Origin of the sequence: Gluconobacter japonicus (assembly GCF_002723975.1) — a bacterium.
GTDB classification, from domain to species: Bacteria; Pseudomonadota; Alphaproteobacteria; order Acetobacterales; family Acetobacteraceae; genus Gluconobacter; species Gluconobacter japonicus.
Genome location: NZ_BEWO01000010.1, coordinates 1 through 57,671, shown reverse-complemented (window position 1 = coordinate 57,671; position 57,671 = coordinate 1). Strand labels below are relative to the sequence as shown.

Genomic DNA, 57,671 nt, shown 5'->3' with positions numbered 1-57,671 from the left:
CTTCGCCGCCTTGAGCGTCATGAGTTCCGGATCACCCGGGCCCACACCCACAACATAGACCGTAGCGTCTGTCATTCGATTTCACTGGCCAATGCATTGATGGCTGCCGCAGCCATTGCACTTCCTCCCAGACGCCCGCGAACAATCACATGCGGCAAGTCTAGTCTTTCAGCCAGAGCGTCCTTGGATTCAGCGGACCCAACAAATCCTACTGGCATACCGATAATGGCTGCAGGTCGTGGGCCGCCCGCGTCAATCAGTTCCAGAAGATGGAACAAGGCAGTCGGGGCATTCCCGATTGCAACAACGGCTCCCTCAAGCTGGTCTCCCCACAGATCGAGAGCAGCGGCTGAGCGCGTATTCCCAATGGTCCGTGCGAGTCCCGGCGTGCGGGGATCACGCAGAGTACAGATTACAGTGTTATTCGCTGGAAGCCGTGCTCGTGTCACACCATGTGCGACCATCTCTGAATCACACAAAATGGGCTTCCCGGCCTTCAGTGCGCTTCGTGCAGCACTCACGAGATCGACTGTCATGCTGACCGAACCAGTAACATCAATCATCCCACAGGCATGAATGATGCGAACCACAATCTGTGCCTGTTCGGGTGTGAAAGCAGACAGGTCCGCCTCGGCCCGAATGGTCGCAAAGGATCGGGCGTAAATGGCAGCGCCATCCCGGATATAGTCGTAAGAATAAGGTCCGGCGCTCAAGTCTGTATCTCCTTCAGTTCGCGGGATAGCAGGCCCCGGATTTCGGGTAAGTCCCTGTCGGCCCACGAGACCGTATCTTTCGTGCACCCATTGCGCACAGCATCATATCGTCCGTTTCTGGCAATGAGCGTCATATCTGCTGCGCCGGGATGAGCGCATCCTTTTACGCAGCCTGAAACATGCAGCACACAGCCAGAAGGGACGTCAGATGCCAGAGCCAGGGCAGTTTCGGCAACATCCCCTGTTGCTCTTTCGCATCCTGAGACACCGACGCAGGCTTCAATCCGAAGACGCGGGTCAGCAGCGTCCACGATAAAACCTGGATGGTTTGTGGTATTTTCAGGCATGATGACACCTCGCCATGGCGTCACACGCAAACGGTCTTTTCCAAGCTGTTCAGCCAGAAAACTGAAGTCAGCAGCCTGCAGCCTACCGAGTGGAAGCCCCATTCCGACCCGGCGTCCGGGAAGTTTGCCCACAGGAAGCACGAAAACAGGGACAGGTTCGGTTGGAAGATATTTCCGGAACCCTACCGTCTCCAACAAGGCTTTTGTGGCGCCATCATTATGGGCTGGACGCCTGATGTCTGGCTGTCTGGCGAACGCATCAGAGAGGGCTACAACCCTTTGGACCGCCAGTTCTTCGTCCAGGACCTCCGTTGTCAGGCTTCCACAGCGTACGGCCCACCCATCCTGCTGCGCCTGAAGAACTATATCGGCGAAAAGGGCTCCTGGAGGCACAAAACCGCCGCCATCCACACCCCACCCGAACTTGCCACTCAGGCTGTCAAGCCGATCATGCGCCAGGAGCTCGGCCTGAAGTCTTCTGGAGACCAGAAGTGTATCAGGATGGCAGGCCGGATCATGTTCAGCCAAGGGGGAAACAAGAACTGCCCGTCTTCGCTCCCGTGCCGGGTTAGGGTCAGCGATTCCGCATTCCACTGCGATGTTACCGGCCAAATGAGCACCGTCCAGCGAGAAACCACGAAGTTGCAGGTTTCCCCGGTTCGTCAGTTCGATTGTACCATTTCCATGTTCAGACGCGATTGCGGCTATCGCGCGCGCCTGCCTTGCATCAAGCCCCTCTATTGGAGGTCTGATCCGCACGAGAAAACCGTCGCGAGCCTTCATCGGCGCAAAAAGATCGGGACACCAGCCACGGACCAGAGAGGTATCGCTCATCCCTGCTCCCCCGCCAGAAACGCTGTTACGCTATTGCTTCGGGGATGCCACAGGCCGCGACGGATCATGCCCTGAAAGCGCTCTCGCATCGCATGTCGCGCCTGCGGATTGGCGCGTTCCAGGAACGTATCGCAGATCTCGTCTCCAAGTGTAGCCGCAAAGACAAGATCGAACTGGTGATCGAACCGCATTGGCACAGTTGCCGCGAAGGCGCATAGTGCATCCAGCCCGCGCGCCATTTCCGCTGCCCCACGATAATCATGGCGCCGCATACCCTCTAGCCACCGCGGATTTGCCAGGCGTCCCCGGACGATCCGCGCAACTTCAGCTTCAGTATCGCGCAGACGTAGTGCGTCTGGACGGGATGTGTCGCCATGCCAGAGGGCAGGATCTGCTCCAAGCATCTCAGCAGCGGCAAAAAGCCCACCCTCATGTGCGGCTACGTCAGGACTCTCTAGAATATCGGTTTCCGCATGGTCCTGAACATGCAGAATAGCATCCGTCTGTTTGAGTTTTTCTGCCAAAGCTGCCGCATTCCGCGTACCGTCACGCCCCCCCCCATACATCCAGTCATTCCCTTCAAGATAGGACTGACCGAGTTCACACCGCGTCTCCCACGTTCCTCTTGCCAGCATTTCCTCAATACCGGTTCCGTATGTTCCCGGAGAGGCTCCGAAGATCCGTGCTGTTGCCGCTTTGCGCTCTTCTCCTTCAAGATCGTGGACACTGGCGGCGAGAGGGTTCCACTCTTCCCCTTCCTCGCGGGCAGATACGGCCTGAACGGCCTGATCGAACAAGGCAATCTGACCGGGGAAAGCATCTCGGAACAGACCCGAAATTCTGAGTGTGACGTCTACCCGTGGCCGATCCAGAACAGCGATTGGCGTAACCTCAATTCCGGAAACACGCCCACTGGACGCATCCCAGAGAGGTTCAACGCCCATCAGAAGAAGCGCTAGTGCCAGATCCTCTCCACCAGTCCGGAGCGTAGAAGAACCCCACAGATCCATCACGATACGCAGGAGTGGTTCGCCCTCTTCCTGAAGATGTCGCAAAAGAATCTGCTGCGACTGCGCTCTTGCCAATTCCACAGCGGATGCCGTTGGCACGGCCCGAGGGTCCATGGTGAACAGATTACGACCAGTCGGAAGAACATCTACTCGCCCCCGGGTCGGCGCGCCCGAAGGACCAGGTCGAACAAAACGTCCTTCCAGTCCAGCAAGCAGTGAAGCCATTTCCGCGTCAGCACTGGCTTCAATCAAGGAGGCAATTTCGCCCGCTGGCGCCTGAGCGACTGAAGACACCATCGTCGCGAGCCTGTCTGCATGAGGGGCAATTTTCCCGAAAACATGTAGCCCATCCCGGATCTGAAGATCTTTCACATCACAAAGATAGGCATCCAGACGGGCCAGAGCCTCGGCTTCATCCCCCTCGCCCGCTTTTACACCGCTTTCTGCCAGCAAGCCCATTCCGGATGCACGGTCCAGAATGGCACGCCGCAGGATGGCACCCCGTCGGCGGTCCAGGCCGTCGGCTTCCGCGAATTCGTCAATCAACTGCTCCAGTTCGGCCATCCCAGCATCGAGCCCTGCCTTCATGACAGGTGGCGTCATGTGGCCGATGGTGACAGCACCAAGACGCCGCTTGGCAGCCGCAGCCTCCCCTGGATTATTGACGATAAAAGGATAGAGAACAGGCAATGCTCCCCGCAGAACAGCAGGAGCACAGCCTTGCGACAGTGCAACGGCTTTTCCCGGCAGCCACTCTAGGGTGCCATGCGTTCCAAGATGAACCATCACGTCAATCTGGCAAACCTGACGCAGCCAGAGATGAAACGCGACATAGGCATGCCGCGGGGGCGTATCAGGATCGTGATACTGTGCCTTGCGGTCCAGTGCTGCGCCACGATCAGGCTGGACTGCGATGACTATATGCCCAAGTCTCAGGGCTTTCAGGCAGAAGCCATCGTCCTGAAAAGCGGCGTCGTCCTCTGGCTCGCCCCACGCGGTCAGAACAGACTGCCGGAACTGATCCGGCAGACTTTTAAACGCTTCCCGATACTCCTGAAGGCTCAGAATCTGCTGGGCGGGCTTGTTACATAACGAGTTTACAAACTGGGTCTTGGACCATTTCTCAGCGCCCCCGCAACTGTACCCTTCATCTTTCAGTGCCTCCATAATCCCACAGAGACTGGCAAACGTATCCAGGCCAACGGCGTGAGCCGACTGGCCCTCTGCGCCCGGATAGTCAGACAGGATCAAGGCCAGATTTCTGCTTTCGGGCTTCAGATTCCTCAGTCTTGCCCACGCATTTGCCTGGGCGACAACAGCCGATATGCCTGCCGGATAAGGATCATGCCTCGCTGCATCCCCGGGAGCCGTTTCTGACTTGAACGAAATAGGTCCTGCCAGAAGCCGCCCATCCAGTTCGGGAAGAACAACCTGCATCGCGAGATCGGATTGAGACAGGCCGCGTCCGCTCTCTTCCCATGACTGACAGGTTGAATTGGGTTGCAACACCTGAAGGACCGGCACATCCGCGTCGTCCAGTGGAGAACATCCGCCCTCTCCTCGAGCAGAAAAGAAGGTTGCATTCAGGATGATGTCGGGGCGTGACTGGGTCAGATGATGACGCAGGTATTCGGCGACGTCAGGATTTTTGAGAGAGGAAACATAGAGCACGTCTGCCGAGAGACCAGCCCTCTCCAAGGCATCTGCCAGACAGTCGATGGGCGCTGTATCTGCGGCAAGAAGATGGGCGCGATAGAAAACAACCGTTGCCCGCAAAGAGAGGTTGGGCTTTCCGGCGCGATATAGCCCGGCAGATGGCACAGGCTTCGGCATACCAGCCAGATCTGCGCCACATCCGGCAAGATGTGCCATCAGAATCAGCGCGCGGCGGGTGTTGTCCGGACCTCCTTCTTTCAGAAAGCCCGTGAGCCGTTCATGATCGGCCGCATGAACATTGGACCATTCTTCCAGCCTTGCGTCCTGACGGGCATCTCCCGGTAGCAAGGCTAGCGAAATGGACTTTCTGGCACAGGAGTTTCTGACTTCTTCCGCACCATATCGCCAGTAATCAATCCCCCCCAGAAGACGCACCACAACACAGTGCGCTTCAGAAAGTGTTTGTTCGATATACAGATCGACAGACATCGGATGTCTGAGCCGCGAGAGATTGACCAGTCTCAGCGAGAAGCCAGCACCCCCCTGGGACGAGGCGTTCAGCTTTTCGTAGGCCTGTTCCAGCGCCAGAAGATCACTGTCCGAAAAAGACAGAAACACGACGTCCGTTGGCGCGTGGTCGAGATCCTCGGCCACGTCCTGATCGTCTATTCCATGTCGTTCGCGGACAAGAAGATGCATGACGAACTCAGGCGCCCAGTAACGCGGCTTCGATGGCTGCGCGATCCAGACCGGTCTGTCCGATCACGACCAAGCGTCCGTCACGCGTGCCGTCTGTCCAGGGCACATCGAATTCATGACGAAAGCGTGTTCCCACGCCCTGTACAGCCAGGCGCATTTTCTTGCCCTGTACTGCCACAAAACCCTTCATTCTCAGGATATCGAACGTACCCGCCACGTCACTGAGTCGCTTCAGGACCGCATCAACACCGACCTGCTCTGGCATGACAACAACAAAGCTCTCAAAATCATCATGTTCATGATCATCCGCTCCATCGTGATTGGACGGTCGTGCCTGAAGATCATCTTCCGCACTGGCTCCAATTCCAAGTAAAACGGCCGGATCAAGACGTCCTTCAACGGCCCGCAATGTTACGACCTTACGCGGGACAGCCTTGATGATGGCTGCCTCGACAGCATCCGTCTCGACGGTTTCCAGAAGATCGGTTTTGTTGAGAACGATCAGATCTGCCGCATTCAGCTGATCCTCATAGACTTCAGCGAGAGGATTATCGTGATCAAGAGACGGATCAGCCGCCCGCTGGGCTGCTACTGCAGCCGGATCATCGGCAAAACGGCCTGCTGCTACGGCAGGTGCATCCACCAGCGTAATCACGCCATCCACCGTCATGCGTGTACGGATATCAGGCCAGCTGAACGCTTTCAGAAGAGGCTTGGGGAGCGCAAGACCGGACGTCTCGATGACAATATGCTCCGGCGGATCAGGACGATCAATCAGGGCCTGCATGGTGGGAATGAAATCGTCTGCAACGGTGCAGCACAGGCAGCCATTTGTCAGTTCGACAATATCTTCGTCCGGACAGTTTTCGATGCCACAGGAGCGCAGAATTTCTCCATCGATTCCAAGAGAACCAAATTCGTTGACCACAATAGCGATCCTGCGCCCGTTCGCTTGCGCCAGTAGATTGCGCAAAAGCGTCGTTTTTCCGGCACCGAGGAAGCCTGTGATAATCGTAACGGGAATTTTGCGGCCGATACCTGAAATGGACTGGGACATCATGAAAGTTCCTGTGAGACAGAAAGAGACGCTGGCAGACGAGCGAGGATCATATCAGAAAGAGAAGCCGGGCGCTTTGACGGCATGACTGTTCCCGTTTTTGAGGCTCGATAGAGGCCTAGGAACGTCCGTAGGTCCTCGATTTTCTCTGGACCAAGTTGCCCAAGGATCAAGGTCCATTTTTCCGGCATCGACACAGCCGCGACGCAGCCGCGACTACATGTGGCCATGCAATCTACAGGCTGGATACTGAAATTGTCTTTCTCGGCATGCCGGGCAAGTGCCTCGTAAAGCTGACGCCCCTGAACGGGATCGTCAGTCAGTGGCAATCCACGACGGCATGTTACGCAGACATGCAGGACGGGTCTGGTCTGAGGCAGGGTTTCTGCCATGGTTTCGTCTCTCTTGCAGCCCGGACGGGCATGACAAAAGGCGCAGTAAAAGGCCTCCGGAGTTCGGAGGGGACGCACCGCAACGGCGCGCCCTCACAGTCCGGGCACCCCGCCGGATCATGACACTTGGCTCCGATGGCAGGTCTCCTGACTTACGGCCAAGACGCTTTCAGCGCCTCCTCTCCTGCCAGACCTTCCCGGACGTATTTCCAGTGGCTGCATGACCCAAAAGCCATGCTGGCAGGACAGATAACCGTCCACAGTTGCGGGGGCAGTGCCGGATTTGATCCACAAGATCGCACCGGCTTCCCTTTTCATCCTCCTTTCGGAGGAACCATCACCCTCTTTCCTATCGCTGCTATTCTGGAGTGTCAAAAGCCTTGTAGAGCGCTTACTTGAGTTTCAGCGGTAACCCCGCCGCAACGAAGAGCACCTCGTCCGCGATAGAAGCAATCCGCTGATGGAGAAGACCCGCCTCATCCCGGAAACGCCGTGCCAAAGCATTCTCTGGAACAATTCCCAGTCCCACTTCATTGCCCACCAGAACGGTCTGATGCGCGCGCTCTGAGAGCGCGGACAACAGGTCTTTTGTCGCTGCGCTGACATCTCTTTCATCCAGAATAAGATTGGTCAGCCAGAGTGTGAGGCAATCGACCAGAACAGGTTCCGGCCCTGCATTCCGAAGCACGGTCGCGATATCATAAGGTTCTTCGATCGTCTGCCATCCCAAGGTCCCACGACTGGCACGGTGTAAGGCGATCCTGCTGTGCATTTCTTCGTCGTAGGCACGACCGGTCGCCAGATAAATCCATGGAGCAGGCTGGTTAGTGACAAGGGCTTCAGCAATGCCACTTTTCCCGGATCGAGCCCCTCCCAGAACAAGCGAAATTTGACGCTGGCCTGTTGGGCCATCCGAATGCATCACGTCTTCTCCCGTCTCATTATCTTGCATGTGCCCGGATAACAGCACAAAAGACACCTCATGCCGACTGATGCTTCATTTTCTGTTCCAGATATTTCTTTCCCCAGCATGAAGGACCTCAGGACGGCCTGTCTGTCGCTACCTGAGCCAGACCGTGCCTGGGGAGACCGCATCAGGCAACGAGATGCCCTACTGACCAAACCTCCCGGCAGCCTGGGGCGACTTGAAGAACTTGCGCTCTGGCTTGGTGAATGGCAGGGCACGGACAGCCCTGTTTTGGATAAAGTCCAGATCACAATTTTCGCGGGCAATCATGGTGTTGTTCAGCGTGGCGTCTCCCCCTGGCCCTCGGACGTTACAAGCCAGATGGTTGCGAACTTCGAGCATGGTGGGGCGGCTATTAATCAGCTTGCCCGCAATGCCGGAGCTGATCTGAGCGTGGTTTGCCTTCAGAACCTGCAGGCAACGGAAGACCTTTCACAGACCGCAGCAATGACGGAAGAAGATTTTCTGTCTGCTGTTTCAACTGGGTACAGAGCTGTGCCAAAGGACGCAGATTTGTTTTGCCCCGGTGAAATGGGAATTGGCAATACAACACCCGCCGCCGCTCTATGCGCGGCTCTTCTGGGCGGAACAGGCAAAGACTGGGCCGGGCGTGGGACAGGACTTGACGATAAGGGGCTTAAGCTGAAAGCAGCGGTCATTGACGAGGCCATCATGCTTCACAAGGCCACTCTAAGCGACCCATTAGAGGTCGCCCGCCGCCTTGGTGGATACGAGCTGGCAGCTATCATGGGAAGCGTTCTGGCCGCGCGCCATCATGGCATTCCCGTCTTGCTCGATGGATTTGTATGTACCGCGGCAATTCTTCCTCTTGTGAAGATAGCCCCGGAAGCACTTGATCATACACGTCTTTCCCATTGCTCCGCAGAAGCGGGGCACCGCAACCTGGCTGCATCTCTCATGCTGGAACCTCTTCTGGATTTCGGACTGAGACTGGGAGAAGCATCAGGATCAGGTCTGGCCATTCCGCTTCTGTGCGGCGCCATAGCCTGCCATAATGGCATGGCAACATTCGCGGAAGCTTCTGTTTCCCAGAAGTCCGCGCCCTCAACAGAATGAAACTCTGGCGAACCATTCGGGAAGATATTGCCTGTGGTGCCGGGTTATTGACGCGCCTTCCCTTGGGATGGCTGCGCGTCACGGGAGAGGAATGGTCTCTCTCCCGGTCGGTCTGGTGCTGGCCACTTATTGGCGCTTTTACAGGTGTTTTAACCGGCCTTGTTTTTCTGGGCCTATGCGCTGTTCATGTGCCGGTTACAGTCGCGGCAGTCTGGAGCATTGCAATACAGATCCTTCTGACAGGAGGCCTGCATGAAGATGGTTTGGCCGATATAGCTGATGGCTGTGGCGGCGGTTATACTGCAGAGCGACGACTGGAGATCATGCGTGATAGCAGGATTGGAAGTTACGGAGCATTGGCACTCGGGGTCTGCCTTCTGATCCGTGTTACAGCACTTGCTGCATTACCAATCATTCTGGTCATTCCTGCTCTTGCCCTGACAGGCACCTTATCGAGAGCTGTGCTGCCACTTCTGCCTTTTACTTTGCGTCCCGCTCGGGACAATGGCCTGGCACGACAATTGGAGAGGTTGACGCGGAATCAGGTCCTGGGATGCCTGTTCTCGGCGTTTTGTGTCACGGTGCTCTGCGTTTCATCCCGTATCGCTGTATTAACGTGTCTATTGTCTCTGTGCGTCGCAGCGGTCTCAAGAGCTACGGCAAAGCGGTTTTTAAACGGATATACAGGTGATGTTCTGGGAGCCACAGCCAGCATCACGGAGTGTGTTATGCTGACAGCACTCGTTGCGACAGGGAACAGTTGACACGCCTGTGTGGAAGATTACTTTGATAACCAGAAAAATAAGGGGAAACCGGTGTAAACCCGGTGCGGTCGCGCCACTGTAACGCATTTGCCATCTCAATGCGGAGTCAGACCTCCTTTTCCGAAGCAGTTTTCACCGCAGAACGCACATTTTCCTTGCGGAGCCCATCATGAGCCAGAGCCTCTCCTCACTTTCCAGCAGCACCCCAGCACCGATTGCTATTCCCGTTCGTGCTCTTGCGCCGTGGGCTGTTTTTACAGTCATACTGAGCCTGATACTGCTCTACTTTGTAGGCGCAGAACAGGGTGCAACATCCCTGATCTCAGGCCACGAAGTGCATGAATTCGTTCATGATGGCCGTCATCTGCTTGGCTTCCCCTGCCACTAACGGCAGGTCTTAAACATGGCTGGTCGCCTTCTGACCCGTGGCATGATGGCCGGGGTTGCTGCTGCTTTTCTCGCATTTCTGTTCGCTCGTATCTTTGGGGAGCCTCAGGTCAATCTGGCCATCGCTTTCGAAAGTGCTAAAGATCTTGCTTCTGGGGAGCTGCCCGAACCTGAACTGGTCAGCCGATCCGTACAGGCGTCCTTTGGGCTTCTAACGGCTGCTGTCATGTACGGTGCAGCGTATGGCGGGATTTTCGCAACGGTTTTCGCATTTGCCTACGGCCGCGTAGGGCGCTTTTCGCCACGCGCACTTTCAGCCCTGCTGGCAACCGCTGCCTTCGTAATTTTTGTGCTTGTCCCGGATCTGAAATATCCTCCCAACCCTCCTGCCGTAGGTTTACCTGAAACGATCACGCTCCGAACTGAAACCTATTTCGGGATGATCCTTCTTTCGCTCTGTGCAGCCACCGCCGCTTTCATGACCAGCCGACCTCTTATCCGGCGCCTTGGTCAATGGAATGGCATACTTGTGACCATTGCAGTGTTCATCAGCCTTATCGTGGCAGCTCAAGCTGGAATGCCTGATATTGATGAAGTGCCTACGGATTTTCCTGCGACGGTTCTCTGGCGGTTTCGTGAAGCGGCGCTTGGAATGCAGGCCGTTCTGTGGATTACGCTCGGATTACTTTTTGGTCCGCTGGCGGCTCGCATCCTTCAGAAACAAGTCGACTGAAAAGTTCGGAAAAGAAAAAACTGTGACAACTGCTGCATTTTCTGAAGATTTTCGGCTTGATCTTGAGCGTCTTTTTACCTGGCGCCGGGATGTCCGTCATTTCAGACGTGAACCTGTTGCTCCTGCACTTCTGGATGATCTGCTTCAGGCGTCAACGCTCGCTCCTTCTGTAGGATTGAGCGAGCCGTGGCGTTTTATTCTTGTGGAAGATCAAACCCGGAAATCAGCGGTTCGAAAAAGCTTCGAAACGTGCAATGCCCGCGCACTTGAGGGATATGACGGAGAACAGGCAGCTGGATATGCCAGTCTCAAACTGGCCGGGCTGGATGATGCTCCTCACCATGTTGCAGTTTTTTGCGAAACCACACCAGATCAGGGACATGGCCTTGGACGCGCAACAATGCCCGAAACCACGACATGGTCTGCCGTCATGGCAATCCATACCTTCTGGCTTGCGGCAACAGCATCGGGGGTCGGGCTCGGATGGGTGTCAATTCTTGATCCTGAGACCGTTTCAACAATACTGAACGCTGAACCCAACTGGGATCTCGTAGCCTATCTCTGCGTGGGATACCCGACAGAACAAGCTGATACGCCTGAGCTGGAGCGCATGGGCTGGGAAAAACGGAATCCGGAACGTCGTCAGTGGATCAGACGCTAACGTAGTACAGTCGGCTGCTTCCCTGCGGCATGGAGGGCGCCAGAAGATCCGGCTGCTTTATTCCGCGGGCTAGACCGTCCAGCAGGCGTAATGGTCCACCATGAGAAATGACCAGAGCTGGCCGCGCTAGCCGAAGCAGGTCCGACCAGAAAGCCTGCACTCTCTCCTGAAGGCTTTTTCCGTTTTCTCCTCCGGGTGGAGAAAAACCCTCTGGATCGCTAGCCCAGTGGTCCAGAGCCTGACGCGGAATATCAGCCCAAGCCAGCCCCTCCCAACATCCAAAATACAGTTCCTGAAGACGATCATCCTGCAACACCGGCAAACCGCTTCGCTCTGCTATTTTTTGCGCGACAGCCAAACAACGCGAAGACGGGGATGTATAAATAACTGAGCTGCCAATTCCCTTGGCTAGCGTCAACAGGCCAGCCGCAACTGGCTCCCATCCTGCCATCAGCGTCATATCTTTTCGTCCGTAACAGACGCCTTCGGCATCTGCGACCTGTGGATGACGTGAGAGAAGAACCGGGAGTGTGGCAAGTTTCATATGTGGAAACATGGGGATGGCGCATGTTTTTCGTCAACCCGCTCTACAAGCGATTTTAGACCATTTCCGGAACGGCCGTGTGATGTGTAAAGTGCCTGTTATCTCATTAGACCTATCTTCAAAACACACTGAGGACATGATGCACACATTGTCTTTCCGCCAGCGTTTACGACTGGCCACCGGGTTGGCGGCTTTCGCTTCAACTTCTTTTTTAATTGGCCTTTCCACCGCGCAGGCAGCTCCCAACACCGGAGCCTCCGGCCCCATTGATCCTGCGCGGATGTCCGAGACAATGCGTGTGCTGTCGTCGGATGAATTCGAGGGCCGTGCGCCAGGCACGCCAGGAGAAGCCGTTACGGTCAAATGGCTGATCGAGCAGTATCAGAAGATCGGTCTTGAACCGGGTGGCGACAACGGCGGCTGGACGCAGAACGTCCCGATGATCCGCACCCGCCCTGACCCGAAAGCTACAGCGACCGTCACCACGCGCGGCCATACTTTGGAACTGCACCAACTTAAGGACGTGGCCCTCTCCACGTTGCAGCCCATCCAACGTCTGCGCCTATCCCATGTTCCGATGGTATTTGTTGGATATGGCGTTACGGCTCCCGAGCGTCGCTGGAACGATTTCAAACAGGTTGATCTGCACGGCAAGATTGCGGTCTTTCTTGTCAACGATCCGGATTTTGACGCTGGACCAGAAGAGCCTGTAGCCGGACGTTTTGGCGGCAAGACCATGACCTATTATGGCCGCTGGACGTACAAGTTCGAGGAAGCAGCCCGTCGCGGTGCCGCAGGTGCGCTCATCATTCATGACACGTCGGGCGCATCCTATCCGTGGAGCACCGTTGTTGCGCCGCAGGGTGAGGAATATGACATCCTGCATGACGACAAGGATCTGAAGTCCGTTCCGCTGATTGGTTGGATCGAAGGCAATGCGGCCCATGCGCTCTTTGCCCAGGCCGGTCTGGATCTGAATCGTCTGCGTCGTCAGGCCCGTTCGCCGGACTTTCACCCGGTCAATATCCATGACACGACGTTCTCGCTGGATATGCCGGTCAAGGTGGATCATCTCCAGAGCCAGAACGTGATCGGCAAGATCACAGGTTCGACCTATCCGGATGAAACCGTCATGTTCGGTGCTCACTGGGATGCATTTGGCAAGAGCACCGATGCACAGGGTAACACCGTCATCCGCCGTGGCGCGATCGACGACGGTTCCGGCATTGCCGCTGTTCTTGAAATCGCGCGTGCTTTCAAAAACGGCCCGAAGCCAAAGCGCACTGTGAGCTTTGCGTCCTGGACGGGTGAAGAGCGTGGCCTACTGGGATCAAGCTGGTATGTGGCGCATCCGCTCGCCCCGCTGGACAAGACTGCCGCCAATCTGACGATGGATGTTCTTCAGATGGCGGGACCGGCTCATAATGCCTTCATCATCGGCGCGGGTCAGGACACGCTTCAGGATGACTTTGCTGCGGCAGCTCTGAAGCAGGGCCGTACAACGCAGCCGGAAGCCATGCCGGAACGTGGCGCATTCTATCGTGCAGACCACCTGCCCTTCGCGCGAGCTGGCGTGCCCGTTCTCGCCGTGATGGACATGGCTGGCCCGTTCGATTTGCTCAATGGCGGAACAGCAGCAGGCAGCAAGTGGCTGACGTCTTATATGGCCTGCTACCATCAGGCCTGTGATGCCTGGAGCGCAGACTGGGATGTGCGCGGCGCGGCGCAGGACGTTGAAGTCGTGCGTCAGGTTGGCTATAGCGCCGCCTTCTCGCATGACTGGCCGACCTGGAAGGGTGGTTCGGAATTCCTGGCCATTCGGGAGAAGAGCGACAACACCCGCTCGGCTCACTAAGAGAAAATATCCGAGCGGTTCGTTCCACTCGGATATTTTCACGCAAGATCCTGCCGGATCCAGTCCGTCACTGAACGATGGGCTGGTGTCCAGCCAAGTTCCCTCCTCGCTTTGTCAGATCGGACACGGCTGTTGGAACTCAGGCCAAATACTGCAAGTTCACGACCCCAGCGCTTGATCGCCTCCTCAGGAGCCCAATCCTGCGATGGCCCAAGACCTAAAGCGGCACCAATCGCATCCGTGATTTCACGAAACGATGCTTCGCCGTTTTCAACAAAGTAAAAACTGCCAGCTGGCGCTTTCGTAAGAGCCAATTCGTATAACGCGGCAACGTCTGCAATATGGACGTTTGACCAGCGATTGAGACCACGGCCGATATGTCGGCTGATGCCGCTTTCCCGGGCCTGCGCCACGAGAGGCGGAATCTGAACACTTTGCGAAACTGGCCCCAGATGGCGTCCATAGATCACGGTGTTGCACAGAACCACTGAGCAGATATCAGGTGCGGCATTCCGAATGAGAGTATCGATTGCGATACGCGCGACCTTATCTGGCGCCGGAGCTACAGGAGTTTCTTCCGTAAAAATCGCATCGGAAGGTTCACCGAGGGCTTCGTCTCCGACCAGAGAACTGCCACTTGTATGCAAAAACGGCTTTCCGCTGCCTTCGAGCCCCTTCAAGAGCGCTTCAACTGCACCACGGTGATCACTGTCAGCTGCATTGATCACGGCATCTGCATTCTGTGCCTCGACCATCAGAAGGTCGCTATCGTCGAGGGTACCCACAACGGGTTCGATGCCGAAAGATCGAAGTTCTCCCGCGCGGGATTGATCGCGGATCAGGCCTCGGATCTGATGGCCATTTGCGGCGAGATGGGCTGCGACGGAACCCCCGATATAGCCACTTGCGCCGGTGATGAAGATTTTCATCTGTTTTGCCTCTGCTTCAGTAAAGCTGGAACGTGAGGGGAAGATGATCTTTTCTTTGAGGCTTGATAATTCCCTCAGATTGCACAAAACCTATGAAAGGAATTCATAGGTGGCGTTGTATGGATAATCGCGTCGGGGAAATGCAGGTTTTCGTGCGGGTTGTGGAAAGCGGCAGCTTTTCAGAGGCCGCTCGTCTTCTGAGAATGACGCCTTCGACGGTCAGCAAGCTGATTGCCCGCATTGAGGCCCGTCTGGGATTGCGCCTGATTGAGCGATCCACACGCCACCTTTCCGTGACGCAGGAAGGGCAAGCTTATTACGCGCGGGCCACCGCCCTGATCGCGGACCTTGATGATATTGAACGCAGTCTTACGACCGGCAACATGCAGCCCAAGGGTACGGTTCGGGTGAATGCTTCGGTTGCATTCGGAACGCTTGGGCTTGAACCCTTTCTGCCTTCTTTCTGGGAGGCTTACCCAGATATTGTGATTGACCTCTCCCTTTCAGACGAGATGACCGATCTTTATCTGGATCGAACGGATGTCGCGTTCCGGGTAGGGCGTTTGCAGGATTCAGGATTGACCGCCCGGCATCTTGGATCTGCGCCGCGCAAGATCGTGGCCTCTTCTGCCTATCTGGCCCGATATGGAACGCCTCAGACTGCCAGAGATCTGAGCCATCACCGGTGTCTGGGATTCAATTTCCAACGATCAGCGCCTGTCTGGCCTCTTCATGAAAAAGGTAGATTGGTTGATCGGCTAGTGCGCGGACCGCTTCTGGCCAACAACGGGGAAACCGTACGCAGGCTGGCCGTTCAGGGTGCGGGATTGGCACGGTTAGGCGAATATCATGTGCGGAATGATATTCAGGCAGGGCGGCTGATCGAAGTGTTGGCTGATGCAGGCGTGCAGGATGAAGAAGACATTCATGCGCTCTATCCGGGAGGCCGTCAGAGCCCACCCCGAGTAAGAGCCTTTCTGGATTTCATGGTCCCTCGCCTTCAGGATTATCTGGCGGCATCCTGAGTGTCAGAATTTTTCTCTTTTCGCGGGCGGCCAGCCCAGACTGTGGCGAGAACAGACCCTGACACGTTGTGCCAGACCGAGAACACAGCTCCTGGAAGGGCTGCAACGGGGGAGAAATACAGACGGCCCAATGTGGCTGCGAGTGCAGAATTCTGCATCCCGACCTCAAGAGCCAGTGTTCGGCAAACGGATTCATCAAAACCCAGAAGTCGCCCTCCCCAGTACCCTCCCGCAAGCCCGATAGCATTGTGCAGAACGACACCCAGCATGAGCAGCGGACCAGCTTGAGCAAGGGAAGGCCCTGCTCCAGCCACTACACAGCCAATAATCAGCAGGATGGACACCATGGCGATGGGTGGAAGAGCAGCCTCAACGCGCTTCACCATGCGCTGGCAGAGTGTATTGACAATAACACCCGCCAGAACAGGCAACGCCACCATCGTAATGATACTGCGAAACAGGCCCCAACTATCAACTGATACGCCAGCCGAGACATAAAGGCGGGTCAATAATGGTGTCGCGAAAATCCCAACCAGTGTGGAGAGCGCACTGATGCTGACAGACAGTGCGACGTCCCCTTTGGACAAGAAGATCATGACATTCGAAGCAGTACCGCTCGAAACGCATCCAACGAGGATCATACCAGTCGCCAACGCAGGTGGCATCCCGAGCAGATGCGCAATGCCCCAGGCGGCAAGAGGCATCACCAGATAATGAAGGCCCACCCCCGCCAGAACGGGATAGGGGCGGCGCGCGATCCGGGAGAAATCCTGAACCGTAAGGGAAACGCCCATCGTGAACATGATGAATGCCAGAAGTGGCGTGATGATGGGCAGAAGCTTCAGGAATGGTGCAGGAAATACAACAGCACCGACCGTCACCAGAATGGCCCAGACAGGGAAAAGGCGTGTCATCATCTAACGGGACGTCTCCATTCTCGCGCAGTGGGCTTCCTCATACTGGCATCGGGGAGATTTTAACACATGCCAAGATGGAGAGGTCCGGCAATCTCACTTCCACCCTTTCCTGTCCTAACCGAGTATGCAACGTTCAGATCATCATTGAAACACAGCGTCATACGCCGTTTTCGCTATTCCTTTTACCGATCAAGGACAGACTTCATGATGCGTCGCCTTTTGGCTCTTAGTACACTTCTTGCCGGCCTGCCCTATGCGATGGCTCATGCCGAGGGCACTTTCTCGTTCCAGCAGACGCCAGGAGAACTTCCAAAGACAGTTGCTCCGGAAACCTATGTCATTGATCTTGAAACTGATCCTAAGCACCTGACCCTCAAAGGGCAGGAAACCATTGACGTGAACGTCCTGACCGATACGCAGGATATTGTCCTCAATCAGGCTGGCCTGAAACTCTCGGCAGCCATTCTGGATGGCACGCGTCACGCCATCATCAAGCAGGATGATGCCGCACAGACAGCGACCCTCCATTTGGAGCAGGTGGTCCCTAAAGGCCCCCATACGCTCGCCATCAGTTATACGGGACCGATCCTCAAAACACCGAACGGCCTGTATATCAACGACTACACCTCAGCCAAAGGCGAGAAGCGCCGGATGCTGGTGACGCAGTTTGAAGTCGCCGATGCACGCCGGATGTTTCCGGGGTGGGACGAGCCCGCGTTCAAGGCCAGCTTCCAGCTCAACGTGACCCTGCCCTTCGATGATGTCGCCGTCAGCAATATGCCCATCATCGGCACCACGCAGCAGGATACAAAAACCAAGCGCGTGTCTTTCGCTCCTACTCCCCGCATGTCCAGCTACCTTCTGGCGCTTGTTGCGGGTGATATGGGTGCAGTTCATGGCGGCGCTGACGGCACGGACATGAGCGTGTATGCGCCAGCAGGCCTTGAGGAACAGGGCCGTTACGCCCTTGAATCCGCCGAGAAGATCCTGCCGTATTACAACACCTATTTCGGTGTAAAATATCCTCTTCCCAAGATGGATATGCTGGCTATTCCCGGAAATTATCAGGCCGGTGCGATGGAGAACTGGGGCGCCCTCACCTACATCGACAATGTTCTTCTCTTTGATCCGAAAAACAGCACGCCCCGGACCCGTGAGCTGATCCACGAAGTCGTCGCGCACGAGATGGCCCATCAGTGGTCGGGCGATCTCGTGACGATGGGCTGGTGGAATAACATCTGGCTCAATGAAGGTTTCGCGTCCTGGATGGAAATCAAGGTCACGGACAAGCTGAACCCTCAGTGGGACATCTGGCCGCGGCAGCATGAGACCCGCGAAGAGACGATGGCGATTGACGCTCTCGCCACCACACATCCGATCCAGCAGACAATCCATAACGTCAGCGAAGCCAATTCGGCGTTTGACAGCATCAGCTATGGCAAGGGTGAACTCGTCATCCGGATGCTGGAAGGCTGGCTGGGCGAAGACAAGTTCCGCGATGGAATGCGCGCTTACATGAAGGCTCATGCGTACGGAAACGCCACCAGTCAGGATCTGTGGAACGCCTTGTCCTCCACATCCGGCGAGGACGTTGCCAAGGTCGCCCGCAGCTTTACGGAACAGCCGGGTATTCCGCAGGTTAATGTGACGTCGTTTTGCCAGAACAATCAGGCGACTTATACGCTAACGCAGAGCCGCTTCACCATTCATGACCCGCAGGCTCAGCCCTTGACGTGGAGCATCCCGGTTGTTTCTGGTGGTCCCGGACTTCCCAGCAAGACGATCGTTCTGGGAACGGAACCTGTTACCATCACGACGCCGCATTGTGATGCACCGTTCAAGCTCAATCTTGGCGAAAGCGGCTACTATCGTGTGTCCTACGACAAGGGCGCGTTGGCTGCACTGGCTGCGTCCATCAGCAAATTCTCGCCTGTGGATCGCGCCAATCTGCTTGGAGACCAGTATGCCCTCTTCCGGTCAGGTCAGGCGGGCCTGGCTCCGTATCTGGATCTCGTGGACCGTCTGACGGCGGCGCATGAGAGCGATATTGCGGTTCTTGAAGAGATTATCGACCGTCTGGAAACGATTGATCTTTACGAAATCGGCAACCCGGATCGCGCTGATTTCCAGGCTTATGCCCGAAGCCGTCTGGTCCCTGTTTTGGCGCGTCTTGGCTGGGACGAAAAGCCCCACGAGAATGTTCTGGATACGATGCTGCGTCCATCGGTCATCAGCGCACTCGGAGCTTTCAACGATCCAAAGGTCACCGCGGAAGCCAAGCGTCGCTTTGCGCTCTGGAAGGCCAACCCGGCGTCCCTGCGCCCTGATCTTGTCGCGGCCGTCACAACAATTGCCATGAAAAACGCAGACGAGCAGACTTGGGCCTTTATGGCCGACAAGGTTCGCACGACGCAGGCAACCGAGTTGAAGCTTCGCTACTTCGCTGCGCTCGCCAGCGCAACGAACCCGGATCTGATCCGCAAGACTGTCGAACTGGCTTATAGCGGCGCCATTCCGAATGGACGGATTGCCCGTTCGCTCGCGGTCGTTGCAGTCTCCAGCGAAAACCCGGATCTGGTGTGGAAGTTGGTGAAGGAACACGAGGCCGATATCCGCACCCATCTTGCACCATGGTCGCAGGACGACTTCCTCGCCACCATCGCCGCTCACTCCAACAGCCTGCAGGTTCTGACCGCTCTACAGAGTGATCCATGGGCCACGAAGACAACGGGGTCCAAGATCGCGACGGCCAAGGCTGTCAATACGATCAACGCCCGTCAGGACGCTATCCGTGCCACCCAGACACAGATCCACGACTGGCTTTCAACGCATCACTGATTTTTAGAAAGACAGAGTTTGGGAGGATCCGATGATCCTCCCATTCTTCAGGCTTCGACTTTGGGTCGAGGCGCGACAAGCTTGAACATCGGGCCTGTCAGGACTGTGGAAATCACAGCCAGAACCATCAAAGATGCAAACGCAAATTCCGAGATCATGCCCTGTGCGTGGAAGATCGTTGCGGCGACAATCTCCATCAACCCTTTGCACTGCAGAAGCACGCCAACACTCAACGCCTGACGGCGGCTGAGGCCTGCTGCGGGCGGGAAAATGTACACGGCAACAATCTTGGTCACGATCGAAATGGCGACCAGAGACAGCGAAGCAATGACAGAAGGCCATGTCAGGGCGTCACCATCAATATTCAGGCCGCTATGGCCGAAGAACATTGGAGCAAGCCAGATCAAGGAGAATGCCCCGACCTTCTCAACAGGCAGGCGACGGACCCACGATGGGGGCATGATCGCACCCGCGAAATAGGCGCCAATCAGTTCATGGAGACCAAGCTGCATACTCGCCCAGGACCCGGCGGCAAGATAGACAGGAACGGCGAGCCAGATTACGGCCAGAGGCGGATGGCGGAAATGACGGGACGCCCAGTTCCCAAGCAGAGCCAGTCCGACTAGCAGTGCAATCGCCAGCACTTCCAGACCGGTCCAGCCATGCAGTGCGGCTGTGCCCCTTTCTGCAACCTGCAAAGCCGCCAGACCGATCCAGAGCGCCGCATCGTCTACAACCGCAAGTTTGAGTGCAAGCTGACCCAGTGGGCGCTGTGAAGGATTAAGCTCCCTGACGACACCAATCAGAACAGGTAGCGCGCTGACCGCAATACATAGCCCGATCGACGCTGCGGCAACCCATGGCTGGGCATGCGGAGGATGCCATCCCGGCAGGGGCAGGAAAAACTCGTAGGCGAGAACAGAACCTACCAGTAGCGGCCCACCAAGAGCCACAGCAGCTCCGCCCAGAAGCCGCCCCAAAGAGGGATCTGGCAATGCATGGTCTGCGGCTGTCTCTTCGGGGGGCTGCCACATCTCTAGTCCGGCAGTAAACGCTAGAACCAGAACAGCAACCCAGCCAATATCACTTCCGTACACAGACGGGATGCCCAGTGATTTAACCGGGAGATGCCAGACGGAGATCACTATACCGATAAGTATAGGAAGGACAACAATCGGTATTCCTCTGTAAAGAAGGCGCCACAAAACCCATGGGAGAAAAACGAAAACCGCAGCATCTGCAAAAAGTGCCGTAATGTTTGTCATCAGCCTCCCCTATTGTACCTGTATGAAAGGATAGGGTACGCGATTATGAGCCCTATGTGCAAACCGATACAACCGGGGCAGAGCACATGACCAACCTGCATAATCTACGAAGCGTTATCTTCCACTCCGGTAGTATGGTGTTCCAAGAGCCGCCGGTGCGGCCATCGCGGACCTGAGTTTCGCAAATGCCAGCATCGGCACAATGATGCAGGCGACCGTTCCGAGATACGGTAAGGTATTGAGAATGGCTGGCGCCACCGGCCACCCTCTCGCCTGCCCCATGAAACCAACTGCTGTTACTAACCCGAACAACAAGCCAGACAGCACAGCCACCGCAGGGCGATATCCCGCAAAGATCACGAGTGCGACGGCAATCCACCCTCGCCCGGCAATCATTCCATCTGACCAGACCGGAACCACAGCCAAAGTCAGATCAGCGCCCGCCAGACCGGCCAGAACGCCTCCCAGAATGACAGCCAGCGCTCTCAGCTTCATGACTGGAACGCCGACCGCATCGGCGGCGGCCGGATTTTCTCCAACAGCACGAAGATCCAGCCCGGAACGTGTTCGGAACATCCAGAAGTGCACCAGACCCGGCAGAACCAGATAGATCAGATAAACCAGCACATTCTGGCTAAAAAAGGCTGGTCCAATGACGGGAATGGACGAAAGAACCGGAATAGAGACGGGTTCAAATACAGCAGACACAGGAATACCGGCAACAGACCGCCCGATGACAGAACTCAGTCCCAGCCCCAGGAATGTAATGGCAACGCCGCACAGAACCTGATTGGCACGAAGTACCACACTGGAAAGCGCCAGAACGCCAGCTCCCACTCCTCCAACCAATCCGGCAGCCAGAAGGCCCAGCCATGGATGGGGCGTCGCCGTCACTGTCATGACGGCGACGACAGCCCCGAGAGACATGAGCCCCTCAACACCGAGATCCAGAACGCCAGCCCGCTCGGCAATTACCTCGCCAAGCGCACCAAGAGCCAGAACACTACCGGAAAGAACGGCATGACCAAGAAGATCGCTGAGAAGTGCCATGGTCAGGTCCTGTTCACGCGGACATAAGCCGCCAGTTCATCTCCCGCCGCGATGGCGAGAACAAGAAGGCCGGTAATGGCCAGAACAGCCGAGGAACTGATCTGGGTAGTCTGTAGAACGATGCCTGTATCAAGGATCAACGCCATCAGGAGAGCAGCCGGGATCAGCGCGAGGCACGATCCGCGAGCCAGCAGCGCAACGACGATACCCAGATAGCCGTAGTTGTTGGCAAGGCCTCCCTGAAGCCGGTGCACAGTTCCTGCGACCTCAAAGACACCTGCCAGCCCCGCCAAGGCACCCGACAACAGCAGGACAGCCAGAATGCGGGGAGCCACACCAATCCCAGCGTAGTGCGCCGCCTGCGGGTTCGAGCCACAGACCGCCGTTTCGTATCCGAAGCGGCTCTTGGCTAGGCCGATCCCCAGACCGATGACAGTTGCGAGCGCCAGAATAAAGCCGAGATGAACAGCACCCCAAAGTTCCGGGAAAGCCGTATGCAGACGCTCGGTCGAGGCCAGAGCACCGGTGACGCGATCAGCCCATGGGCCCGTTGCAAGATAATAGACAAGCAAAGAGGCCACAAAATTGAGCAGAAGCGAGGTGACAATTTCGCTCACACCCAACCATGCCCGAGCAGCCGCTGGCACAAAGATCCAGGCCGCACCGGCGAGCATGCCTGCAACAATCATGGAAGGCAGTGCAACAAGCGTAGGCCAGTTTGTGAACAGCCCGATCGCCGTGGCGGCAGTCGCGCCAGCATAGAGCTGCCCTTCCGCGCCGATATTCCACAAATTGACACGAATGCCGACCCAGACTGCCGCTCCTGTCAGCATCAGCGGGGTCATGAACAGGGCCAGATCTTCAATTCCGAACCGGGAGCCAACCGTAGAGCGCACAATCAGCCCAGCGAGTTCAACGGGAGAGCGTCCCATGGCAGTCAGAGTTATGGCGACAATGTTGAGGGCTGCAAGGATGGATAATCCCCGCCCTACAGCGATGCGGTAAGAAGGAACAACCGTCAGACGGGTCCGATGCGATACAGCGCTCATGCGGCCTCCGACAGGCTACGACCACTCATGAGAGCCCCAATACTGTCTCTGTCTGCGTCCGCACGCGCCATGATCCCCATGAGACGTCCTGCATACAGGACGGCAATTCGATCGCTAAGAGCAAAAATTTCGTCCAGATCTTCCGACATGAGAACTACGGCCACACCTGCGTCCCGGGCGCGGGCGAGCATGTCGCGCATCGCGGAAATGGCACCAATATCCAGACCACGGCTTGGGTAACTCGCAACCAGAACATGGCTTGCGATCCGGATTTCCCGTTCCAGAACCAGTCTCTGCTGATTACCACCAGAGAGGCCACGTATCTGCACCTGTGTTCCAGGGAGTTTGACACCCGCCTTATCGGCCAACATCTGCGCAAATTTGCGGGCCTGCGGCATGGAAAAGCCAAACTTTCCGCCAATGGGAGGGCGATCATACTCCCGGAGGGCCATATTTTCCGCGACACTTAAACCCGGCATCAGTGCGCGTTTGAGGCGGTCCTCCGGAACATGCCCAACTCCGGCATGGGCAAACATGGCCGGGTCCGCACGGTTTACAGCCTTGCCGTTCAGAAAAATGGTTCCACTTTCAGGGTCTTTCAGACCGGTCAGGACCTCAGCCAGTTCAGGTTGGCCGTTTCCCGTTACTCCGGCAATCCCGAGGATTTCGCCGGGACGCAGGGAAAGGCTGACATTCTCAAGTCGGACGACCCCCGCATTATCACGGACCGTGACCTGCTGAAGGGAAAGTAGTTCTGCCTTCCCGACCTCCAGAACGGGAACCTGACGAGGATAGGACGTCGCAAGAGCAACAGGCCGCCCAATCATTTCCGTCACCAGGCTGTCAGGCGTCACATCCGCCACATGATGAGTACCGACCAGACGCCCCTGACGTAGAACGGAGACACGATCTGCCAGAGCCATGATCTCGTCCAGCTTATGGCTGATGATGATGACCGCCCCCCCTTCAGACCGAAACCGACGCAGACCCGAAAACAGCTCATCCACCTCAACCGGGCTAAGAACCGCCGTGGGCTCATCCAGAATAAGCAGCCGCGCACCACGAGAAAGCACGCGCAAAATTTCGACCCGCTGCTGCTCACCCGCCGACAATGAAGAAACAATGGCCGATGGCCGCACCGGCAGTCCAAATCTGGCAGAAAGCTCTTTGGCCCTTCCCTCGATATCTTTCGCAGAAAGGCGTTTGGGGGTTTCTGACCAGCCAAGGTGCAGGTTTTCCGCCACCGTAAAGCGTGGCACCAGCCGGAAATGTTGGTGCACCATGCCAATCCCCGCCGAAATGGCTGCATCTGGAGCTGGGAATGTGGTGCCATATCCATCAATGATGATTTCACCGGCATCTGGCTGATACAGACCCGTGACCACATTCATCAGAGTGGATTTCCCTGCCCCGTTCTCCCCTAGAAGCGCGTGGATTTCACCAGGGAAGACGTTCAGGGAAACATGCTCATTAGCGATAACACCGGGAAAATATTTCGCGATATTCACCAGTTCCAGAATGGGCGGCGTTCCGGCGGGAAGATGGCGAGGCGGCGCATTGGGTGTATGTGAGACGTCAGCCAAGGCCGGATACTCCCTGCACCTGCCAACTCCAGCCATACATTTCCGCGTCGGTCATGACATGGCCCGGCGGAACGCGGAGCTTACCGTCTGAATCATAGATCGGCCCCTGAAATGGCGACCATCCAGCCAGCATCCGGTCTCTGGCTGCGTCCGCTTCCTTCTGCACCGCCTCCGGCACGTTCTGGCCCCAGCGGTCCCGGTCAACACCCTTGCCCAGCGTCAGGAAACGACCTTCTGGCCCCCATTCCCCCCGGATGCGTGCGCCGACCTGCTGGATATAGAAATCGGCGAAATCCAGCGTGACAGAACTGACATAAGCGTTCGGCCCAAACTCTCGCATGTCGGTGTTCCACATAGCCGCCCAGACACCGCGCTTTTCCGCTACACGCAGATAGCCCGGATCATCCATGATGCCACACAGGAAGTCACACCCACTGTCTACGAGAGCCGCTCCAGCCTCGGTTGCGGCTTGCGGGTCGAACCAGGAGTTGATGGAAATGACGCGCATCGTCGCGTTCGGATTGACCGATCTGGCGCCCAGAAGAACGGCATTGGCGCTTGCATAGACAGACGGTACCGGGAACGACGCCACATATCCTAGTTTCCCGGTCTTGCTCAGACGTGCGGCCGCAATGCCGATCACATAACTCGCATACCAGTGCGTAATGTAATACCAACCCAGATTATTACTGACGGTATGACCATCACATTCCATGAACGCCACATTCGGCGCCCGGTCCGCAACATCCTTGATGAAATCTCCATAATTGGACGTGGAGATGACCATCTGCGCCCCTTCCGCCACGAACTGGCGAAAGATGCGCGTTGCGTCTGCGGAATACGGGACGCTTTCGACAAACAGCGTTTTCACTGCCGGATAGGCGCGCTTCATGGCTTCAACACCCTGATTATGCGCATAACTCCACCCACCGTCCGTGATCGGGCTGGTGTGCCCGAAACCGACCAGAAGATCTTCTTCCCGAATAGGGGCAAAACGACGTTCGGCAGCCCCGGCCTTGAGTGTGGAAGGCAGCAAGAGCGAGCTTCCGAGAGCGGCCAATGCTCTGCGCCGAGGAAGACGTGTCAGGTCTTTCAATGACATTCCGGCACTCCTGGCATCGTCATGAATCCGGGTAGCGCCTTGAACTGCCGGATGAAATTTCGGATCGCCGGATAGAGATCCAGCGGTACTTCCAGATCCTGACTTAAAGTGACGATCGGGAACAGCAGAATATCGGCAACACCCGGATGCCTTCCCGAGACCCAGAGACGGTCACACAGACGGTCGTCTGACAGGCGATCCTCAATTTCAGTCATCAAACGAAACACTGAAGGAGGAATCCCATCTGTCGGTAACGCAGCCAGAAGCGCTGTCCGGCGAAAATGCGAAAAACGTTCCAGCGCACCTTCTGCCCACGCGTCCCGCCGTTCTTCACCAATGCCAAGATGCCAGTCTCGGGAGACTTCGGGCAGACTGGTCAGCCTTTGGAGGATATCGGCGGGGCCACGAAGACAACCCCCATCAATTTCAAGCACGGGTCCGGTTTCCAGGGCAGCAGCATCTGTGAGAGTTGGAAGATGCACGCCCATCAGCGACGCACCCAGCCGGACGGCATAGCACCGGTCGTCGAGTGCCCAATCTCGCAGCCTCATGCCGGAACCTTTTCGTTGAGTGCTTCGAGACGGTCTCTGGTGGTTTTGGCTCTTGCTGCAACGTCCAGCCGGTTAGCCAGCGTTGTGGCTGCCATGTGGAGCATTGTTAGACCGGGTTCGGGTTCATGAACCGCCAAGAGGCAGTCTTCCTGCCAGTTCCATCCCTCCTCCGGGAGCGCCAGAGTGGCGCGCACTGAAGCCAAAGGTGCCTGGACGAGGATACTTCTCGCGCCGAATGCATCCCCATCCGGCAGTTCGTCCAGACTTGCGTCCTCATTCAGGGACACCCAGATCATTCCGGCCCGCTCTTCCGCCCGATAGGGATGAGCATGGATTGTTCCGGGTACACGCAGTTCTGGGTGGGCGGGAATATGACGACAGGTGGCGTCCGCGCCGAACTGCCAGCCGTGATACAGACAGGCCAGATTGCCATTCCGCACAAAGCCGAAGCTCAGTCGCATACCTCGATGGGGACAGCGGTCCTCCCAGGCATGAACATTTCCATCTGCGCCGCGCCACAGAGCGATTTCTTTCCCGCACAAACGGGCCGGTGCTGCAGTTTCGGGTGGGACATCCATCCCAAGCGCAAGGGGAAACCAGTCTGTCACGCGATGTCTTCCGCACCAGTCACGATACAGCCTGCAGGCCCCAAAAGGCAGGACATTTCAAACATGCCAAGCAGGGCTTCCTCCCCAACAATCCGGGCTTCGAAACAGAACTGTGATACGGACATCTCTGTAATCTCCACGGCCAGAAGCCTTGCGCGGGCCTTCACAAAGGCCTGTAACGCCTCAGGATCAAAATGCCCTGTGAGACGAATCTCCCGGACCATATAATCATGCCCTCCTTATCTCATTTCACAATAAGAATTTTCCGGATTATCAATATTCCTTATTCCACCGACACCAGATGTCATGATTAACTGGGGGTCAACCGTCACCAGCAGCAGGTCCATGCCCCATGAGTACCGTTGATTCGGAAACGTTATCACAATGGTATCCGCTCGCCATGCTGGAAGATCTGACGGAACCGCATTTTCAGACGATGCTGCTGGACAGATTCATCGACGTTTCACGCGACGATCAAGGCGCTCTTCAGGTCCTCTGCGGGAACCGCTCCCTGCCCGTCCGTGAACGCTACGGGTATCTCTGGACGTCTCTGGGAGAACCGGTGCGCGATATTCCGTCTATTCCTGAAGCGGAGGAGCCAGATCGGCGACTGGTCTGCTGTGGGTCCATTGCCGTCCATTCATCTGGCCTCAGGGTTGTTGAGAACTTTCTCGACATGGCGCATTTTCCGTTTGTTCACACCAATATTCTCGGGGCAGAGCCGGAAACCGAGGTTCGCCGATATCAGATTGAAACCCGCGACGGGGGCGAAGAAATCTGGGCAACGGACTGTACGTTCTTTCAGCCACAGGCCGCTCTTTCGGCCTCCGGCAGTATTCTCACCGATTATACCTACCGTGTAGCGGCGCCCTTCTCGACACTTCTCTATAAGACATGCCCTGCCTCTCCTGAACGTCAGGACGTGATTGCGCTTTTCGTCCAGCCCATGACGCCCACACGCTCACGGGCCCATCCCGTCATGTTTCTGATCGATGAAGCCTCACCTCTCGAAGGGCTGGTGGAGTTCCAGCAGTTCATCTTCCTTCAGGACAGGATCATTCTCGAAAACCAGCGCCCTCGCCTGATGCCTCTGGATGGTAAGTATGAGATCCCGACCATGGCGGACCGATCCTCGGTGGCCTATCGGCGCTGGCTGAAGGCTAAAGGCGTCACCTATGGTGTACTCGCGTGACTGAGACCATCATCGGGCGCGTTCTGACATCGGAGACGCCCCAGAGCACTCGCCTCGAAAACGTAGCTCTTCTGGTCGATACGGATGGCACCATTCAGGAACGCACTCTTCAAGATACAGCACGTTATGACGCTCTGTCTGGCCGAAAGGACGCAGTCTGGCTGCCCGATGACGCGCTTTTTATCCCCGGCCTGACAGACCTGCACATTCACGCTCCGCAATGGCCACAAGCTGGCATGGCGCTGGATCGACCGCTTGAAGACTGGCTTGGCACCTATACCTTTCCCCTGGAAGCCCGCTACGCTGATCCTGCTTTTGCGGAAAGCGTTTATGACGATCTTGTCCGCACCCTGCTGGAGAACGGCACCACAACGGCGCTTTATTTCGCGACTATCCACAAAGAAGCCAGCCTTGTTCTGGCACGGACCTGCCTTCGCTATGGTCAACGCGGGTTTGTCGGGCTCGTGGCAATGGATCACCCAGACCTGTGCCCACCGGATTACCGACAGACCAGCGCTCAGGAGGCTCTCGATGCAACGCGTCGGTTCATTGAGGCCGTTCGTACTCTTCCGGGTAATGAATACGGCCTCGTTCAGCCTGTCATCACCCCGCGCTTCATCCCCGCATGTTCGGACGCGCTTCTGGAAGGGCTTGGCGCACTGGCTGCCGAACTGAACGTCCGGGTTCAAACCCATGCGTCGGAAAGTGACTGGGAACACCAGCACGTTCTGGATCGCACAGGCCAGACGGATACCCACGCGCTGGACCGCTTTGGTCTGCTGCGCGATCATACGGTTCTGGCCCACGCTGGATTTCTGGATCAGACTGACCGGACACTCGTTAAAAACCGCAACGCGGCACTGGCGCATTGCCCCATTTCCAATGCGTTTTTTGCCGGAGCCGCGCTCCCTGTGCGGGATGTTCTGGACGAGCATGTTCATTGCGGGCTGGGCACGGATATTTCCGGCGGCTATTCGCCCTCGATTTTCGAAAATGCCCGGCAGGCGGTTCTGACGTCCCGTTTACTGGAAAGCGGCACAAATCCTCACCTTCCCGTCTCAGAGCGTGGGTTACCCAAAAGCCGGATCGACTTTCAGGAAGCCTTCTGGCTGGCCACACGCGGAGGGGCTGAAGCCTTGGGGGTTTCTGCCGGGCAACTCATGCCAGGTCAGATGTTTGATGCCGTCGAAATTCTGGGAACGTCTGGCGCTCTGCGACTGCATCCAAAAGACGATGCCGCCACCTGTGCACAAAAAATCGTTTGCCACGCATCCTCACAGACCATTGGCCGCGTCTGGGTCAATGGCCGTCAAATCAAGGAAAAGGCGTCTCACCCATGCTGACAGACACTGATGATCTCCGCTTCCTTCGCTTGTCCTTTGATATAGCGCGCAAATCGCGCGAAGGTGGCGACCATCCGTTCGGCTCCATCCTTGTGGACGCGGACGGAACAGTCCTGATGGAACAGGGCAACGGCTACAGCGCGGAAGGCTGCGACATGACAGCTCATGCCGAACGTCTGCTCGCCAGTCGTGCAAGCCGTACCTATGGCTCTGAGCGCCTGCGAAGATGCACGCTCTACAGCTCCGCCGAGCCTTGCGCGATGTGTTCTGGCGCCATTTACTGGGCTGGCATTGGACGCGTCGTGTACGGCCAGTCGGAAAAAGGCCTCAAGGACATGACGGGCAATCATGCGGAAAATCCGACGCTGGATCTTCCCTGTCGCACGGTTTTCGGCGCCGGACAGCAGAACGTTGAGGTCATCGGTCCACTTCTTGAAGAGGAAGCCGCGGCCCTTCAGGCAGAATTCTGGAACGCCCATCCGACGTGACATCCCTACAATCCTGATGCTAGGCTGACCGTTCCTCGCCCGTTCAAGACCAGCTTGATGACGATCCGGAGTTCGCACCTTCGGAACAGGGCCTTCTGCGAAAGCCATGATCCGTCATGGCTTGCTGATGGTATCGGGAAAGGACGCCGCAATGACGGTCAGCCTCCTTGTTACAAACGCCTATCTGTACATTGATCGAGACTGGGAAATCCCGAACGGATGGATTGCCCTGAAGGACGGTCGTGTTCATTCCGTAGGGCATTCTGGCGAAACGCCGCCACGCGCTGAAAAAAACCTCTCCGCCAATGGAAAATTGGTCACGCCCGGTCTCATCAACGCCCATCATCACATGTACCAGAACCTGACCCGCGCCTATGCGCCCGTCACGAACGGAACGTTGTTCGAGTGGTTGCAAGGACTATATCCGCTCTGGGCCGGGCTGGATGAAGAATCCGTTTATCTTTCAACTGCCGTGGCCATGATTGAGCTTCTTATGGGTGGTTGCACAACGTCGATGGATCATATGTACGTCCATCCCAAGCCGTTCCTGATTGATGCGCAGTTCCGTGCGGCAAAAGACATTGGGTTCCGCTTCCACGCTACGCGCGGTTCCATGACGCGTTCCATTGAGGATGGCGGCCTACCACCTGCGTCGGTCGTGCAGGACGAAGACACCATTCTCGCGGACAGTGAACGTCTTGTTCACGCGTATCATGATGCTTCACCCGGTGCGATGGGCCGGGTTGCGCTTGCGCCCTGCTCGCTCTTCAGTGTTTCCGAACGGATCATGACGGAATCTGCGTCCATGGCAGACCGGTATGATCTGCGCCTCCATACGCATCTGGCGGAAGATCACGACGAAGATCGCTACTGCGCAGACGTTTATGGGTGCACCCCGACGGAATATTTCGAGCGCGTGGGTTGGGCCAGCCCGCGCTCCTGGGTTGCCCATTACATCTACCCATCAACGGATGAGATCGATCGCCTCGCCCATGCGGGTGTCTGTACGGCGCAATGTCCGTGCTCGAACATGATGATCGGTGGTGGCTCTGCTGATGCCATGGACATGCGCCGCAGGGGGATGAGGGTTGGGCTTGGATGTGACGGATCAGCCTCCACCGATCATGCATCGCTCTGGCTGGAGACCCGTATGGCGCTTTTGCTGGGGCGGTTCCGGAATGGCCCCCATTCCATGACGGCTCGGGATGCGCTGGATATGGCAACACGGGGTGGAGCGGCCTGTCTGGGCTGGGACGATGAAATCGGACATCTGAAACCCGGTGCTTGTGCCGATCTGGTCGTCTGGCAGATGTCGGAGATCTCCCTTGCTGGCGCGTTGACAGACCCGGTGGAAGCATGGCTTCGCTGCGCCCCAGCAACAGCGGGCACAACCATCGTGAATGGCCGTATCCTGGTAGAAAATGGACAGCCCGTTCTGAAAAACCTGAGAGACATTCTTGGAGCGCATCGTAAAGAGGCCATGCGCATTCAGCGTCTTAACATCTCGATATGATCAGAAGCGGGGCGATGGCACACATCGCCCCGTTGCAAAGCAATGTTCTATTATTGAAAGAGATGTGAAAGACTTTTCATCTCTGCGGAACTTGTAAGGCTTTCGTATTCCTTCCAGAATAATCGCACTATGTAAGGAGTTACACCGTGCGTACCAAGATTTTGACCTGCTCCCTCCTTGCGGCAGGCCTACTCGCTGCGACCAGCCTGACAGTTCATGCAGAAGCCCCTTCTTCAGAAACCGTGAAAGCACCCGAAGGCGTATCTCACTTTCTGACGACGCCCCAGAAGGTCGTTTCAGATGGGGCTGCGACCATTCGTGGGCAGCACATTCCGTATCAGGCTGTGACCGGAACGCTGATCGTTCATGCTCAGGGCTGGGATGATTCCGATACCGGCAGCAAGGATGAAAAGGCCGACAAAAAGAACCCGGATGCTGTGGCGTCAGTCTTCTATGTGGCCTATTTCAAGAAAGGCGCGCATCCGGAAAACCGTCCGATCACCTTTGTCTATAACGGTGGTCCAGGATCATCGAGTGTCTGGATGCATATGGGGGCCTTTGGGCCGCACCGTATTGTCACCGCAGACGATACCCATACACCGGCGGCGCCCTATCATCTGATTGACAACAACGACAGCCCGCTGGATGCGACCGATCTGGTTTTCATTGATGCACCGGGCACCGGGTTCGGGCGCCTTGTTGGCAAGGACAAGGAAAAGGCATTCTACGGTACGGACCCGGATGCGGCAGCCTTTACGGACTTCATCGCGCAGTTCCTGACGCGCTTTAACCGTTTCAACTCTCCCAAGTATCTTTTTGGTGAGAGCTATGGCACGACCCGATCGGCAATCATTGCCAATCAGTTGGCGTCTGAAAAGGGCATTGATCTGAACGGCGTCATGCTGCTCTCCCAGATCCTGGACTATGACAACTCGATCGACAGCGTAAAGTCGAACCCGAGTGTCGATCAGCCCTATGTTCTGGCTCTCCCCAGCTTTGCCGCAACTGCTTGGTATCATCACAAGCTGCCCAACCAGCCAAAAGACCTGAAGCCTTTCCTGTCCGAAGTCGAGCACTTTGCCCTGACGGACTACACGTCTGCCCTCCAGGACGGCACATCCATTTCAGATGAAAAACTGGAACAGACAGCCCAGAAACTTCATCAGTACACAGGCCTTCCGGTCGAGTACCTGAAAAAGGCAGACCTGCGCGTAAGTGGTGGTGAATTTGCCAAGACCCTTCTTGGGGATGACGGCATGGATACAGGTCGTCTGGACAGCCGGTTCTCTGGACCGGCCATTGACCCGCTCGGACAGACGCCAGATTACGATCCTCAGTTTGCGGCCATGCAGTCGGCTTACGTTTCGGCCTTCAATGATTATGTCCGGAACACCCTGCACTACGGCACCAATCCTGCGTTCTATGACGGGTACCAGGAATATAAGGTTAGCGCTCATTCCATCGGGAAATGGGCCTTCGTACACAAACAGCCTGGTTCAGCCCATCCAGCCAAAGGTGCACCGAACGTCCTGCCGGATCTGGCCAGCGCAATGAAGCAGAACCCAAGCCTCAAGATCATGCTGAATCAAGGTTACTATGATCTGGGAACGCCATTTTTTGAAGGAATCTATGAGATGCAGCATCTTCCGATACCCCGAAAACTGGCCTCCAATATCGAAATTCACCAGTATGAATCCGGTCACATGGTCTATGCCCATGCCCCAGCTCTTGCAGAACTTCATGATAATGTCGTCAACTTCATCAACAAGACGCACGACTGAGGTTTAAAAATGATCGGGCAGTTTTTCTGAACTGCCCGACACTCCAATTAAATTGAAAACCGAAAATACAGAAAATATATTTCAAACAAAATTAATCGATATTTTATATTTCCTCTGGTTCTCATAATTTTTTATTGTCGCCATTGAATCTTATATTCTTAACCAAGACTCAAACGTATCCAAAATTTGGGCACCGTATAACTTTAGGTTATAGAAAACCTCTTTCTTGGAATTTCTTTTTATGCCCAATTACAAAATTATTATTGCAAAATCAAAACAAGATGGATATTTCTGATCTGCATTAATTCCGAATTGACGGCATCACTGCAAAGTTTTTGCCTCAAAAACAGAACATGCTCTCGCCCAGTCCTGCATGTCATCCCGGAAAAATACGCGCTGTATGCATCTGAGTTTTCTGATCCTAGACCAGCATAAAATCACTACCCTTTTCCTCCTTTTGACTGGGATTTTCCTCAATGCGTTTTCTTTCCCGTCGTCATGCCCTGACCAGCGCAGCCTCCCTGTTAGGCCTCTCCAGCCTTCCCGGTTGCACGGACAGAAGTCTGCGCAATCTGGATCTTGATGCGGATGTTCGCTCCCTTCCGGTCATCAGAGCGCGAACTGACCGGATTGATCGCATCACAGTCTGCCTACGCCCGTTTCGGGCTGCCGGCCCTCGACTGGATGTTGAACAGATAGGTCACAAAACCGTAGTTCATAACTATGGACATGGAGGAAGTGGCTGGTCGCTTTCCTGGGGCAGCGCAAAACTGGCGGTAGAGCGAGCTCTGCCCGTCAACTCCGCAAAAATTGGTATCCTCGGATGTGGCGCTATCGGCCTTACGACCGCCATTGTGGCGCAACAGGCCGGGGCGGAAGTGACCATCTACGCTGAATCTCTTCCACCGTTTGTTCGATCCGCCCGCGCTTCGGGAAGCTGGACACCTTCTTCGCGTATTGCCCAAAAAGATACGATGACACCCGAATTTGTAAACCGATGGGAGGCCATGGCCCGGTATTCGTTCTCTTGCTACCAAAATCTGCAAGGACTTCCAGGAAACCCCATAGAATGGGATACATTCTATGGGATGAAATCCAGAGAACTGGATCCTTTGCATGCAGATCCTATCGGTTTTGCCAAGCTTGACGACCGAATTCAGGATATTGAGCCTCAGGGAAATCTGATCCAGGTGGATGATACACGACTTCCCTACTCAGAAGTTCACAAGAAACCCAATCTGATTTTCAATGTCACAAGCTATTCGGACTACCTCCTGCGTCAGTTTCTGGAGCGTGGGGGCAAGATCAAGACTATGACCTTGCATCATCCTTCTGAACTGACAGCCCTGCCTGAACCAGTTTTCATCAACTGCACGGGATATGGAGCGCGCGCGCTTTGGAACGATAGCAGCATCATTCCTGTTCGTGGTCAGATTGCCTGGTTGATCCCGCAACCCGAAGCTTTGTGCAGCATGAGCTTCGGAAACGTCTATGTCGTGTCCCGACGCGATGGCATCGTCGTGCAATGGATGGGCGATGACATGGGTTTTGGGTACAATGGCACGGATGAAACACCCGATCTGGCCGAAGCCCATCGCAGTGTTTCGGTCATCAATGGTTTATATAGAAGTATGGGCTACACAGTGTAGGCTCAGGCTGCATTGATTTAATTGTGAAATTTTGATTCGGCTTCTGCAAAGAGATTGAAAATAAATGACCTGTATTGACTGACGGATGACCAGATGGACCGTCTTCCGGAGAGACATGACAAATCGCGCGTTGATGACCACCGCGTGCTGAGCGACATCATTTTTATGAGTCGTAAACGGCCTGCGCTGCCGTGATGCTTGCCCAGGAATACGGTCCGCACAGAAGCTCTACACCAGCTGGAAGCGTTAGGGCGACATTGGTATTTCATAGGGATGATAGATGGCCTGTCTGCTGCGAAGACCGAGCTTCGGACTATCATGATTGATGCGACCTTTCCCAAAGCACACTGCACGGCTTCAGGCCTACGGTTAAAAAAGGGATCCAGGTCGTCTGATCGGTCATACCAAAGGTGGTATGCAATAGCGGTCACCGATCAGAATGGACGACTACTGAGATTTTTCATGACTGCAGGATAGGCCAGTGATTAGATGGAAACTTCTGCCCTGCTAGACAGACTTACCATGGCACAGTGAATGCTGACGGACCGGGTTATAATGCTGACTATTTCAGGGGCCCCCAAGGAGAAAAAAGGAAGCAGGCCTTGCATCCCGGGACGGAAATCCCGCAGACAGCCGATCAAATATGACAAGAGAAAATACAAACAGTGCAACCGCATCGAAATCATATTCGGTCGACACACGCTGGGACAGATGTCCGACAGTCTTCTTCTCCGTTATCTGCCTCGCTGCAAATGTCATCTTCTGGCTATGAATCCTGAGCCTAAGAGGCTGGAAATGTCACTCAACTGCTACCATTCGGTAGCATGTGGCACCCAGAAGATCGCTCAATAGAATGATCATCATTTTGATCGATTTTAATGTATTTCAATCACAATAATGACTTGACACGATCGCTCGCGAGCATCTCATATCGCTGGAGCATTAATTCATCTGAGCCACATCATTCCAAACAGAACGTCTCTCTTGGAGTTCGCCCATCCCACCAGAACAAACGTCCAGGATTACCCCCTGCGCATATGTTTTCTTTCCAACGCTATCAGACAGGATCTCAGTCAATCTATGAACATCATCGTAACCGATAGCCCTGAGCAGGCTTTCAGAAAGGCTGCCGACATGATTGCCTGCGAAGTTCTTTATAATCCTCATCCTGTTCTGGGATTAGCAACAGGTCGCACGATGGAAAGCATCTATCGACTTCTAGTCAAACAGTATGAAGCGTCCGATCTGGATTTTGCCGCAACAACATCTTTCAATCTGGACGAGTATGTTGGCCTTTCTGCTACAGACCCAAATTCATACCGCTACTACATGCAGGAGCACCTTTTTGAGCATGTAAATATGTCAACCTCACAAATTCATGTTCCGAACGGAATTGCCGCAGACTTGGATTTGGAGTGCGCCCGCTATGAAGCGGCTATAGAAAAGGCTGGAGGAATTGGACTTCAGCTTTTGGGAATTGGGGAAACTGGGCATATCGGCTTTAATGAGCCTCCATCAGCCTTCAATAGTCGGACACGTGTCGTACATCTTGATGAGATCACACGTCGTCAAAATTCTGGTATGTTTGGCAATGATCCGACACGCGTTCCCGAGCACGCGTTAACCATGGGGGTCGGAACAATTCTGGAGGCGCGTAAACTTTTACTAGTGGCTGTTGGAAAAGGAAAAGCCGCTATCGTTGATGATGCTCTGAATGGACCGCTCAACGAAAATGTCAGCGCCACGGCTATTCGTTTACATCAAGATTGTACCGTTATCTTGGATAACGCAGCGGCTTCAATTTGGAAGAATAATCGCCCTAACGGGTTCAATGCTATACTTTAAAAGTATGCCAATTAAAAAATAAATTATAAATAATATAATTTTTATTAGTTTTTACAATTTTAATATTTCCTCTCCGACTATTAAAACATGAATATATCATTCTTATAATAATAGTGCTGGAGAGGTAGAAAATCAGCAAGAGAATTTTTCTATTAACGTGCCAATTTATAAGGCTGATTTGGCACTCCCATGAAGTTCCAACCAACTTTCGGAAACATCTACAGAAATCGTTGCAGGTTTATAAGCCTCTTTAGGCGCAACCATAATGTTATCGACATAGGTTTGAGGATTACGGTCATAAAGCGGAAACCAGCTTGACTGCACCTGGATCATGATCCGGTGACCTGGCAGGAATGTATGGTTTACCATTGGCAGACGTACTGGATAAATCTGTTTCTTGTTTGCAGGAATAGGTTCAGGACGCTCGAAGCTTTTCCGATATCGCCCGCGTAAAATATTGCCTGACACCATCAGTTGATAGCCACCCATCGTAGGCTGGGAAGCGACCTCATCAGGATAAACGTCAATCAATTTGACGACAAAATCTCCGTCAGTCCCGGTTGTCGCCGCAGTCAGGTGCATAAGCGGCTCTCCTGTAATGGTAAACGGCGCCGTCAATACTTCAGATGTCAGAGATAACACATCAGGACGGGCTGCGGCGTTGCGTTGATCGGCAGTAAGCCACCAACGCCATCCCGAATTTACATTATCTTTAGGAACAACCGGAAGAGTGACATACGGCACAGGATGATCAGGATCTGAAACATAAGTAAAATGACCGGAAGAACCCGATGCCTTCTTAAAGGCCAATCCGTGATTCTGCTGGAAATACAAAAAGGAGCATTGATCGTCACACTCTGGTGCGGGTAGCGAATCCATGGTTTCCCATTCATCCTCGCCGCTCCGATAAGCTGTTACGCGCGCTGGAAGGGCAATAGCCTCATCCTTTAGATAATGCGCAAGAAACGGCATGAGAACGTGCCTTCGAAAATACAGCCCCGTATCAGAGTGGAGATCTATTGAACCCAACATACTGGCCGCGTGGATCTCACCTCCATGATTCCATGGTCCCATTGCAAGCCACAGGTTTGGTCGCGCCTTAGGGTGTTTGCGCAGTGCATCATAAACGGCGATCGCACCATAATTATCTTCCTGGTCCCACAAACTATGTACCAGCATGGTTGGGACCTTCAGCCCTTCCCGCGAAAGAAGACGATCAAGAGCCTGTAACTGCCACCATGTGTCATAAGCAGGATGTGTCAGCAATTGCCGGAAAAAACCGATCTGATCCATTCCCCGGGACTTCCCGACCGCTCCCGCAGAAACACCATTCAGAAAAAATGCGTAGGCATCAAAGGTACTGCTCCACCATTCAGCTGTATTTTTCCGCGTCGCACCCTGATCATAAATGTAAGGCAGCATCTCTTCACGAAATGCACCATTATGGAACCAGTCATCTCCCATCCAGCCATCAACCATCGGGTTCATTGGAACCGAAACCTTCAATGCTGGATGAGGATGAAAAAGCGCTGTAATTGCCGTATATCCGTCATAGGACACCCCGAGAATACCAACTTTCCCATTACTCTGGGGGACGTTGTGCACCAGCCATTCTATGGTATCCCAGGTATCGGTGCTTTCATCGACAGCCGTACTGTTCAATGGCCCTCGCATGGGGCGGTTCATGACAAACTCACCCTCAGAGCCGTATTTCCCACGTATATCCTGAAGAACACGAATATACCCGCCGTCGACAATAACGTCCGGCATGTTGTCATAACCAGGAAGGATAGATGCCATATGGCTACTTGACCCCAGAGAAGCCATATGTGCCGCATTATACGGCGTACGCGTCATCAACATACCCGCGTTTTTAGCATCCTTGGGAACGAGAATAATCGTATGGAGCCGGACTCCGTCACGCATTGGAATCATCACATCCCGGCGGACATAATCAAAAGTTGAATTGATCTCATGAAAATCGGTTGGCATATCAGTATAGACCGAACCGGCCCCAGGTCGCGCAAATGCAGTTTGCGTCAACATTAATGCACAAGCCGATACCATAAGAAGCTTTTTCATAGTCATTCCAGAAAGTGAATGGTCATCAAGTATGGCGTATCTATGCCACAGAGTATTTTTCGGAGCTATCACATGATGTTAAAATTCTGCGGAAACAGTACCAAAATACTGCCGGGGAGATCCCACAAACAGATTGGCATTATTATCACCTGAAACCGATGCTGCTCCGTAGATGCCACCAATATAGTTACTATCAAAAAGATTGGTAATGCCGAAAGTTGTTTTTATGTTCTGAGCAAAGCCAACTTGGCCAAAATTGTAGGCAAGATTAAGATTTGCCATCCAGTAGGACGGAACATATTCATCGTTAAGATATGTCATTGGCCTTGAACCAATGTAATTGACATTAAAGTTGAACATTGCCTTACGCCAGGTATAATTCAAATTAGCTTTATACATGAATTTTGGATAATATACTTGGTGCTTACCTTTAAGGCTGTAATTTTTTCCACTGTAATTGATAGAGGTTGTCTGGTATTCTGCATCATTCCAGCTCACGCTATTTGTAATTTCAAGCCCACGGAATGGGCGGATCGTTATTGCTCCATCGGCACCATTCATAGTCTCACGACCGACATTCAAATAAGCATTATGGGCTGTCGCCGTACTTCCTTCTGTAATGGAAGCAAGCCTGTTATAGTAATCTGTATGGTAAAAATCAGCACTTCCTGAAAAAAATTGGGAATCATACCTGTACCCAACAATATAATTCCATGTCCTCTCAGGCTTGAGAACTTTCTTGTTAGCATCAAAAACAGATTGGGCGGATTGCGACGAATTTCCCAGACCACCCCACGGTCCAGCACTAGACGTTTGGGAGTAATAATCGTAAGCGCGGAGATTTTCTGCAATATCCCAATAAATTTCATGATGATTGAGAAAATGATAATCGAAATTGAAATGAGGCAAAAACGCTCCCGAAGCCGTCATTGAGCCGCTTGCGGGATGACGGTAATAGGTATTCCACCCAGCCGCCGTGAGTTGGTCCGTGTAATCTGCTTTTGTGCCACCATGAGTAGTCTGTGTGAGTGATTTAAAACCCGCCAGAAGCGTCATGCCAGGAATAATTTTCCAGCGATCCTGAAGAAAGAATTGGAATGTATTGGTATTATAAGCATCATTATACCATGTACTTCCAGTACCTTTCCTGAAACCTGCCAGAGGATTATGACCTGTCGTCAAGCCATCTTCATAAAGCATGGAATCATAGATCCAGCGGTTATTTTCGTACCAGATGCCACTTTCAATATAGTTATTGTGTGGCGCTTCAATTGAAACTTTCTGCGTGAATCCCAAGCGTCGCATATCAGCATGTGACATCCCTAATGCCATCGGAACACCGGAGACTGAGCCATCGGCCTGCAGTGCAGGAACACCGTAACTGGGAGATGTCACGAAATTGTTGGTTCCGCCATAGAGGCCGCTACCAATATTCCCATATGCGACCGTATCTGAATGAACTTTCTCAGACAGATCAAAGTGTCCCGTTACTGCGGACAAATAAGTTCTCTGGACCTGAGATGCATCCCAAGCATAGTCACCTATCTCGTCATTCGAAAGTCTTCCCTCATATCCTGGAGGAACATCCGATGTGTACTGAGCATAATAAGCCCATTGTTTAGCCTTTGCATAATCAGGCTTCAAATAAGTTGTATTACGGCCCATCTGTCGCCACATGTTCTTGGTAAGAGTCAGATAGTTCATCTGCTGGAAATTACCATAACCGAAGAACCCAGTGATTTTGCCGTGTTGACCGATAGGTTGGACAATTTTTGCATCAGCCTGCAATTCACTTTGCCCCCCGGCTCCCTTCCACAAATCCGTGTCTGTTCGCGCGAAGGATGCGTAGAATTTGGTTCCGGTCTGGTTCAGGATGCCACTATCAACACGGGCATAGGTTCGATACGCATTATAGCTACCGAAAGTCTGACTGATTTTACCCCCTGCCTTATCCTTGGGATCAGAGGACGTATATGTCATTGCGCCGCCAAGATTCTGAGTAGAGAATGAGTCCAGCGCCCCAGCCCCTTGAGACATCGTCATCCCGGCAACATCATCCTGAATCATTGCCTGCGTGATAGATACACCATTGTTATTGGCAAATCCCTGCGATCCCAGCGGAATGCCGTCTAATGTTGCGCCAATCTGCATTTGGGTAAATCCGCGCACATAAAATGTATTGCCATAAGTATCGAGACCAAAGGCATCAGTAGATGTGAAATTTGCTCCCGGCGTTGTCATGGCCAGAATTTGCATAGGGTTTGTTCCCTCCACAAATCTATCCATAACCTTTCGCGTTACAGCGACTTCAGGGCCATGACTGCGAACACGAGAGACACTGACTGAAATCGATTCAGAATCAGCACTTTCAATCGTACTACGCCTTTGATGCGGAGAAACTTTCGAGCGCGAAATTGGATGGGAGGAAGTATGCTGAATTTTGGCTGACTGGTGTGATTTTGCAGCCGCCTCTGCTCTATGAAAAGAAGCGCTTGCAACAGCGATTCCCAAGATGCTTGTCGTCAAAAGGTAATGGGATTTTCTTCTGGACTTGCCTGATAGTTTCACCGCCGACACCACTTGTACTCCTCGAAATATCACACCTAAATTCACGTTACGGGTTCGATATAATATGCGTCTACGGTGATTTTTTTTGGGAACTGATAGACTAAGGTTAAGAAGAAGCTGCGCAAATGGTGGCTGACTCCGTAATATTTCCAAAATCTCATAACAGAGCTATGAAGGATGTACTCCTCTCTTTTTGGGAGATATCCCTGCCTATCAGCACCTCGGAGAATATGCATCGTGAGATTACGTCAGATCGAAGTTTTCTACGCGATCATGACAACTGGATCGCTGCGAAAAGCAGCAGAAGTGCTGCATGTTTCACAACCTGCAGCCAGCAAGGTTCTCCGATACGCAGAACACTCTCTTGGTTTTGCACTCTTTGAGCGAAAAGGTGGCAGATTGGTTCCGACCCGGGAGGCGCAGATCATGCTCCCGCATGTTAATGCCATTTTCGGAAAACTCTCCGATTTGCGCCGCCTCACTCATAATCTACGCTATGCTCGGGATGGACATTCCATTCGCGTGGGGTGCGTACCCAGCCTGGGATTAAGCCTTATCCCCCGCGTGGTTCGCAGCTATTGCGCCAGCCATCCTGATACGGATGTCACAATCGACACCTTACACGGATCGGAAATTGTATCACGCATTTTCAATCATGACTTGGATCTGGGAGTTGTTTTCGGACATTACTCCCGGGAAGGTCTGACTGCACAGCACATTGGCGATATTCCTCTGGTTCTTATTGATAAAGAAATGAAAAATGGCCCCGTAGCTTTAACGGATATTGACCGTCACCGTTATCTGGGCCTTTCAGAAAAAGATCCAACGGCTGATCTTCTTGATATTGCACTAGACGAAGCTGGCGTGACGATGACCCCAGCCATACGGGTTCGCACACATTTTATGGCAGCAGAGCTGGTCCGCCTCGGCGTTGGCTGCGCGATTGTAGATGCACTGACAGTATTGCATCATCCAGGCCTCCCTCGCCCTTGCGCACTCTCTCCCTCTCTGAATGTTACATGTACGGTTCTATATCGTGCAGATTATGCATTGTCGCACATTTCTCGTGACCTTCTCGTTTTGATGCAAGATGAACTAGATGGTGACTTAAATAAGTTAAACGAAATTATTTAGAATAAATATTCATTATATTATATTTAATTTTGTTAATATTTAACCCTAGTTTTAAAATTATCGTAAATTAATACTTTAGATTTTATCTCAAAATAACCCTGCATAACCCAAGGTTATCGCTTGCAGATATCTCATCATGAGACATACAGGCGTTTTTCATGCTCTATAAGATGTAACATTCATTCCGGATAGCAATGACGGGAGCATGGGAGCCACCATGAAGGCACGCTACAGTCTGTATCGGATAGTTATTCTCTCCGGAGTATTTCTTCTTCCCTTGCGTTCAATTCACGCTACAGAACTCCCGTCCGGACTGACAGTGCAGGATATCGACGCGACTGTTGAACGCACACGTACGACCTTCAAGGTTCCCGGAATTGCCTTGGCTATTGTACAGAATGGAAAAATTGTTTTCAGCCGAGGTTATGGTCAAAGGTCAGAAGACACTAAAAGTGCGTCTGTGGATGGGCGCACCCTGTTCGCCATCGGGTCTAACAGCAAAGAATTTACGGCCACTGCCCTTGCGCAGCTGGTAGATGCTGGCAAGCTGAAATGGGATGATCGCGTCATTGATCATTTGCCGGAATTCCGTGTCTCGGACCCATGGATTACGCGTGATTTTCGCGTCTCTGATCTTCTCACGCATCATAGCGGCATGGGACTTGGCGCTGGTGATCTGATGTTATTTTCTCATAGTACGTTTACACGCAAAGACGTTCTGGCGGGACTGGAACATATGCCTTTTACCGCCCCGTTCCGAAGTGAATACGCCTACAATAACCTATTATACGTTGTCGCGGGCGCTCTTGTTGAACGTGTGACGAGCCAGAGTTGGGAAGACGCTGTTCAGACCCGGCTGATTGATGCTGCAGGCCTGTCTGCTTGTCAGACTACACCTCCTTATCGAGATGAAGCAGATATTGCTACAGGCCAAGGGGATCATTCCCCCCTACCCGCAAAGGCTGCACGTCAGTTGCCTGCTGTCGCACCTGCAGGCGGCATATGGTGCAGTGTAGATGGTATGGCGCGATGGGCTCAAATCTATCTTAATGGGGGTCAAACGCCAGAAGGTAAGCGTATCTTCAGCACGGAAAGCCGTGATGCTCTGTGGGCGCCTCATGCCCTCCTTCCCTTGCCAGACATGGCCGCTTTAACCGGAACGCATTTTCGTGCCTACGGCTATGGCTGGTTCATGGAAGATTTCTTTGGACATAAGCGCGTTTGGCACACTGGCACTATCGGCGGAATGGTCAGTTACGTCACGTTTCTTCCTGAACTGAAGAATGCAATTGTAATCCTGACCAATCACGATGACCACAACGCTACATATGCTCTGGCCACAACACTCAGCGCCCGTATTGCAAGGGGGCAGAGTGCTGATTGGATAAGCTACTGGAAACATCAGGAAGACGCTGCGAATACTGAAAGTGATGCTCTGGCAGCGTCAAGCGGTCCAGGCTCATCTGCTCGCCCATTTTTGACACTTACTACGCAACAGCAGCAGGACTATCTGGGCGACTACAAAGACGCTTGGCGCGGTCTGATCTTCGTTACGCAACATGGAAATGATTTACGGCTAACTTTCTCAAAAGCTGACGGTTTGAGCGGAACCCTTAGGTCGCTGCCTCATGATCTGTTTGTTGTTCGGTGGGACAATCGCGAACAGGATGGCGAAGATGACGCCTATGTTCAGTTTGAACGAAATATAGAAGGCAAAGTGACGGGGATGACAATGAAGCTTCTCGGCTCAGACTTCAGTTTCGATGCACAGGATCTCCATCCCCACAAAATAAACTCTTCATCTCGCGAGACCACACAGTGAAACAGCATATTGCGGTGATTGGCGGCGGGGTCATTGGCCTTTCGACCGCTTTTGCACTGATCCGGGCAGGCCATAACGTCACGCTGATCGAACAGAACGAGGATGTCGGGCTGGGTGCGAGCTACGCTAATGGAGGCCAGCTCAGTTACCGCTATGTGAGTCCACTTGCAGATGCTGGAATCCCTCGTCAGGCACTGGGTTGGATCATGAAGTCCGGCTCTCCGGTTTCACTTCGTCTCCGTGTTGATCCGACCCAATGGCGCTGGATGCTATCGTTTCTTGCAGCCTGTAATCGGTCAACCAATCGTAAAAATGCAAAAATACTTTTACAGCTTGGACTTGAAGGCCAAACTGAAATGGCGACATGGCGCGCCGAAGGGCTGGAAGGGTATTTCTGGCGGCAGGCGGGGAAACTGGTTCTGTATCGTCAGAACAAGGTTTTCCAAAAGGCCGTCTCGACTATTCAGAACCCTACTCTGGAACGGGCTCTCTCTCCTGAAGACTGTGCAAAAATTGAGCCGGCATTCGCCCATCTTGCCCCTGACCTGGCAGGAGGCATTTTTTCACCAGAAGACGAAGTGGCGGACAGTTACCTTTTCTGCAGGTCCCTGAAAGTATCCCTTCTGAGCAATCCGCAGTTCCGTTACCTACCGGGCAAAGCTGCACTCAAGCCGGAAACAGACAAGCATTGCATGCTAACAGTGGATGGTGTCGGTTATGCGGTGGACAGAATTGTCCTGGCGGCGGGTTTGAACTCACGAGAAATCGTTGTCCCCCTCGGAATACGCCTCCCTCTTTACGGCCTCAAAGGCTATAGCCTTACGCTTCGTCCCTCACCTGAAAAACTGCCCTCCATAAGCGTCACAGATTACGATAATCGCGTTGTTTATGCACGTCTTGGAGACACCCTGCGTGTTGCGGCAATGGTTGATATTGGCGCAGAGGACCGATCTCTCACTCCTACACGTCTGACCTCCCTGCGCCATCTTGTCAGGCGTACCCTGCCCGGACTTAATTCCAACAACCTTCCGGACTTTCCATGGACGGGTCTTCGCCCAGCCACTCCAACCGGCGTGCCGATCATTGGGCATAGTCGCTACGAGAACCTGCTGTTCAATGTGGGGCATGGTGCTTTGGGTTTTACTCTCGCGGCCGGATCAGCTGCACGGATTACCAAACTCATTGATCAGGCTCATCCTGAGGGAATTCAGAAATGAGAGAACATGTCTTCCAAACATTCTGTGCTTTTTTCATTGCAACAAGTACGGCAACAGCCTTTGCTGCGCCATCCCCCACAACAGATGCGCAACTGACTCAGGTTCTGGCTCATGGAGAAAATCGTTCTCTGGCAGCAATCGCAGCCTTACGTATTCATAGGGGAGCTGTATCCTATCAATATGTCAGTGGATTTGCACGCAAGGATGGTCTCAAGAGTACGCCAGCCCGTTCCGATACTTTATTTCGGATTGCCTCTGTTTCGAAATTCGTTACCACCATTGGTATGATGCAACTGGTCGATAAAAGGAAAATCGATCTGGACGCCGATGCATCACGCTACCTTGGCTTCACACTGCGTAATCCCGACTTTCCGAACGTTGTCATTACGCCGCGTATGCTGTTGAGCCACACCGCCAGCATTGCAGACGCAGATGATTACGTCATGCCGGCACACCATACTGTCTCGGAATTTTTTGATCCCTCACGCCATAATGGAATGGCAACATACCATTTTCTTCCTGGACGACAGCCTGGAACGTGGTTCAGCTACTGCAATCTGTGTTACGGCTTGATTGGCACCATGATCGAACGGGTCAGTGGCGAGCGCTTCGATCTTTACCAGCAAAAACATGTCTTGACGCCCCTTGGCATTGATGGGGGATACGATCCCGCGCTTCTTCCTCATCCCGAGAGGCTAGCCACGCTTTATCAACACACTGCCCGCGGATACGAAGCAACAAAAGACAAGATCGGGCGCTTTATCCCCGAGGCACCTGCTGATTACAAAATTGGTACAAATGCCACGATCTTTTCCCCTCAGGGAGGTCTTCACATTTCACTTGATGGCCTATACCGTTTGGCACAATTCGTCTTCGGTGACGGCACAGTTGACGGTGTAAGCGTACTTTCTTCCAGGTCACTCCAGACCATGCTGAAACCCGCATGGACGTACGACGGACATAATGGAGAAGGCCCTTACCCCATCGCAAGCTATGGTCTGGCCATGATTCAACTCAGCGGCGCTACAGATCCTTCAGGTCATCCCACTAAGCCATGGAACGATTATCACGGCGGGATAGTAGGACATCTTGGGGATGCTTACAGCCTACGATCAGGCTTCTGGCTCAATCCAAAAACTCAGGATGGTTATCTGTTCATCGCAGACGGTTTTCCTGAAGACGGGCAAGAAAAACCGGGAAAATACTCTTCATTTACTGCCGTGGAAGAAGATATTTTCAACGCGCTTTCACTAGCGCCTTAGATTAATTGCTTTCGCATAACATGCACCTATAATCTCATGGCGGCAGCAAGAACCATTACCTTTCAGGCTATAAAAAACGAGGGCTTATGCCCTCGTTTTTTTATACTGTTTCACGCAGATTAAAAACCTATACGTCCTGCGCGAGTAAACGATTGGCTCTTGCAAGCGCCATGATCGGGAAATACTGGCGATACATATCATAGCGCAACATAAACGCGCGGGAGAGCTCTGCGCCCTGCATCAGACGCTTTGACAACGCCGGGTCATCCAGCTTGATCGTCTGACCAACGCCGTAGCCCGGAAAGCCGGTGCCAGTGAACTCCTGCTCCGTCCAGCTTCCGTCGGCTTCCTGCCGATCAATCAGAAACCGGCATCCCTTGGCAATTGCCTCATAATCCTGAGGACGGCCCACAGCGATCAGTCCCATCAAGGCCCAGGCCGTTTGAGACGCCGTCGTACTTCCACGCCCTATGGATGAAATATCCATATATGACGCACAGCTCTCTCCCCAACCACCATCATCCTGCTGACAGGAAATCAGCCAGTCGCAGGCCTTGGTAATATAGGGTTGCGTCATGTCTTCACCAATGGCTGCAAGAGCAGGTAGAACGGCTCCTGTTCCATACAGGTAATTTACACCCCATCGGCCAAACCACGGGCCTTGAGGGTCCTGCTCCAACCGAACATAGGCGAGTGCTTTTTGCACCACAGGGAGATCACGCGACAAGCCCAGAAGACCAAATGCTTCCAGAATATGGGCGGTGACATCAACAGACGGCGGATCAAGAGCCTCGCCAAAATCACAGAACGGAATTTTGGAGAGCAGGCTCTTGTTATTATCCTTGTCAAAAGCACCCCATCCGCCGCAAGAGCTTTGCATGGCGATCAGCCAGTTCACGGCCCGGTCAATCGCCTCATCAACCCCCTTACGCTTCCACTCTTCCTTGTGACGACAGAATGACAGTGCAATCAGGGCGACAGCCGTATCATCGGTATCCGGGTACCTATCATTGGCATACTCAAAAGACCATCCGCCCGGTTCGACATCCGGAAGCTTGATGGACCAGTCTCCCTTGACGCGCACTTGTCGGTTCAGAAGCCAGTCCAACGCCTTGTCCATTTCCGGCGTAAAGCGCTCCTGTGCATTTGCGTCATGCAAGGCCATCAGAGCCAGCATGGTATCCCAGACAGGACTATTCGTTGCCTGAATCCAGGATGCTTCTCCCCTGTCATAACGCCATCCCGGATCATCGAGAGCCGCCAGAGCTTTGGCCAGGACAGGGTGATGAAACGGGTAACCCTCTCCATGTAGCGCCATCAGGCCATACACCCATGGTGGCTGGATACCGCCCCAGCCGCCATCTGCATCCTGATGTCGGATGATCCATTCCAGCATGTGGCGAATTGCGGCTTCACGAACTGTATTACGCTTGAGAAATCTGGACTGAAGCCAGTGCAACCCTTTGTCAGTCGTCCTAAAAAAGCTTGACCACAGATCCACCCGGTCTTTTTGGGGAAGAGTGTAATCAAAATTTTCGCGCCCCTCGGGGAACAACGCATCCAGACGGTCTTGTGGACGTAAAGGACGACTGGGCCGACGTGCAGACAGAATGGCAAGCGGTGCGAGAGTTGCGCGTGCCCATTGAGCAAAATTATAAATTGAAAAAACGAAATTATTCGGAAACCAGATGACTTCAGGCGGAAGATTGGGTGTTTTTTCCCATGGCCATTCGCCAATCAGAGCCAGCCAGTAACGCGTAAAAACGCGGATATTTTTCAAACCGCCTTTCTCGGCAATCCACGTACTGGCCTTGAGAAGCACAGGGCTGTTCGCGGAATAGCCAAGAGAACGCAAAGCAGCATAAGCCTCTACCGTTGCATTGATGTCACCACTTCGCGCACCAAGGTAAACCCCCCAGGACCCATCATCACGCTGCATTTCCAGAAGCGCATTCCCCAGTCGTGGACGAAGCGGATGATCTTCCAGACCAAGAAACCAGAGAGCGAGGCACCACTCTGCCTCCATGGATGCGTTGGATTCAACTGGCCCAACCCAATGACCATCGCCCTTCTGCTGCCCAATCAACCAGTCACAGGCACAAGACACCGTATGAGCCAGGCTGTTACTCATTCCCTTGAGTATTGGTGCACTCATTCTCCAAACACCCACGCAGTATATAAAATCATGCTTCGGAAAGCTTATTATCAGTCTTACCTGACAGCGTCAGCCTCTGATATTCTCAGAAGCGACAATTCATTTCAGACTATACCAGTCCAGAAATCAGAAGATTTACAAACGTCATGTGACTGATGCCTGAGCCTTCACTGGATTTCTGCAACCCTGTCGGTCCGTAACGTGTGACTTCGTCGCCGCACTCCTGACAAGGATAAAGCATCGCCCTCAATCCTACTTGCAAATGACTCTCAATACCGATAGGAGCCGTGACCCATACGCAAGCAGGAGCGAGTAAAGATGTCGGGTATGCATCGTAACAGGGCCGTTTATGTGATTCCCCTGTCCCTGCTCATGGGCAGTAAAACTTTCGCAGCAGATCAGATCGTAAAGCCTGAACCGGCAGCAGGCATGAAAAACTCGGCCCGGATCCGATCGATCTCTTCCTCTGCAACGCAGGCAACAGGGGTTGAGAGCCTGCGTGTGCAAGGACGCAAACCTTCCACGGTGGCATCTTCTGCGACCAAAACGGACACTCCCCTCGTCGAAACAGCACAATCCGTTACAGTCATCACCCGTAACGAAATGGACATTCGAGGGGTTCTGAACCTCAATCAGGCTGTTAGGTACGCTGCTGGTATTACGCCTGATTTACGCGGAGGCGAAGGCACGCGATATGATCAGTTTCTGCTACGTGGGTTTATGGTCCCGACATTCCTCGATGGCCTGAAACTTCAGGACAGTCCCACGGGTTACGCCAGTGCTCAGACCGACACTTCAAGACTGGAACGCATTGAGATCCTCAAGGGTCCTGCATCCGCAATCTACGGTCAGTCGAGCCCGGGCGGTCTGACGGCCCTCTCCAGCAAACTTCCGACGGACCAGAGATTTTACGGGTGTGTCAATGCAACTGGCGGCATGTTCGATCTGTATCGCGTAGACGCAGATGTCGGTGGTTTTGCAACGGATAACGGGTTTGTCCGATATCGTATCAACGGCACAGTCAACGGCCAGCATACACAGCTTGCCAGGACAGGAAGCCGCCGTTTCAGCATCAGCCCATCCTTTACTCTTGGTGGTGACGGCCCCACGACACTCACGATTCTTGGTAACTATCAATACGATCCCGAAAACGGATCATATGGTGGCGTGCCGCTGGTTGGCTCTCTCAAGCGCGCATCTTTTGGCTATCTGCCGCGCAATTTCTATGATGGTGATGCCAACTACGAGAAGTTCAACCGCAAGCACGGTTCTATCACGTATATCTTCAATCATCGCTTTAACAAGGACTGGTCGTTCACGTCACGCGGCCGCTACGATGACATTAAAACACAATACCGCAGCGTCTATAACAGCGGTTATTATACAGACGAAGCTAATGGCCTCCTTGCCCGATCTGCTTTCGGGACGAATGAACATACGCATAATCTGGCCTTCGACAGCCAGTTCAAAGGACGCGTCCACACAGGGCCTCTGACTCATTCACTGATGTTTGGCTTTGACTATATGCAGCAGACGGCCTCGGAACAGGGTTTCTATGGTTCCGCGCCAGATCTGAATGTTTTTCATCCAGACTCTTACATGGCCATCCCTGCTGCGGCCCCCTACATCAGCTACAACACAACATCCCATCAGATCGGAGCCTACGGTCAGGACGAAATCCGCTGGAAGCACCTGATCCTCACGGGCAGCATTCGGAACGACTGGTACCGGTCCCACCAGGTTGAACATATCTACGGATCAGACACCCGCCAAAGCCCGAGCCAGATCACCTGGCGTGCTTCAGGTCTTTACCATTTCAACTTCGGCTTGGCGCCGTATATCAGCTACTCGACATCCTTCCAGCCACAGTCTGGTCTGGTTTCCAGCAATGGAGGAGCAACCCTTCGTCAGGCCAATCCATCACTTGGCAAGCAGCTTGAAGGCGGTGTGAAGTATCAGGTTCCGGGAACGTCCATCCTGCTGAGTGCGGCCGGTTTCCACATTGAGCAAACAAACGTCCGCGTGGCTGTGGCCAACACTGCATACGGCGTCGAAAGTGGCAAAGTTCATTCGGATGGGTTTGAGTTTGAGGCCCACGCTGAGCCTTTCAAAAACCTGATGCTTACCGCAGCCGTCAGCTTCCAGAAGGTCAAGGATGATTCCACTGGCAAGCCACTCATCCAGTCTGGTCGTGGTAATGCCTCCCTCTTTGCGTTCTATACCCTGCCGTCCGGCCCACTGAAGGGCTTCGGTTTCGGTGGCGGCATGCGTTACACAAACAAGTCTTACGGTGGCGAAGCGAACTATGGCAGCGTCTGGGTTCCACAGTACGCCGTCTTCGATGCCTCTATCCGCTATGACCTCTCAAAAATGTCGCACTCTCTCCGTGGCTGGAATGCTTCAGCGAGCGTCCGCAACCTGTTCGACAAGAACTTCGTTGCCAACTGCCTGAGCTATGCCTCCTATGGTCAGGAATTCTGCTATTACGGAGAGCGTAGAAACGCTCAGGCGACCATTGGCTATAGCTGGTAAATCATCGCCGTTGAAACGCTGGGATCTGACCTGCCGAATTCTGGCAGCCGTTCCCGGCGGTTATGCACTCTCGGCTTTCGCCGGGATCTGCATTGCCCTCTGGCTACCCGGCTTGCGGGTCGAACGCGCCATGATTGGGATGCTGATTGGCCTTTTGATCTGGCCTGTCACTTTCATGATGAGCTTCGCTATTTCTGACGGACGCAAAGTCTTTGGAGGCACCATGGTTGCCCTCCTTGCTCTGATAGGTCTGGCAGTACTTAAAGGATGGCGCCCATGAAGGGAACATTCCGGGCGTCAATGGCATGGCTGCATACAGGTCTTGGCCTGATCACAGGTTGGGTTCTGTTCGCAATCGCACTGTCAGGGACCCTCAGCGTCTTCAGGGAAAGCATCAGTACCTGGATGCGGCCGGAACTTCCTACTGCCCCCGTGCAAACCATTGATGCCACAGCCCATGCAGTAGCCTGGCTTACAGATCATGCCCCCAAATCGCCGGCCTGGTATCTTGCCGTCCCCACCCATCGTGCGCCTTACGTCTTTGGAACCTGGGAAAAGCCAGGTGGAAGCTACATCCAGAAAGCTCTAAACCCTCTCACTGGCAGCCCGGACGGTATCCGCGATACGCGGGGAGGCGAATTCTTCTACCGCTTTCATTTCGAACTTCAGCTACCCTACCCCTACGGCCGTCTGATTGCTGCTGTTGCTGCTCTTGCTTTGGTCGTGGCTCTGGTCACTGGCCTGATCATTCATCGGCGGATCTTCGCAGATTTTTTCACCTTTCGTCCAAACAAGGGGCAGAGAAGCTGGCTGGATGCCCATAACCTTCTGGGCGTTATCGCTTTTCCTTTCCACCTGATGATTTCCTTCACGGGAGCTGTCACTCTTGTCACAATGTTACTGCCATGGGGACCGCAAGCTGTTTACAAGCAGGACATCATGGCAGGCTATACGGACCTCAACCCAGCCATTGAGACCCGTCCGGCCAGCGGAAAACCCGGTCATCTGACGTCTGTTCTCCCCGTGCTGCGAGAGGCTGAAAAACGCTTCAAAGGAGCTGGAATCTCACAGGTCTATATTTACAACCCCTCAGACGCGGCTTCCCTGATCACAGTTATGGCCGGGAATAACGGTACCATCAGTACCCTTTCTCACAGCCTTACGTTCGATGGTACGACAGGACTTCTCATGAGAGAGCATGTCGAGACGCGTCCAGCCGTTCGCACCTACACGTTTCTGTATGGGCTACACATTGCACGCTTCACACCCGACGTAACACGATGGCTCTATTTCCTTTCCGGCCTGATGCTGACCGCCGTCATCGGGAGCGGAATGCGTCTGTGGACTGTCAAACGCCTTCGCCTGCCTCACCATCTTGGGCATGTTCTGACAGATCGTCTGAACGTTGGCGTGCTGGCTGGCGCGCCTCTCGCCTTCGCATCCTACTTTTTGGCCAACAGGCTATTGCCCCCGATGTCTGCGCACCGTGCAGATCATGAAGTGCAATGCGTTTTCATTGTCTGGGGGTTGGCATTGTTGTTTGCTCTCGTGCGCCCTGCCAGACGCACATGGCCCGAGATGCTAACAACCTGTGCATTTGCCTGCTTTGCCATTGCTGCGGTGAGCAGCCCATGGACCAATCCTGTCACCCAAAGCACGGCTCTTGTGAGCCTGTTCTTCTCTGGTGCTTTTGGGTACGCCGCCTTCCGTGCGCTCAACGGAAAAGCAAAGCAAACATGACAGGACCGTCTTTCCTGTGCGGGCAGTTCGCAATGCTGCTCCTCGCCGCTGGGTCAGCCCGTGGCGGTGGTATTTTCTTCCGAAAATCTCCCCCCGCCTCTTATCGGCTTGGACTGCAAATCTCTGGCTTTGCGCTTCTAACACTCAGTCTGCTTCTGGAACTCTATGACAGCGATTTCCCGATCGTTGCCACGACAACCTGGATAGGGCTGCTCAGCCTTGAGGTGCTGCTCGCGGCATTGATCTGCACAGCTTTAAATGCCCGCAAGCGGTCATCGCGGTAGTTTCATTTCCTGAGATCCCGCAAAACCGCTCCCGAGCGTTCGAGCGCAAGCGATGTCTTGGGCGTTCCAATCCGCTGTGCCTGATAAATCCCACTGTGGCCGGACGCCAGATAGGCAATGAAGCATCCCGCAGCATAGTAAACGACATCCGTTGCCCCGAAGAGTTCAACGGCCATGAACGTACAGGCCAGAGGCGTATTCGCCGCCCCTGCAAAGACCGCTACAAACCCCACACCAGCCAGCAGATCTGCTGGCACACCAAGTACCGGCGACAACGCATTTCCCAGCCCGGCACCAATGAAGAAAAGCGGCGTAACTTCCCCGCCCTTAAATCCGGACGCAAGCGCTACCAGTGTGAAGACCAGCTTCCAGAACCAGCTCCAGGGATAATACCCGTGGCCGAAAAAATTCATGATGCTGGCACCGTCGATGTCAGGAGACATCACGCCAAGACCGAGATAGTCCCGTGTTCCCAATAGACCGACCAGAAAAATCGTCAGAACTCCACCCAGTGCGGGGCGCAACCATGCCTGCGGGCAGAGTTTCTGAAAAATACCTGCCAGTCGATGAACGCCCGAAGCAAAAGCCCGACTGGCAAGACCAAAGCACACGGCGGCAAAACTGACTTTTGCAAGAAGCAGCGCATCGACATGGAACATCGTGCCATCGGCAGACGGAATACCCCGAAAACCAACATGATATGCTGCATGGTGAATACCCCAGGCATGGCAGGTCCAGTCCGCAACAATGGAGGCCACGGCAACTGGAAGAAGCGCTGCATAGTCCAGCCTCCCCAGCGTCAGAACTTCCAAGCCGAAAATGGCACCCGCGACCGGGGTTCCAAATACGGCCCCAAAGCCTGCAGCAATCCCCGCCATCAGAAAGAGGCGCATTGCGCGGTCATTGAGGCGGAACAACCGCCCAATTGCGGCAGCAAAGCTGCCACCAATCTGAACAGCCGTCCCTTCGCGACCAACCGAAGCGCCAAAAAGATGGCTGATGACCGTCCCAAACAGGACAAGAGGCGCCATGCAGAACGGCACACCCCCGCCCGGCTTGTGAATTTCATCGATAATCAGATTATTACCCGCCGTAGCCCTGCCACCGTAACGCTGATAGAGAAGCGCTACCCCGACACCCGCTACGGGAAGCCCTATGAGCAAAGACGGATGCAGAAACCGTAACTGCGTCGCCTGATCGAGCAGCCAAAGAAACAGCGCACAGACGGAGCCGACACTAACGCCCAACAGCGCCAGGATCAGTCCCCAATGCAACGCGATCCGAAGAAGTCGTGGGAAATTCTGAAGCGTGCGCATTGGATACATCTCTCCTGTCATACTTCCCGAGAAGCGGGTTTGACAGGAATCATCAGCATCTCGCCGTGGAGAGCGGTTCGACCATAATGGTCAGGCAGAATCCATTGCCATTACGAAGATGCTAGCGATCACGCCCTACGATGTCACCCCTATCATCTGAAAATGGCTTTCCCTGAAAATAGGGAAAGCCATTTTTTAACCTAATATCAGAACCCGACGGAAATATTCCCCGTTACGCTGAAGCGTGGATACAGATAGTAGGTGGGCGTCCCGCTGGAACTGATGGTGCTGCCATAAATGCCCTTGGCAGCCTTGGCGTTGGAGACAAGGCTGTAGACACCAGTTCGCACAAAATCACCTCCAAGATTGCTGAAGTTCAGCTGGAACTTCGGCGCCTTGAAACGGCCGAACGAATTGAAGCGATAACCGAGCGACAGATTATCGGTGATATAACCCGGAATCTTCTCGTCATTCATGAATGTTGCATACTGGGACGAGACATAGCTGACGCTGCCATTGGCAAAGAAATGCCCATCGTCATAGGTCAGACCCGCGCTGGCATGAACATGCGGAGACTGAACGGCCTTCTTACCCTTCGTCGGCAACAGGTCGCTGACTGTCTGGCCATTCAGCATCCCCGTCGTCAGGATATTGGAATCCATTGTCGCGTTCAGATACTCGACAGAGACATACGGGCTGAAATGATGCCACGGATGGGCTGAGATCATGAAATCCACCCCCCGCGCGGTCTGATTACCCGCATTAATCGTAGAGCTGATCGCCTGATTGTTGACGTAAACGCTCGTAGAAAGCAGACGATTGGTGATGGAATAGTTAAACAGCTCCAGATCGGTCATGAAGTAATCATTGTCGAAGCGCCAGCCGAGTTCTTCCTTGATGGAATATTGCGGCTTCGGATTGTACGGATTCCCGACATAACCGCCCGTCTGTGCATCATAAACCTGACCGAGCGATCCCGGATCAGGCATACGGAAATCACCCTCAGCATTCACATAAATCATGTTGTGCTGATCAATCCGATAGCTGATCCCCACCTGCGGCAGCGGGACGACCTGGTTCTGTTCGGTACGAGGTGTTGATGAAGCCCCGTTGACTGTCCAGCGATTGATCATGGCAACCTTGATGCCGCCGTTCAATGTCAGGCGGTCATTCAGCAGCTTTGCTGTATTCTGGAAGAACAGCGAGTGAATTTTCCAGCCCGCATCTCCCTGATAAGGCATGTAACGCTCACCATTAACGTACACCCCTTTGGAACTGTTGTACGGGAAATACTGTCTGCCGTTGCTTTGCAGCACGGAATACATGTTATTGACCTGATTGTCCTGATAATCGAACCAGTATCCCAGTTCCATATGATCCCAACTGACAGGATCATAATTCAGCTTGGCAACAGTCCCGGCATGCGGACGATACACGCTGTAGTAGGATGCGGTCGGGACACTCCCAGTAATCCCGCTTCCACCCTGCCCGATCGTCGCGTTACGGCCAGAGCCGTTAAACAGGCTACCGTTGTAAGTATAGCCACCGTTATAAACGTAATATGGTTTAAAATCGAAAGAGAATTTTGCTGGCAGATGCAGATGTACGGGCAGCGTCACGAAGACCTGATCCCACATGTTACCATTCAGCATTCCATACTTTGAAGGATTGGATGGGTCATAAGATGAAGAATAGTTATACGTCCCCAGCCCATCTTTCTTGTTATAGAACTGCTTCGCCGTAGGCTTGAGTGGTTCCATTGTGAACTGATGGTTCCACGATACGAACAGATTTACAGACGAACCGTCCTCAAAGTCCTTGGCAGCACCGAAATCCAGATGACGACGCTCGTTAGTGCCGGGGCCATTCCAGTTGCGAGAATGGGTATGGGAAAATGATGCAAACGTACGGATACCGGAATTGCCGATGTCACCGCTCTCAACACGAATGAACTCACGGGACAGGTTGTTGGTCCCGTATGAGAAGTCCATCAGACCGCCAAACTTGTGAGACGGAGTCATGGTCTGAGAGTCCATGATGCCAGCAGCCGCAGACGTCACAGGCAGATCAATGGCAGATGACCCCGGTGTGACCGAAATCATGTTGACGTTCTCTGTATCGACGTTCTGATTCAGGTAATATGCCGTGGCAACCGGCACACCATTCAGAAGAATGCCCATATCTGAGTCAGTTAAACTGCGACTGTTGATCTTGCCACCCAAAATACCAGAACTATCAACAGTCGAAACCGTGACACTCGGCAAGTTTTTGATCATGTCGAGCGCCGTACTAGCCGGGCTCTGCATCTCAATATATTGCTTCGTAACCGTCTGAACGGAATGAGGCGCGATTTCCCGGCGCATCATGCCACCACCACCATTCAGGGCCTGACGCGACACACGAACGGAAATGGCTTCCGCATCCTGCGCATTAACAGAAGTCCGCGGATGAGTGGTCGTCACCGAACCCCGACCATGTGCCTTCCCCTGCGAACCACCTCTTGCAGCAGGATGGTTGCTATGAGACTGCGCAGCAGCATGGCTGCTTCCATCGCAAAACACTCCAGCCAGCACGGTAGCTGTTAGCAATGTAAGGCGTCTGGCACCAGTTTTCATCTTCATCCGTCCTCAGATATGTCGTCTGTTGCGCAGAAAATATTTATAACGGCGCCCATGGCAAGTCAGACAAAGAAAATATATGACATTCATTCTGAATCATTTCATTCATAATCTTTTAATGTGACTTTTTTGTCGCAATATATTATTTTATATATTGCAATATATTTAATTATTTCCAAAATAAATCTATAAGTATTTTTGTATGATTTGAAATATTTTCATACCTATAAAATGCATCGTACTGTTGCATATAAGAGAACACTCAATTTTTAAGACTATCCCACTGGCGATTTTTTTCAGATATCCTTCTTGTTATGTATGCGAAACAACGAAAGAAAATCACGAAAATCGCCCGATTTGTGTAACAAATTGGAGGGATCGAAGAACCCCTGATTGATGTGCTTGGCCGGTAATTTCTGGGTTTTGGCGATTTGATTGACGGTTTTTGCGATGGCCTCCGGTCTGCGTTTTGAGCAGATTGGGAGTTGTCTCTCGCTGGATGGCTATGCGCTCGCGT

At 53.8% G+C, this 57,671-nt stretch carries 46 protein-coding genes, 1 pseudogene and 3 riboswitches (1 of these 50 running past the window's edge); of the genes and pseudogenes, 24 read left to right on the top strand and 23 right to left on the bottom strand.

Annotated elements, in window-relative coordinates:
- From GJA01_RS08615 to cobU, 7 genes are all read right to left on the bottom strand, one after another.
- Positions 1 to 75, bottom strand: the 5' portion of a protein-coding gene (locus tag GJA01_RS08615) for a precorrin-2 C(20)-methyltransferase (protein WP_062505156.1). The gene continues 651 nt to the left of window position 1, outside the view; 75 of the gene's 726 nt are visible here — the first part of the coding sequence; it begins with the start codon at positions 73 to 75; its stop codon lies off the left edge, out of view.
- Complete coding sequence (locus GJA01_RS08610) at positions 72 to 713, bottom strand: precorrin-8X methylmutase (protein ID WP_062505158.1); 642 nt, start codon at positions 711 to 713, stop codon at positions 72 to 74. The genes GJA01_RS08615 and GJA01_RS08610 overlap by 4 nt, the downstream gene beginning before the upstream one ends.
- The gene (gene cobG, locus GJA01_RS08605) at positions 710 to 1,894 is read right to left on the bottom strand and encodes a precorrin-3B synthase (RefSeq protein WP_062505160.1); all 1,185 of its coding nucleotides are present in this window, start codon (positions 1,892 to 1,894) and stop codon (positions 710 to 712) included. The genes GJA01_RS08610 and cobG overlap by 4 nt, the downstream gene beginning before the upstream one ends.
- Positions 1,891 to 5,259, bottom strand: a complete 3,369-nt coding sequence (cobN, locus tag GJA01_RS08600) for a cobaltochelatase subunit CobN (RefSeq protein ID WP_062505162.1) — start codon at positions 5,257 to 5,259, stop codon at positions 1,891 to 1,893. Before cobN ends, cobG begins: the two co-directional genes overlap by 4 nt.
- Positions 5,260 to 5,266: 7 nt before the next feature.
- On the bottom strand, positions 5,267 to 6,319 hold the full coding sequence (gene cobW, locus GJA01_RS08595; protein ID WP_061930120.1) for a cobalamin biosynthesis protein CobW: 1,053 nt from the start codon (positions 6,317 to 6,319) through the stop codon (positions 5,267 to 5,269).
- Complete coding sequence (locus tag GJA01_RS08590) at positions 6,316 to 6,708, bottom strand: DUF1636 family protein (protein ID WP_010503290.1); 393 nt, start codon at positions 6,706 to 6,708, stop codon at positions 6,316 to 6,318. Before GJA01_RS08590 ends, cobW begins: the two co-directional genes overlap by 4 nt.
- 120 nt (positions 6,709 to 6,828) lie before the next feature.
- Positions 6,829 to 7,062, bottom strand: a riboswitch (cobalamin riboswitch).
- Between the two features lie 37 nt (positions 7,063 to 7,099).
- Positions 7,100 to 7,630: a bifunctional adenosylcobinamide kinase/adenosylcobinamide-phosphate guanylyltransferase gene (cobU, locus tag GJA01_RS08585; RefSeq protein WP_010503292.1), complete on the bottom strand. Its 531-nt coding sequence runs from the start codon at positions 7,628 to 7,630 to the stop codon at positions 7,100 to 7,102.
- A gap of 60 nt (positions 7,631 to 7,690) precedes the next feature.
- On the opposite strand from cobU, the gene cobT reads away from it, so the two are divergent.
- The 5 genes from cobT (at position 7,691) to bluB (ending at position 11,297) form a co-directional block, all read left to right on the top strand.
- The gene (cobT, locus tag GJA01_RS08580; protein ID WP_062505164.1) at positions 7,691 to 8,752 is read left to right on the top strand and encodes a nicotinate-nucleotide--dimethylbenzimidazole phosphoribosyltransferase; all 1,062 of its coding nucleotides are present in this window, start codon (positions 7,691 to 7,693) and stop codon (positions 8,750 to 8,752) included.
- Complete coding sequence (gene cobS / locus GJA01_RS08575; RefSeq protein WP_062505166.1) at positions 8,749 to 9,516, top strand: adenosylcobinamide-GDP ribazoletransferase; 768 nt, start codon at positions 8,749 to 8,751, stop codon at positions 9,514 to 9,516. Before cobT ends, cobS begins: the two co-directional genes overlap by 4 nt.
- Positions 9,513 to 9,650, top strand: a riboswitch (cobalamin riboswitch). Its footprint overlaps the gene before it by 4 nt.
- 35 nt (positions 9,651 to 9,685) lie before the next feature.
- Positions 9,686 to 9,904: a CbtB domain-containing protein gene (locus GJA01_RS08570; protein ID WP_062505168.1), complete on the top strand. Its 219-nt coding sequence runs from the start codon at positions 9,686 to 9,688 to the stop codon at positions 9,902 to 9,904.
- 15 nt (positions 9,905 to 9,919) lie between these two features.
- Positions 9,920 to 10,636, top strand: coding sequence for a CbtA family protein (locus GJA01_RS08565; RefSeq protein WP_062505170.1), 717 nt, complete (start codon positions 9,920 to 9,922; stop codon positions 10,634 to 10,636).
- Positions 10,637 to 10,658: 22 nt separating this feature from the next.
- A complete protein-coding gene (gene bluB, locus GJA01_RS08560) occupies positions 10,659 to 11,297 on the top strand; it encodes a 5,6-dimethylbenzimidazole synthase (protein WP_062505172.1) in 639 nt (212 codons plus the stop codon).
- On the opposite strand, the gene GJA01_RS08555 is transcribed toward bluB, so the two are convergent.
- The gene (locus tag GJA01_RS08555) at positions 11,287 to 11,853 is read right to left on the bottom strand and encodes a histidine phosphatase family protein (protein ID WP_062505174.1); all 567 of its coding nucleotides are present in this window, start codon (positions 11,851 to 11,853) and stop codon (positions 11,287 to 11,289) included. The two genes, bluB and GJA01_RS08555, sit on opposite strands and share 11 nt — an antisense overlap.
- A 124-nt stretch (positions 11,854 to 11,977) precedes the next feature.
- Between GJA01_RS08555 and GJA01_RS08550 the strand changes: the two genes are divergently transcribed.
- Complete coding sequence (locus GJA01_RS08550) at positions 11,978 to 13,696, top strand: M20/M25/M40 family metallo-hydrolase (RefSeq protein WP_062505176.1); 1,719 nt, start codon at positions 11,978 to 11,980, stop codon at positions 13,694 to 13,696.
- A 38-nt stretch (positions 13,697 to 13,734) separates the two neighbouring features.
- Here the strand turns inward: GJA01_RS08550 and GJA01_RS08545 are convergent, their stop codons facing one another.
- Positions 13,735 to 14,625 carry an NAD-dependent epimerase/dehydratase family protein gene (locus tag GJA01_RS08545; RefSeq protein ID WP_062505178.1) on the bottom strand — a complete coding sequence of 297 codons (891 nt, stop codon included), beginning with the start codon at positions 14,623 to 14,625 and terminating at the stop codon, positions 13,735 to 13,737.
- 119 nt (positions 14,626 to 14,744) lie between these two features.
- Here GJA01_RS08545 and GJA01_RS08540 point away from each other — a divergent pair, with 119 nt between their 5' ends.
- Entirely contained in the window at positions 14,745 to 15,650 is a 906-nt protein-coding gene (locus tag GJA01_RS08540; protein WP_062505180.1) for a LysR family transcriptional regulator, read from the top strand.
- On the opposite strand, the gene panS is transcribed toward GJA01_RS08540, so the two are convergent.
- Positions 15,632 to 16,567: a ketopantoate/pantoate/pantothenate transporter PanS gene (gene panS, locus GJA01_RS08535; RefSeq protein WP_062505182.1), complete on the bottom strand. Its 936-nt coding sequence runs from the start codon at positions 16,565 to 16,567 to the stop codon at positions 15,632 to 15,634. The genes GJA01_RS08540 and panS overlap by 19 nt on opposite strands.
- Positions 16,568 to 16,771: 204 nt before the next feature.
- Here panS and GJA01_RS08530 point away from each other — a divergent pair, with 204 nt between their 5' ends.
- Complete coding sequence (locus GJA01_RS08530) at positions 16,772 to 19,405, top strand: M1 family metallopeptidase (protein ID WP_062505184.1); 2,634 nt, start codon at positions 16,772 to 16,774, stop codon at positions 19,403 to 19,405.
- A 47-nt stretch (positions 19,406 to 19,452) separates the two neighbouring features.
- On the opposite strand, the gene GJA01_RS08525 is transcribed toward GJA01_RS08530, so the two are convergent.
- From GJA01_RS08525 to GJA01_RS08490, 8 genes are all read right to left on the bottom strand, one after another.
- Positions 19,453 to 20,670, bottom strand: a complete 1,218-nt coding sequence (locus GJA01_RS08525; protein WP_062505186.1) for a cation:proton antiporter — start codon at positions 20,668 to 20,670, stop codon at positions 19,453 to 19,455.
- A 114-nt stretch (positions 20,671 to 20,784) separates the two neighbouring features.
- Positions 20,785 to 21,720, bottom strand: coding sequence for an ABC transporter permease (locus GJA01_RS08520; RefSeq protein WP_062505188.1), 936 nt, complete (start codon positions 21,718 to 21,720; stop codon positions 20,785 to 20,787).
- A 2-nt stretch (positions 21,721 to 21,722) separates the two neighbouring features.
- Positions 21,723 to 22,769 carry an ABC transporter permease gene (locus GJA01_RS08515; RefSeq protein ID WP_062505190.1) on the bottom strand — a complete coding sequence of 349 codons (1,047 nt, stop codon included), beginning with the start codon at positions 22,767 to 22,769 and terminating at the stop codon, positions 21,723 to 21,725.
- Positions 22,766 to 24,352, bottom strand: a complete 1,587-nt coding sequence (locus tag GJA01_RS08510; RefSeq protein WP_062505192.1) for an ABC transporter ATP-binding protein — start codon at positions 24,350 to 24,352, stop codon at positions 22,766 to 22,768. Before GJA01_RS08510 ends, GJA01_RS08515 begins: the two co-directional genes overlap by 4 nt.
- Positions 24,345 to 25,454, bottom strand: a complete 1,110-nt coding sequence (locus GJA01_RS08505; RefSeq protein ID WP_062024664.1) for a BMP family ABC transporter substrate-binding protein — start codon at positions 25,452 to 25,454, stop codon at positions 24,345 to 24,347. Before GJA01_RS08505 ends, GJA01_RS08510 begins: the two co-directional genes overlap by 8 nt.
- Complete coding sequence (locus GJA01_RS08500) at positions 25,445 to 26,005, bottom strand: glutathione S-transferase family protein (RefSeq protein WP_062024662.1); 561 nt, start codon at positions 26,003 to 26,005, stop codon at positions 25,445 to 25,447. The genes GJA01_RS08505 and GJA01_RS08500 overlap by 10 nt, the downstream gene beginning before the upstream one ends.
- Complete coding sequence (locus GJA01_RS08495) at positions 26,002 to 26,613, bottom strand: Rieske (2Fe-2S) protein (RefSeq protein ID WP_062024660.1); 612 nt, start codon at positions 26,611 to 26,613, stop codon at positions 26,002 to 26,004. Before GJA01_RS08495 ends, GJA01_RS08500 begins: the two co-directional genes overlap by 4 nt.
- Complete coding sequence (locus tag GJA01_RS08490) at positions 26,610 to 26,837, bottom strand: hypothetical protein (protein ID WP_062024658.1); 228 nt, start codon at positions 26,835 to 26,837, stop codon at positions 26,610 to 26,612. The genes GJA01_RS08495 and GJA01_RS08490 overlap by 4 nt, the downstream gene beginning before the upstream one ends.
- Before the next feature lie 128 nt (positions 26,838 to 26,965).
- Here GJA01_RS08490 and GJA01_RS08485 point away from each other — a divergent pair, with 128 nt between their 5' ends.
- From GJA01_RS08485 to nagB, 8 genes and pseudogenes are all read left to right on the top strand, one after another.
- Positions 26,966 to 27,805 carry an aromatic ring-hydroxylating oxygenase subunit alpha gene (locus tag GJA01_RS08485; protein WP_062024655.1) on the top strand — a complete coding sequence of 280 codons (840 nt, stop codon included), beginning with the start codon at positions 26,966 to 26,968 and terminating at the stop codon, positions 27,803 to 27,805.
- Positions 27,802 to 29,148, top strand: coding sequence for an amidohydrolase family protein (locus GJA01_RS08480; protein WP_062024653.1), 1,347 nt, complete (start codon positions 27,802 to 27,804; stop codon positions 29,146 to 29,148). The genes GJA01_RS08485 and GJA01_RS08480 overlap by 4 nt, the downstream gene beginning before the upstream one ends.
- The gene (locus tag GJA01_RS08475) at positions 29,142 to 29,636 is read left to right on the top strand and encodes a nucleoside deaminase (RefSeq protein WP_062024651.1); all 495 of its coding nucleotides are present in this window, start codon (positions 29,142 to 29,144) and stop codon (positions 29,634 to 29,636) included. Before GJA01_RS08480 ends, GJA01_RS08475 begins: the two co-directional genes overlap by 7 nt.
- 151 nt (positions 29,637 to 29,787) lie before the next feature.
- Entirely contained in the window at positions 29,788 to 31,149 is a 1,362-nt protein-coding gene (locus tag GJA01_RS08470) for an 8-oxoguanine deaminase (protein WP_062505236.1), read from the top strand.
- Between the two features lie 146 nt (positions 31,150 to 31,295).
- Positions 31,296 to 32,930, top strand: a complete 1,635-nt coding sequence (locus tag GJA01_RS08465; RefSeq protein WP_062505194.1) for a S10 family peptidase — start codon at positions 31,296 to 31,298, stop codon at positions 32,928 to 32,930.
- A 476-nt stretch (positions 32,931 to 33,406) separates the two neighbouring features.
- Positions 33,407 to 34,579 (top strand): FAD-dependent oxidoreductase, encoded by a 1,173-nt coding sequence (locus GJA01_RS08460; RefSeq protein WP_062505197.1) that lies wholly within the window; start codon positions 33,407 to 33,409, stop codon positions 34,577 to 34,579.
- A gap of 93 nt (positions 34,580 to 34,672) precedes the next feature.
- Positions 34,673 to 35,351 (top strand): annotated as a pseudogene (locus GJA01_RS08455) (IS5/IS1182 family transposase).
- 308 nt (positions 35,352 to 35,659) lie between these two features.
- Positions 35,660 to 36,424 (top strand): glucosamine-6-phosphate deaminase, encoded by a 765-nt coding sequence (gene nagB, locus GJA01_RS08450; RefSeq protein WP_062505201.1) that lies wholly within the window; start codon positions 35,660 to 35,662, stop codon positions 36,422 to 36,424.
- 165 nt (positions 36,425 to 36,589) lie between these two features.
- Here nagB and GJA01_RS08445 read toward each other — a convergent pair whose 3' ends face one another.
- Both GJA01_RS08445 and GJA01_RS08440 read right to left on the bottom strand, forming a co-directional pair.
- A complete protein-coding gene (locus tag GJA01_RS08445) occupies positions 36,590 to 38,512 on the bottom strand; it encodes a CocE/NonD family hydrolase (RefSeq protein WP_062505203.1) in 1,923 nt (640 codons plus the stop codon).
- A 72-nt stretch (positions 38,513 to 38,584) separates the two neighbouring features.
- Positions 38,585 to 41,083, bottom strand: a complete 2,499-nt coding sequence (locus GJA01_RS08440; RefSeq protein WP_082785311.1) for a TonB-dependent receptor domain-containing protein — start codon at positions 41,081 to 41,083, stop codon at positions 38,585 to 38,587.
- Positions 41,084 to 41,311: 228 nt separating this feature from the next.
- On the opposite strand from GJA01_RS08440, the gene GJA01_RS08430 reads away from it, so the two are divergent.
- The 4 genes from GJA01_RS08430 (at position 41,312) to GJA01_RS08415 (ending at position 46,509) form a co-directional block, all read left to right on the top strand.
- Positions 41,312 to 42,208 carry a LysR family transcriptional regulator gene (locus GJA01_RS08430; protein ID WP_061930031.1) on the top strand — a complete coding sequence of 299 codons (897 nt, stop codon included), beginning with the start codon at positions 41,312 to 41,314 and terminating at the stop codon, positions 42,206 to 42,208.
- Between the two features lie 217 nt (positions 42,209 to 42,425).
- A complete protein-coding gene (locus GJA01_RS08425) occupies positions 42,426 to 44,030 on the top strand; it encodes a serine hydrolase (protein WP_062505238.1) in 1,605 nt (534 codons plus the stop codon).
- Positions 44,027 to 45,247 (top strand): FAD-dependent oxidoreductase, encoded by a 1,221-nt coding sequence (locus GJA01_RS08420; RefSeq protein ID WP_062505208.1) that lies wholly within the window; start codon positions 44,027 to 44,029, stop codon positions 45,245 to 45,247. Before GJA01_RS08425 ends, GJA01_RS08420 begins: the two co-directional genes overlap by 4 nt.
- The gene (locus GJA01_RS08415) at positions 45,244 to 46,509 is read left to right on the top strand and encodes a serine hydrolase domain-containing protein (protein WP_062505209.1); all 1,266 of its coding nucleotides are present in this window, start codon (positions 45,244 to 45,246) and stop codon (positions 46,507 to 46,509) included. Before GJA01_RS08420 ends, GJA01_RS08415 begins: the two co-directional genes overlap by 4 nt.
- 127 nt (positions 46,510 to 46,636) lie before the next feature.
- Here the strand turns inward: GJA01_RS08415 and shc are convergent, their stop codons facing one another.
- The gene (gene shc, locus GJA01_RS08410; RefSeq protein WP_062505211.1) at positions 46,637 to 48,664 is read right to left on the bottom strand and encodes a squalene--hopene cyclase; all 2,028 of its coding nucleotides are present in this window, start codon (positions 48,662 to 48,664) and stop codon (positions 46,637 to 46,639) included.
- A gap of 318 nt (positions 48,665 to 48,982) precedes the next feature.
- Here shc and GJA01_RS08405 point away from each other — a divergent pair, with 318 nt between their 5' ends.
- Genes GJA01_RS08405 through GJA01_RS08390 form a run of 4 tightly spaced genes read left to right on the top strand, consistent with a single transcriptional unit; the run spans position 48,983 to position 53,220 of the window.
- Positions 48,983 to 51,196, top strand: coding sequence for a TonB-dependent siderophore receptor (locus tag GJA01_RS08405; RefSeq protein WP_373317482.1), 2,214 nt, complete (start codon positions 48,983 to 48,985; stop codon positions 51,194 to 51,196).
- 10 nt (positions 51,197 to 51,206) lie between these two features.
- On the top strand, positions 51,207 to 51,476 hold the full coding sequence (locus GJA01_RS08400; RefSeq protein ID WP_253783407.1) for a hypothetical protein: 270 nt from the start codon (positions 51,207 to 51,209) through the stop codon (positions 51,474 to 51,476).
- Positions 51,473 to 52,936 carry a PepSY-associated TM helix domain-containing protein gene (locus GJA01_RS08395; protein WP_062505217.1) on the top strand — a complete coding sequence of 488 codons (1,464 nt, stop codon included), beginning with the start codon at positions 51,473 to 51,475 and terminating at the stop codon, positions 52,934 to 52,936. Before GJA01_RS08400 ends, GJA01_RS08395 begins: the two co-directional genes overlap by 4 nt.
- Positions 52,933 to 53,220: a hypothetical protein gene (locus tag GJA01_RS08390; protein WP_253783409.1), complete on the top strand. Its 288-nt coding sequence runs from the start codon at positions 52,933 to 52,935 to the stop codon at positions 53,218 to 53,220. Before GJA01_RS08395 ends, GJA01_RS08390 begins: the two co-directional genes overlap by 4 nt.
- Before the next feature lie 2 nt (positions 53,221 to 53,222).
- Here GJA01_RS08390 and GJA01_RS08385 read toward each other — a convergent pair whose 3' ends face one another.
- Together GJA01_RS08385 and GJA01_RS08380 are read right to left on the bottom strand one after the other, a co-directional pair.
- Positions 53,223 to 54,557: a voltage-gated chloride channel family protein gene (locus tag GJA01_RS08385; RefSeq protein ID WP_062505219.1), complete on the bottom strand. Its 1,335-nt coding sequence runs from the start codon at positions 54,555 to 54,557 to the stop codon at positions 53,223 to 53,225.
- Positions 54,558 to 54,572: 15 nt separating this feature from the next.
- A riboswitch (Fluoride riboswitch) is annotated at positions 54,573 to 54,654 on the bottom strand.
- Between the two features lie 88 nt (positions 54,655 to 54,742).
- A complete protein-coding gene (locus tag GJA01_RS08380) occupies positions 54,743 to 57,157 on the bottom strand; it encodes a TonB-dependent receptor (RefSeq protein ID WP_253783415.1) in 2,415 nt (804 codons plus the stop codon).
- Positions 57,158 to 57,671 lie beyond the last annotated feature (514 nt).

Coding starts and splice junctions, on each gene's coding strand:
- cobG (WP_062505160.1), bottom strand. CDS start 1,894: ATGAGCGATACCTCTCTGGTCCGTGGCTGGTGTCCCGATCTTTTTGCG.
- cobN (WP_062505162.1), bottom strand. CDS start 5,259: ATGCATCTTCTTGTCCGCGAACGACATGGAATAGACGATCAGGACGTG.
- cobW (WP_061930120.1), bottom strand. CDS start 6,319: ATGATGTCCCAGTCCATTTCAGGTATCGGCCGCAAAATTCCCGTTACG.
- GJA01_RS08590 (WP_010503290.1), bottom strand. CDS start 6,708: ATGGCAGAAACCCTGCCTCAGACCAGACCCGTCCTGCATGTCTGCGTA.
- cobU (WP_010503292.1), bottom strand. CDS start 7,630: ATGCATTCGGATGGCCCAACAGGCCAGCGTCAAATTTCGCTTGTTCTG.
- cobT (WP_062505164.1), top strand. CDS start 7,691: ATGCCGACTGATGCTTCATTTTCTGTTCCAGATATTTCTTTCCCCAGC.
- cobS (WP_062505166.1), top strand. CDS start 8,749: ATGAAACTCTGGCGAACCATTCGGGAAGATATTGCCTGTGGTGCCGGG.
- GJA01_RS08570 (WP_062505168.1), top strand. CDS start 9,686: ATGAGCCAGAGCCTCTCCTCACTTTCCAGCAGCACCCCAGCACCGATT.
- GJA01_RS08565 (WP_062505170.1), top strand. CDS start 9,920: ATGGCTGGTCGCCTTCTGACCCGTGGCATGATGGCCGGGGTTGCTGCT.
- GJA01_RS08555 (WP_062505174.1), bottom strand. CDS start 11,853: ATGTTTCCACATATGAAACTTGCCACACTCCCGGTTCTTCTCTCACGT.
- GJA01_RS08550 (WP_062505176.1), top strand. CDS start 11,978: ATGATGCACACATTGTCTTTCCGCCAGCGTTTACGACTGGCCACCGGG.
- GJA01_RS08545 (WP_062505178.1), bottom strand. CDS start 14,625: ATGAAAATCTTCATCACCGGCGCAAGTGGCTATATCGGGGGTTCCGTC.
- GJA01_RS08540 (WP_062505180.1), top strand. CDS start 14,745: ATGGATAATCGCGTCGGGGAAATGCAGGTTTTCGTGCGGGTTGTGGAA.
- panS (WP_062505182.1), bottom strand. CDS start 16,567: ATGATGACACGCCTTTTCCCTGTCTGGGCCATTCTGGTGACGGTCGGT.
- GJA01_RS08530 (WP_062505184.1), top strand. CDS start 16,772: ATGATGCGTCGCCTTTTGGCTCTTAGTACACTTCTTGCCGGCCTGCCC.
- GJA01_RS08525 (WP_062505186.1), bottom strand. CDS start 20,670: ATGACAAACATTACGGCACTTTTTGCAGATGCTGCGGTTTTCGTTTTT.
- GJA01_RS08520 (WP_062505188.1), bottom strand. CDS start 21,720: ATGGCACTTCTCAGCGATCTTCTTGGTCATGCCGTTCTTTCCGGTAGT.
- GJA01_RS08515 (WP_062505190.1), bottom strand. CDS start 22,769: ATGAGCGCTGTATCGCATCGGACCCGTCTGACGGTTGTTCCTTCTTAC.
- GJA01_RS08505 (WP_062024664.1), bottom strand. CDS start 25,454: ATGTCATTGAAAGACCTGACACGTCTTCCTCGGCGCAGAGCATTGGCC.
- GJA01_RS08500 (WP_062024662.1), bottom strand. CDS start 26,005: ATGAGGCTGCGAGATTGGGCACTCGACGACCGGTGCTATGCCGTCCGG.
- GJA01_RS08490 (WP_062024658.1), bottom strand. CDS start 26,837: ATGGTCCGGGAGATTCGTCTCACAGGGCATTTTGATCCTGAGGCGTTA.
- GJA01_RS08485 (WP_062024655.1), top strand. CDS start 26,966: ATGAGTACCGTTGATTCGGAAACGTTATCACAATGGTATCCGCTCGCC.
- GJA01_RS08475 (WP_062024651.1), top strand. CDS start 29,142: ATGCTGACAGACACTGATGATCTCCGCTTCCTTCGCTTGTCCTTTGAT.
- GJA01_RS08470 (WP_062505236.1), top strand. CDS start 29,788: ATGACGGTCAGCCTCCTTGTTACAAACGCCTATCTGTACATTGATCGA.
- GJA01_RS08460 (WP_062505197.1), top strand. CDS start 33,407: ATGCGTTTTCTTTCCCGTCGTCATGCCCTGACCAGCGCAGCCTCCCTG.
- nagB (WP_062505201.1), top strand. CDS start 35,660: ATGAACATCATCGTAACCGATAGCCCTGAGCAGGCTTTCAGAAAGGCT.
- GJA01_RS08445 (WP_062505203.1), bottom strand. CDS start 38,512: ATGACTATGAAAAAGCTTCTTATGGTATCGGCTTGTGCATTAATGTTG.
- GJA01_RS08425 (WP_062505238.1), top strand. CDS start 42,426: ATGAAGGCACGCTACAGTCTGTATCGGATAGTTATTCTCTCCGGAGTA.
- GJA01_RS08415 (WP_062505209.1), top strand. CDS start 45,244: ATGAGAGAACATGTCTTCCAAACATTCTGTGCTTTTTTCATTGCAACA.
- shc (WP_062505211.1), bottom strand. CDS start 48,664: ATGAGTGCACCAATACTCAAGGGAATGAGTAACAGCCTGGCTCATACG.
- GJA01_RS08405 (WP_373317482.1), top strand. CDS start 48,983: ATGTCGGGTATGCATCGTAACAGGGCCGTTTATGTGATTCCCCTGTCC.
- GJA01_RS08395 (WP_062505217.1), top strand. CDS start 51,473: ATGAAGGGAACATTCCGGGCGTCAATGGCATGGCTGCATACAGGTCTT.
- GJA01_RS08390 (WP_253783409.1), top strand. CDS start 52,933: ATGACAGGACCGTCTTTCCTGTGCGGGCAGTTCGCAATGCTGCTCCTC.
- GJA01_RS08385 (WP_062505219.1), bottom strand. CDS start 54,557: ATGACAGGAGAGATGTATCCAATGCGCACGCTTCAGAATTTCCCACGA.
- GJA01_RS08380 (WP_253783415.1), bottom strand. CDS start 57,157: ATGAAGATGAAAACTGGTGCCAGACGCCTTACATTGCTAACAGCTACC.